The sequence below is a fragment of the Thioalkalivibrio sp. ALM2T genome, assembly GCF_000381505.1.
GTDB classification, from domain to species: domain Bacteria; phylum Pseudomonadota; class Gammaproteobacteria; order Ectothiorhodospirales; family Ectothiorhodospiraceae; genus Thioalkalivibrio; species Thioalkalivibrio versutus.
In genome coordinates, this window is the sequence record NZ_KB906566.1 from 62,754 (window position 1) to 105,962 (window position 43,209).

A 43,209-nucleotide genomic window follows, 5' to 3' on the forward strand; every position below is an offset into this window, starting at 1 on the left:
CCGCCGACAGATCGGAGGCCTTCTTGTTATCCATGCTCATACAGAACTCCCGGGTTCTTAAAACGGATGCGATTACAGGTTAAGACCAAAGGGTTTCCGGCTATTCAGTCTAGCCTCTAACATTTGACCACCATAGAATAGCACCACCCCATGGATAGATGCTGTAACGATCATAATAAGGCGCACACGACACAAGAGCGGCCACACACCCTTTCTGGCGAAAACCGCACACTCATACGAGAAGAGGTCGCCCGATTGTATAACCAGGCCGCGGGCACGCGCGCATCCGATCCTCCCGCCGTTCACTTTGACTTGAAAGGCCGGGCGGCCGGCCAGTGGCGCTTGAGAAAGAACACGGAAACCCTGCGCTTCAATCCGGAAGCCTTCAGTCTGGACTGGAATCAACATTTCCCGGAAACAGTGGCACACGAAGTCGCCCACTCTCTGGTATATCGCACCTACGGCGCGCGCAGGGTTCGGCCTCACGGCCCTGAATGGCGGGGGTTCATGCAGGCGATGGGGTTTCAAAAGCCCCGGGTCACACATGCGACCGCGCTGACCACACGCAAGATGCGCCAATATCACTACGAGTGCGCCTGCGGCCCTCAACTACTGAGCGCGCGCCGACACTTTCTTATTCGCAAACGCGGCTACCACTACCAGTGCCGCCAATGCGGCGAATGGCTAAAGCGCTCCAACGGCGGAGCGGCCTGAGGAGCCACCATCATTCCGGGGCCGCGTGGCTGTTGATATAGTCAACCAGCCGCACGGTTGCCCCCTGATGCTCCGCAATAAAAGCGGCCGAACGGCGCCGCAAGGCCTCACGCCCGGGTTCATCCATTACCAGCAATGCCCGAATACGGGTAATGGCCTCGTCGGCGTCGGCCGCTCGCCCCAGCACATTCGCAGCCTGCATGCGCTCCACCAGGAGTTCAAAGTTGTCCACGTGCGGGCCCATAACGACCGGGCAGTGCCACAACACCGCCTCCAGAGGATTGTGCCCGCCCACCGAAACCAGCGACCCCCCTATGAAGGCCGCATCGGCCAGCCCGAAGAAGCGCTTCAGTTCCCCGAGGGTATCGAGAAGCCAGAAATGGGTGGCGGCGTCCGGCAGACCCTCACTGCGACGCACGAAGGTGTGGCCGGAACGCTCCAGCAAGTCCGCCACTGCGGGAAACCGCTGCGGATGGCGTGGCGCCACAACAACCAGGAGGCGTGGATACTCGGTGCGTAGTGCGCGCAGTCCCGAGAGCAACTGGGCCTCTTCGTCGGCATGGGTGCTGGCAAGAACGACCACCGGGCGCCCATCAACCACCGGGCGCAGGGACTCGACTTCCTGACGATCGGCTTCCTCGACGCGGATATCGAACTTGATGTCGCCGTTGACCGTCACGCGATCAGGCGCGGCCCCGAGCGCGACGAAACGCTCGCGGTCCAGCGGATTGCGACAGGCAATCCAGTCAAATCCGTTCAATGCCGGCGTAATCAGCCGCGGGAGCCGCGCATAACGCCGGGCCGAGCGCCCGGACATACGGGCGTTCGCCAGCACGACCGGGATACCCATCCGTCGGGCCGCCGCCAGCATATTCGGCCAGATCTCGGTCTCCATCACCACGATGCACTGCGGCCGCAGCGCTCGCAGGAAGCGCCCCTGTAGCCAGGGCAGATCCAGTGGCATGAAGCGATGCATGACACGGTCGCCGAGCCGCTCGGTCAGCATGGCGGCGCCGGTCGGCGTCGTCGTGGTTACCAGGATGCGACGCGGGCCGGATGCCAGGAGCCGGCGAATGAGCGGTTCCGCCGCCAGCACTTCACCTACCGAGACCGCATGGATCCAGATCTCCGCCGGCTCCGGCGGAGGGGCCCAGCCCATCACCTCGCCCGGGCGCACACGCACCGATGCCCGACGACTGCGCAGTCCGTGGCGGATCAGCAGCAAGGGGGTCAGCAACGCAAGCAGCGCCGTGTAGACTACGCGGGTCATTCGCAGGGAGACTCCGATCCGTGACGGCCCGCCCCGAACATCCGAGCGCGACCGAACGCCCGCCCCGCGGCCCCGCCACCTGGCCCATGTGGGCGGTGATCGGCCTGGCTCGGCTGGTCATCCAGTTGCCCATTCGCTGGCAACAGGCGCTTGGGCGCGGCATTGGGCGGCTGTTCTACCGTTACGGCCGCAAGCGCCGCGCGATCGCCCGCACCAACCTCGAACTGTGTTTTCCCAGCCAGCCGCCGGAACGGCGCGAACAGTGGCTGCGCGAACACTTCGAGGCGGCCGGAATGGGTGTCCTGGAAATAGCCATGGCCTGGTGGGGACGCGACGCGCAACTCAAGGGGCATTACACAATCCACGGGCTGGAGCATCTGGACAAGGCACTGGAACAGGGCAAGGGGGCACTGCTGGTCAGCGCCCATTTCACCACACTCGAGCTTTGCGGGCGCCTGCTGGCGCTGCACCGGGAGTTTGCCGCGATGTACCGCCCCAGCGAACGCCCCCTGATCAACTACCTGTTCAAGGTCAATCGCAACCACCACACAGCCGGCGTGATCGCACGCGACGACGTCAAGGGACTGCTGCGCACCCTGCGCGAGAACATGCCCGTGTGGTATGCACCCGACCAGGCCACCAGCGGGCGCCAGACCGAGCTGGTCCCGTTCTTCGGCGAACCCGCGAACACGCAGACCGCCACGCATCGCATCGCCCGGGTCAGCGGCGCCCCGGTCCTCCCCTTCTTCGGCTACCGGCGCGAAGACGGCCACTACGTCGTGACCATCCACCCTCCGGTAGAGGGCTTCCCTACCGAGGATGCCCACGCCGACACCCTGCGCATCAACCACATCATCGAAGAAGCCGTGATGGATGCCCCGGGGCAGTACTTCTGGACCCACAAGCGCTTCAAGAAACGCGCGGGCCTGCCCGACCCCTACGCGCCCTAGCGTGGAATCTCGAAGGCTGCCTCCGAGCAGGAGACAATACGCCAGCCACCATAATCATGGCGAGCCGCCTGCCGTTATACTGCCCGGGCCATTGCAAGAGCCCCTCCGGAAGGCTCCAACTCCGGCACTCACCCGCAAAGGTGCTGGCCGTACTCCTTACCCAAACCCTAATGGATAACGAAGCGATGGAATTGCCCAAAGAGGCTGTTTACTCCCACTGGCGCCAGCGCTTTGCCTGGTGGCTGCATTATCTCAAGGCCCGCCAGAAACCCAAGGAGCGCCCACGAGTACGTCGCCTTGCAGGCTTCATTCCCGAGGGAGGGGTAATCTTTGATATTGGCGCACACTTTGGCTATCTGGCCAAAGAGTTCGCCGTGATCCACAACGGCAGCTGCATGGTCCACTGCTTCGAGCCAGTACCATACACTCGCTCCATCCTCGAACGAGTGGTCGATAGATTCCAAAACGTCCATATCGAATCACGCGCGCTTTCAAATCAGGCGGGGCACATGAAGCTAAGCATTCCCATAAAGGAATCCGGGCGCTTGGGCATCGGACTTGCGCATTTTGGCGACGAGGTACGGCGAGACTACATCGTGGAGCCCGTGGAAACCCTCACCCTGGATGCCTATGTAGCCGAGCAGGGTCTGGCGCGCCTCGACTTCGTCAAGATGGACGTGGAGGGGGCCGAATTCCAGATCCTCCAGGGCGCAGAAAAGACCTTGAAAGAGCTTCGACCTCATGTCTACTGTGAGCTGATTTCCACTTCCACCGCACGTATGGGGTACAAACCCGAGACAGTGTTCGATTTCCTAACCAACCTCGGCTATCGAGCCGCCGTGATCGAAAGGTCAGGAGAAAAGCGCCCCGTCGAGGGTTTGATCGAGGGAGAGGAGGACTACCTCTTCTACCCGGAACGAGCCGAAAAGTAGCCCGGGTGGCTCCGAAGCGCCCCCGTACGACCTCTCTATTGGACACAAGCGGATAGACTGTCCAATTTCGGAGCTGGAATTTTGCTCCGGCCCTCAGTTTTCATGGCCACAAGCCAAAAATTGATACTTCCGGAAAACCCCGTGGACACCCCACCTAGAAATCACGGCGAGAGAGACACGGATTCTGGTGCGGCACCAGCTTCTAGCCCCAGTTCGCGGCGGATATGTGCCGCCACCTTCGGCGTGTCATTCACTGGCGTGTAGACCCACTGGTCAAGCGCGCCGGTGAATGGCCGGGTCACCCCTTCCGCCTCCAGGGCGGAATGGAAGGCCTGCAGGCGGCGGCCGAGCGGCCCCAAGGCTATGGTGTACACCGGTACGCCAGTCGCCGCTGCCTCGGAGACCATGGACACGGAATCGGCACTGACCACGATGTGGTCGGCCGTTGCCAGCATCGCCATGAAGGGGTTCTCGCCCTGCCCGCCCCAGACAAACCCCGGGACATCCGCCAACCCCTCCACCAGTCGTCGGGTACTGGCCTCGCCCGTCCGCCGCGAAGGGGTCACCAGCACGCTACCCCCGGAGGCCCCGGCCGCCGAACGCAGGTCACGGATCAGGGCATCCAGCCGCTCCTGGCCCAGATCTCCCCGCTGGGTGGCACCCCCGATCAGCACCGCGATCCAGGGCCGGGGAAATGCAGCCCAGGCATCCCCCAGGTCCGCACGCGCCGACTCCAGCCGCTCGGCCGTCACCCGGTGCAGGGCGCCGCGCGTCGCGATCACGTTCGGGCCGGTCAGTCCATCGTGGCGCGGCGGCACCACCCAGTCGAAATGCCGCGGGGCGATCTGCGGATCCTGAATATGCACGGTCATGATGGCGCCACCGCTGGCGCGCTTGAGTGCCACGGCCACCGTGGCACCGCGGCGCCCGCAGGAGATCAGCAGTCGCGGCCAGGGCGGCGTCAGGGAATCGCTATCGGAGGTGCGCCCTCGCAATACGCCGGGCGCGAAGGAGCCGCGCATCCAGCGCCAGGGCGGGCGCAGCCCCACTGTCTTGTGTTCGTAGGGCAGCCCCACGGCCTCGGCCAGGCCACGAACCTGACTGGTCATCCCGGCTTCGCCGGTCGTCAGTGTCCAGCAGGAAGCCTCGGTCACAATGAAGCGTTCGTCGCCTGGCCTGCGGTCACGCCGGCACGCGGCGCTGCACAGGTGTGTCGGGAGAGGCCAGCTCGTGGCGATTGCGCCACTCTTCGGTGACGTAGTTGATGATCAAAGAGCGTCGCACGCCTTCCAGGGGGCGACGATGGTAGCCATGCCAGGTGTTGTCCGCGGGCACGAATACCAGCGCACTGTTATACGTGCCTGGCGCCGTCTCGTAGTGCGTGTCCGCGTCCACGTACACGTCCGTGCCCCAGTTCTCGTAACCGGGATCGGTGGACAGGTACAGCAGCATGGTGAATTTTTTCACGCCAAGATCGGTATGCGGTGCCAGCCAGAAACCCTCGGTATCCAGGCAATGCTCGATACGCAGATAGTTGCCGCTGACATCCACGCCGCACACCTCGTAGATCGCATCCAGCACCTGCGGGCTCTCGAACGCCGCTGCAACGCTTTCGCACACATCGGAGGCCCGCCGGTTCTCGACGTCGAAGAAGCGCCGCGAGCTGTTGTGCGTCTCGCGCTTGCCCTCGGTGTCACCAATCGCTGGCGGCTCGAACGGCAGCGCCTCCACCGCGCGCGCCGCCGCCTCGGGCAGTACCGCCTGCGGATACCACCGCCGATACGGATACGCCTCTGACTGCGCCCGGCGCAACGACGCCTCGACCTGTCTTGCTACTTCAGCGGCGGTATCCATTTCTTTTTCCACTAAATTCAACAACGCCGCACAGTGTAGTGCAAACCAGGGGGATTCCACAAAAACCAGCGGTCAGACAGGCTGCTAGACTGGCGACAATTCCGATATCGCACCCCCCAAAGATCCACCGTTACCCAGGCCAACGCCATGACACCTTCAGACGGGCCCTTATCGGACCCTGATACAACCCCGTTTGGCACATATCGCCCCAAGGGGTTTGCCCACGCCTTACTCTGGATCGTGCGTCTAGGGCTGGCACGAGGCACGTTGTCGCGCCAGCTCAGAAAATTCTGGAACAGCCGCCTTCCAACCACCGTCGATATCGAACGACGAGGCATCCGGTATCGGCTCAACGTTCGGGACAATGTCACCGACGCGAAAATACTCCTTTCATCGAAGGTCTACGACCGCGAGGAACTGGAGCATCTCGCGAACGCATGCGATGACGGCACGTTCATCGATATCGGCGCCAACACCGGGTACTACAGCCTGCGCGTGGCGGCCGCCGGGGCACGTCAGGTCCTAGCCATTGAGCCCAACCCTCCGACATTCCGTCGACTTTTGTTCAACCTGGAATGCAATCGCTTTGCAGAGGCGATTCAAGCCCTCCCGCTGGCCATTGGCCCAAACGGTACCGCCATGCTGCACTTGGCCGAAGGACTGGGTTCCGCCTCGCTCAATCCGTCGGAACAGTCACGGGGCAACACGGTTGAGGTCCAGACCGAGCCCCTTCTGGATGTACTCACCAATGCCGGAATCGAACGCATCGACGGCCTCAAGATCGACATCGAAGGATACGAGTACCAGGCCCTGGAACCGTTTTTCCGGGACGCGGCTCCATCGCTGCATCCTAGATGCATCGTTATAGAAAGCTGTCACGGGCACATCTGGGAAAAAGACGTCCTAGCCCTGCTTCGGGAGCATGGTTACCAAATCCAGAGCCGCTCACGGTCCAACTCGATCCTGTACCTGAGTTAGACCCGACCTCGGGCACCAAAACAATTAGCGCCAAGAAACGCACTACTCCACGAGGAAGCCAGCCCCATGGCAACTATTCTGCAAGTCTTGCCCGCCCTGGAATCCGGCGGCGTGGAACGCGGTACCCTGGAAATGGCTCGTGCCATCCAGGCTGCAGGAGAACGCTCCCTGGTCATGTCCGGCGGGGGCAGCATGGCTCCTTCGCTGGAAGCCGAAGGGAGCCAGCACTTCACCTGGCCGGTGGGCAAAAAGTCCCTGCGGTCATTGCGCCTGGTGCGCCCGCTGCGAAATTTCATACGCGAACAGGAAGTAGACCTGGTACACGTCCGCTCCCGCGTACCCGCATGGATCGTATGGCGCGCGTTACAGGGCATGCCTCGGACTGAACGCCCGGCCCTGGTCACGACCTTCCACGGGTTTTACAGCCCCGGCCGATACAGCTCGATTATGACCCGCGGGGACCGCGTCATTGCCGTCTCTACGAGCATCTCGGCCTATATTCAGAAGCACTTTCCGGCATGCCCGACAGAACGTATTCGCGTCATCCATCGAGGCGTGGACCCCAGCGAGTTCCCTTATGGTCATAAGCCAGGCGATGACTGGATTGAAGACTTCTTCCAAGGCCTTCCGGCGCACGCCCGCGATCGAGCGCTTATAACGCTCCCCGGTCGCATCACGCGATGGAAGGGGCAACTGGATTTCGTGAAGGTCATGGATTCCCTAATCAAGCAGAACCTCCACGTCCATGGCCTTGTTGTGGGAGGAACGGAAAGACGCCGTCAGCGCTACGAAGCCGAAGTGCGCCAGGAAATCCAAGAACGGGGACTGGAATCCCACATCTCCTGGCTGGGACAGCGTTCCGATCTTCGGGAGATCATGGCGATGTCGTTCGCGGTACTTTCGCTCTCGCGCGAGCCAGAGGCTTTTGGCCGGGTCTCGCTCGAAGCTCTATCCCTGGGGCGACCCGTGATTGCCTACGATCACGGAGGCGTGGGTGAGCAGATGGCCGCTTTGTTCGGCGAGGGAACAATCCCGCCATGCAGGCCCGAACTGGCAGCAGACAGGATATCTGATTGGCTGAAAGGCTCCGCCCCGCGGCCAGCGCATCTTAGGGGGTTTACGCTCGACGAGATGCAGGGACAAACCCTCGACGTCTACCGAGAGCTTCTTTAAGACAAGCTGGACTCAGAGGGTGGGCATGTTGGTCAGACGCGATCACGCCAGCCGGAGGCGCTGCTCATTCTTGGTGGCCACCCGCGCCAAGCTCGGTTCTCTCTCCCATCCCCTCGCCGCCGCGCTCAGGCACGGGCCTGTGATTGCTTGATTGAATGAGCGGTGCCAGCGCGAGAGCGACCACCAGCCAGAGAACCGCTGTCGTGTATGAACTGTAGACAGTCCAGTGGACGTTGATGGGGTTAAGAGCCACGAAGATCGCCACACCGGCTACGAGAACATCAGGAGAAACAACGGCCCCATGCTCTCTCGCACGCCGCCACAACGCCGAAAGAATCCCTAGCAATGCCGCGAGGTAGGCGAACAATCCCACAACCCCGGTCGAGACCAGGACATCAAGAAAATACAAATGGATATGCGCGAATGGCATGTCCGAGTAGCCTCGCGCCTCCGCCACCGGCTCGACCCCTCGCACACCCACGCCAAGGATCGGCTCATCCATCGCCACGCGCCAGGAAGCAAGCCAGATCGTCCCGCGCTTCGCCGTCGCCTGATCCAGGCCCTCAATACTGAGCTCGGACATCTTGGAGATGACCACCAGCCGGTCCCGGGTTTCCGGTGACACCCACAGCGCCAACACGACGCCCAGCACAAGCGCCAGGGCGAAGGCTGACACGGTCCTAATTCGCAAGCGGTAGAACCAGATCAGAAAGGCGCCGTAGGCAACCAGCGTGATCAATGTCGCCAGCATGGCAGCCCTGGAACCCGAGAGGAGAATCGCGATGACCACGATCAGGGGCAATACCGCAGCCAGGCGATTGCGAGAAGCCAACCGGCGGGATGCCTCCAGGACGAACGGAAGCAAGTGGGCCAGCACAATGCCAAGGCGCATGTTCGGGTGAAACAGACCGTCGATCCGGCGCCCGTTGTACGGATAGCCCAGCACGTTTGCACCAGTAACAAACTGAAAAACCCCGTCGAGCGACCAGAATACGGCCAGCGCCAGCACAACGTATAGCAGGGGTGTAGCCACATCACGGCGACGCGCAACCCACAGCAGAGGAAGTATCGCAATCGCGAACAATGGATAGGTCAGGGCTGTCCGGAGGGCCCGGTCGAAATCGACCGCCACGGTCAGTGACACCAACTGCGGCACCCAGAGCGCCAACAAGAGCAGCAACGCCCAGCGGATCCACCGCTCCGCCCACAAGCCGGGCAACCTGAGAGCGATCAAAACAAGACCGGCGAGAGAGAGTGCCGCCAGTGGGAAAAAGGCCCCCGTCCCAAAAGGCAGAACAAACAAGGCCAGCCCCACCAACCCCAGCACAAGACCGAAGATCCAGCGCTCTTGCGCGCCATCCGCCGAATCGCCCCCAGGAACCTTAGCGAGAAAAGTCATGCCACCCCCATCCGAAGGCGCGTGATCTTAGCGCAAATTGGCACTCGCGTGACCCAGCAGCTCGGCCACCGAGCCGCACCATGACACGGCATACAACCCTGGGGGATAATTACTGATGCAAATGACTCGGGGGTCCCATGCAAAACCAACCAGGTTCAGTCACGATCGAAGTAGGCGCAGGCGAGTTGCTGGACAAGATCACGATCCTGAAGATCAAGAATGAGCGCATCAGCGATGCCGAGAAGCTCGGGAACATTCGCCATGAGCTGAATGTGCTCCAGGAGACCTGGGTGCAAGCCGGTTTGCGCAGCCCCGAGGTCGAAGAGCTCGAGCGGGACCTGCGCGAAGTGAACTCCAAGCTATGGGACATCGAGGACGAGATCCGCGAATGTGAAGCGAAAAAGGATTTCGGTGAACGCTTCGTACAGCTGGCGCGGTCGGTGTACATCACCAACGACGAGCGCGCCCGGATCAAAAAGGCCGTTAATACACTCTGCAACTCGGCGATTGTCGAGGAAAAATCCTATTCGGACTACAAAAGCTAGGCGGGCCGAAGGTCCGCCAGCACTTCCCGCAACACGGTCTCCATCGGGAGTTCCTTCAGGTCGTCCGTCTCGATAGCCCGGAAGTTGGCGCGGGACAGTCCCGTGCGCACGGGCGATGCATGCGCCCCGAACAAGGCCAGCCCGGGCTTGCCGAGACAGGCCGCAACATGCGTCGGCCCGGTGTCGTTCCCGACCACATAGGAGGCACCCCGCATCACACCCGCCAACCCGAACCAATCGAGCACCTCGTCGTTAGTGCCAAACAAGGGCGTCGCGGATATCGATCGGCAGAGCTCGATCTCATCGGGCCCGGGGACAGTGACGACCTGATAGTCCGTCCGGTTGGCGATCGCGGCTGCCAGGGTCGAGTAATAGGGCCAGCGTTTCTCGGGATGGCTGGCGGAGGATCCGGGGATAAGAACCAGGTACTTTCCGGTCACGCCACCTGCCTGAAGGATGGGCGTGACGTCATCCGCCATCCAGCCAATGTCGGGCTCAAGGGTATGAGACGTGTCCAACCCTGCCCTCACAAGCTGTCGCTGGAACGCGGACAGGGCTGACTCTTCGCCACGCTTGCGCTCGCCAAAAACCCAGGCGGCACGATTCAGGATGTAGCGGCGATAGATCGACGTTCGGCTGGAATTCTGCAGGTCGTAGACGAGATCAAAACGCTCGCCCCGCAACATCCGCGCCAGACACCACCATCGCAAGGGCTCACGCGCCTTGGGCCGAGTTTCGGTCAACACGCGATCCACGTGTGGGCAGCGCTCGAAGATCGATCGGTACGGCGGCGTCGTCAACACGACGAGTTCATCGCCCGGGTGATGCTTCCGGATATCACGTAGCGCTCCATCCACCTGGACAACATCACCGAAGGCGCCGTGTTTGATTACGAGGATTTTGGCCATACGGCTTTCGCCCCACTCCCCCGAGTCAATTGGAGTGGCGGGTTTTGGATATCAGATCAAGAAAACCTGACAACTCAGTCGTCGTCTTTAAGGATGAACTGGGTGCCGCAGTAGGGGCACAGGTAGCGGCCGTCGGGGGTCTCGTCGATCGGGAGAAAGACGCGCGGGTGCGAGGACCACAGCGCCATCGTCGGCGTGGGGCAGTGCAGCGGCAGGTCCTGGCGCGTGACCGTGATCTCGGTCTGCGCGTTGGCGGTCGGGTACTGATCCTGGTGGTGGGCGGTATCGGGGTTCACCATGGTTTTTCTCGCATCCGGTTGACGGAAAGTTCGGGCGCCTCAGACGAAGGTCAGCCAGCCCTCGTGGCGGCTGTCCCGGCCCTGCACCACATCAAAGTAGCGCGTTTGCAGGCGCTCGGTGATGGGGCCGCGGGTGCCGGTGCCAATCGGGCGGTCATCGACCTCACGGATCGGGGTCACCTCGGCGGCGGTACCGGTGAAGAAGGCCTCGTCGGCGATGTACACCTCGTCGCGGGTGATGCGCTTCTCGATGACCTCCAGCCCCTCCTCGTGCGCCAGCTCGATGACCGTGCGGCGGGTAATGCCGTCCAGCGCGGAGGTCAGGTCCGGCGTGAACAGCACACCGTCGCGCACGATAAAGATGTTCTCGCCGCTGCCCTCGGCCACGTAGCCCTCGGTATCCAGCAGCATGGCCTCGTCGTAGCCGCAGCGGGTCGCTTCCTGCAGGGCCATCATGGAATTCATGTAGTTGCCGTTGGCCTTGGCCTTGCACATGGTCACGTTCACGTGATGCCGGCTGAAAGAGGAGGTGCGGATGCGAATCCCCTTCTCGATGCCCTCGTCGCCCAGGTAGCTGCCCCAGTGCCAGGCCGCAACCATCGCATGCACCAGGAGATTGTCGGCGCGCAGGCCCATCCCTTCGGAACCGAGGAAGCACATCGGACGCAGGTAGGCGCTTTCCAGCCCGTTGTCGCGTACAGACGCGATCTGGGCATCGTTCAGCACCTCGGCGGTATAGGGGATGGTCATGCCGAGGATCTTGGCCGAGTTGAACAGCCGCCGGGTATGGTCCTGCAGGCGGAAGATCGCGGGGCCGCGCTCGGTCTTGTACGCGCGCACACCCTCGAACACCCCCATGCCGTAATGCAGCGTGTGGGTGAGCACGTGGGTCTTCGCCTCGCGCCAGGGCACCATCTGCCCGTCCAGCCAGATCACCCCGTCGCGGTCGGCCATCGACATTGTCTAGTTCCTCTATGTGGTCTCGTTCGCGGCCGATTTCGGCTCGCCGAACAGGTCATTCCAGGCTTCGGTCACGCCATCGCGCACGGCGCAGAGCTCGTCGTCGGGCTTCTCGACCCGGGCGTCCAGGCCCGCCAGCGTCAGGCGATGGATGCGGTTGCGAAGATCGCGGTAGGCATCCGCCAGCGCCTCGCTCAACGCCGCGTCGATCACGCCCTCGCGCCCCAGCGCATCCAGCGTGCGGATCTTGTCCGGCCAGTCACACACGGCGGGATGATCGTGAGCGGATACCAAAACCCAGTATTGAACCATGAATTCGATATCAGTGATACCGCCGCGGTCGCGCTTGAGATGGAAGCCGTGGCCCCTCTTCGAGGCGTGCTCGGCCAGCATGCGATCCCGCATTTCCACGACCTCGGCGCGCAGGCGATCGGCATCGCGTTCGCGGGTCAGCACCTCGCGCCGCAGGGCATCGAACTGCTCGCCCAGTTCGGCATCCCCGGTCACGAAGCGCGCGCGCACCAGCGCCTGATGCTCCCAGGTCCAGGCCGACTCGTCCTGGTAACGCCGGAACGCCTGCAAGCCGCTGACCAGCAGACCCGCGGTCCCGCTGGGCCGCAACCGGGTATCCACCTCGTACAAGCGACCCGCCGGGGTGAAGGCCCCCAGGAGGTGCACCACCCGCTGGGCGACGCGGGCGAAGAATTCGGTGTTGTCGATCACCTTGGGCCCCGCGGTCTGCGCCTCGTCGCCCTCGCTGTCGTGCAGGAACACCACGTCCAGATCCGAACCATAGCCCAGCTCGAAGCCACCCAGCTTGCCGTACCCGATCACCGCAAAGCGCGCGACGCGACGCGCATCCGTGGCCCCGCACTGCGGCTCGCCGTGGCGTTCCACCATCTTGTCCCAGGCCAGCTGCAGCACCCGCTCCAGAAGCACCTCGGCCAGCCAGGTCAGATGGTCGGAGATCTTCATCAGCGGCAGAAAGCCCATGATGTCGGCGGCCGCCACGCGCAGCGTCTGCACCTGCTTGAACTGGCGCAGCCGGTCCAGCATCTGCTCGTGGTCCTGCCCGGGGAACTGCGCCAGCTCGGCCTCCAGTTCCTCGCGCAGCCCGTCACGATCGGGCGGCGCGTATAGCGCGCGCGGGTCCAGTAGCTCGTCCAGCAGCACCGGGTGGCGGGTCAACTGCTCGTTGATCCACGGGCTGGCGGCCACCAGCTTGACCAGCTGCGACAGCGCCAGGGGGTTTTCCACCAACAGCGACAGGTACACCGAGCGCCGAGCAATCGTGCGCACCATCTGCAGCGCCCGCGGCAGTACCGCATCCGGCGCATCCATCTCCGCGATCGCCCCGATCAGCAACGGCATCAGACGGTCCAGGCGCTGGCGCCCGGTCACGCTCATCGCGCGCACGCCCGGACTCTCGCGCAGATCGGCAATCCCGCGCAGAGCCTCGTCCGCATCCTGAAAGTCCATCGCCTCCAGCACCGCCCGGGCATCCGCCTCCGGCAGCGAGCCCTGCCACAGACGATTGAGCTGCTGCTCGCGCCCGGTCTCGGGCGAGGCCTCCATGGCCTCCCCGTCCGCGCGCTGCGGGGCACTGAATACCTGCTCGAAGTGAGCATGCACCCGCCGCTGCTCGCGCAACAGCGCCATCTCGAAGGCCGCCTCGTCGTCGAACCCCAGCGACAGCGCCAGTCGATGCCGGTCCTGGCCATTGGAGGGAAGACGGTGGGTCTGCTGGTCATTCAGCATCTGCAGACGATTTTCTACCCGACGCAGGAAACGATAGGAACGTTCCAGCTGCTCGACGGCATAGCCGGGCAGCAGGTCGCGCTCCTGCAATGCCGTCATCACGCCCAGCAGGTCACGCCGCTGCAGCCCTTGGTCGCGCCCCCCGCGGATCAACTGGAACGACTGCGCGATGAACTCGATCTCGCGGATCCCGCCCTCGCCGTGCTTCACGTCCTCGAAGCGACCACGCCGCGCCGACTCGTCGTTGATCATCTGCTTCAGCTCGCGCAGGTTGGCCAGCGTGCCGTAGTCCAGATAGCGCCGGTATATGAACGGGCGCAGCCGGCGCATCAGGCGCGCGCCGGCGTCCGGGTCGCCCGCCAGCGGACTCGCCTTGATCAGGGCGTAGCGCTCCCACTCGCGGCCGTGGGCCTGGTAGTAGTCCTCCATTGCGTCGAAGTGCATCACCAGCGGTCCGGAATCCCCGAACGGGCGCAGGCGCATATCCACGCGATAGCAAAAGCCGTCCGCAGTCACGTCCGACAGCGCCGCGATCAGCTGGCGCCCCAGACGCTGGAAGAATTCCTGGTTCTCGATCACGCGCTTGCCATCGGTCTCCCCCGCCTCCTCGAAGGCGAAGATCAGATCGATATCGGAGGAGAAGTTGAGCTCGCTGCCACCCAGCTTGCCGAGCCCGAGGACCACCATGGACTGGGCCTCGCCCGCGGGGCTGCGCGGTTGGCCGTAACGCTCCTGCAAATGGCGGTCCAGCCATTGCAGGCCACCCTCGATAAGGGAGCGGGCCAGACGGCTCAGGTCGTGCATGACCTCATCGAGGTCGGCGTGCCCGGCCAGGTCGCGCCAGGCGATGCGGATCATCTCGCGATGCCGCGTTTCGCGCAGCGCGTGACGCAGCCCGGCATCGTCGGTCACGGCCTCCAGGCGCGCCTGCAGCGTGCGCTCGAAGTCCGCATCGTCACAGGCCGGTATTTGGCCGTGTGGATCCAGCGCCTCGAGCAAGTACTCCGGATGCTGACGCACTGTCTGCACCAGGTAGTGGCTGAAGGCGAACGGGGCCGGCGTCGACGCCAGGAAGGTGTCCGGCCAGGCGAGCTTTTCGTCCAGCTCGGCCAGCAGATCGCGGACCTCCTGCTCCAGCGGCGGCGACAGGCGAGCGGGGGATTCGGGTAGGGGCTTGTCCATGCGCCAAGCGTATCAGCGTTGCGGCCCGGGGACGCCACCCCATGCCACGTACCGGTCGCGGGGTATTGACTTGGATGAGAACACAAATGACAATCGTTCTCGTCTACTCGCCTAATGAATCCACACGAGGATCGCACGCCATGAACTTTCGCCCGCTTTCCTGGCTGATCGCCACGGCCGCCGCCATCGCCGTCAGCATGCCCCTGGTCGGCTGCAGCCCCGCCGACCAGGACGAGGTCAACCTCTACTCGGCGCGCCAGGAAAACCTGATCAAGCCGCTGCTGGACGACTTCACTGATCAGACCGGCATCCCGGTCAACCTGGTGACCGGCGGGGCGGACAGCCTGCTGCAGCGCCTACGCCACGAAGGTCGCAACTCACCCGCCGATCTCTTCATCACCGTGGACGCGGCGCGCCTGCACCAGGCCAGCGAGGCCGGCGTGCTGCAGGCGGTCGAATCGGACGTGCTGCGCGAGAATATCCCGGAGCGCTACCGCGATCCGGACGGACAGTGGTTCGGCCTGTCGTCGCGCGCGCGCCCCATCCTCTACCACAAGGACCGCGTGGACCCGGCGGAACTCTCCACCTACGAGGCCCTGACCGATGCTCAATGGGAGGGCCGGATCTGCATCCGCTCCTCCAGCAACGTGTACAACCAGTCGCTGGTGGCCGCGATGATCGCCACCGAGGGCGCCGAGGCCGCCCAGGACTGGGCCGCCGGGATTGTGGCCAACATGGCGCGCCAGCCGCAGGGCGGTGACCGCGATCAGATCCGCGCCGTGGCCGACGGTGTCTGCGACATCGCGATTGCCAACACCTACTACCTGGGCCTGATGCTGGACGGCGAGGGCCGTGATCGCGAGGTCGCCGAGCAGATCGGGGTGTTCTGGCCCAACCAGGACGGCCGCGGCACCCACGTGAACATCAGTGGCGCCGGCGTCACCGCGCATGCCCCGAACCGGGACAACGCGATTCGCCTGCTGGAATTCCTGTCCTCCACCGAGGCGCAGGAGTGGTACGCCGAGGTCAACCAGGAATACCCGATCCGCGACGACGTACCGGCCAGCGACATCCTCCAGAGTTTCGGCGAATTCCGGTCCGACGACATCGAGCTCTACCGTCTGGGCAACCACAACGCCGAGGCCGTACGCATCATGGACCGCGTCCGCTGGCGCTGATGCGCGTCCACGACACCCCACTCACTCTCGCCCCCAGTCCTCCGGGGGCGTTCTGTTTGGCACCACAGAATGCGCGCAGGGCAAGGGGCCGAACATGCGGTGCGGTGTAGCCACCGCGATCGCGGCACATGGCCACGACAATCCGCCAGTCACAAGGCGGCCATAGTGGTATTCGAAACAAGAACCTTTATTATTCGCAATCCATGACCGCCCAGACCACCAACCCGCCCGCGACGCCTGCGAACCCCGCGGTTCGCCAGCGGCTGCCGTTCAGCCCGTGGTCGGCGGTCGCCATCGTCGTAGCGCTAACACTCGCCCTGCCGATCCTGGTCATCTTCGGGCACGTCTTCATCCCCGCCGGCGAGGTCTGGACCCACCTGCGCGAGACGGTACTCGCGGACTATGTCGTCAACTCCCTGGCCCTGTTGATCGGCGTCGGGGTCGGGGTGCTGCTGATCGGGGTACCGGTCGCCTGGCTGGTCAGCGTGTGCGAGTTCCCCGGCCGCAGCATCTTCCAGTGGGCGTTGATGCTGCCGCTGGCCATGCCGGCGTACATCATCGCCTACACCTACACCGGCATGCTGGATTTCAGCGGTCCGGTACAAAGCCTGATCCGCGAGCTCACGGGACTGGGTTACGGCGAGTACTACTTCCCCGAGATCCGTTCGCTGGGCGGCGCCATGGCCATGCTGACGCTGGTGCTCTACCCCTATGTCTACCTGCTCAGCCGCGCCGCCTTCCTCGAGCAGTCGGTCTGCGTACTGGAGGTCTCCCGCACCCTCGGTGCCGGTCCATTCGGTGGCTTTCGCCGGGTCGCCCTGCCACTCGCACGTCCGGCCATCATCGCCGGGTTGACCCTTGCGCTGATGGAAGTGCTGGCCGATTACGGCACGGTCGCCTACTTCGGCGTGAGCACCTTCACCACTGGCATCTTCCGCACCTGGTACGCCCTGGGCGACCCAGCCGCAGCGGCCCAGCTCGCGGCCGTGCTACTGACCTTCGTATTCGTGCTGATCGTGCTGGAACGCTGGTCGCGGGCCAAGGCGCGCTTCCATCACACCAGCCGCCGCTACTCGACCCTGCCGCGTTACCAGCTGCGTGGCTGGAAGGCCACCGCGGCCTTCCTCGGCTGCCTGGTTCCGGTCCTGCTGGGCTTCCTGCTGCCGGCCCTCCAGCTCGGACTGTGGACCGTGCAGACCACCGAACAATGGATGAACCCGGCCTTCGGGCGGCTGGTCTTCAACAGCTTCTGGCTGGCCATCGCCGCGGCCGTGATCGCGGTCGTCCTGGCCCTGGTCCTCGCCTATGCACGGCGCATGGAGGGCGGGCGTTTCACCGCGGCTGCCGTGCGCGTCGCCGGGATGGGCTACGCGGTACCCGGCATCGTGATCGCGATCGGCGTGATGATCCCGTTCGCCGCCTTCGACAACGCCCTGGACGGCTTCATGCGTGACACCTTCGGGGTGTCCACCGGCCTGTTGCTGTCGGGCACGCTGTTCGCCCTGCTGTTCGCCTATGCCGTGCGCTTCCTCGCCGTCTCTCTGCAGACGGTCGAGGCCGGGCTGGGCAAGATCCAGCCGAGCATGGACGATGCCGCCCGCTCGCTGGGGATGCGTCCACTGCAGACCCTGACCCGGGTACACCTGCCAATCATGCGCGGCACCTTGCTGACGGCATTGCTGCTGGTATTCGTCGATGTCCTGAAGGAGCTTCCGGCGACGCTCATCCTGCGCCCGTTCGACTTCAACACCCTCGCGGTGCGCGCCTTCGAGCTGGCCAGTGACGAGCGCCTGGCCGAATCCTCCAGCGCCGCCCTGGCCATCGTGCTGGTCGGGCTGGTTCCCGTTATCCTGCTGTCGGTGACCATCGGCCGCTCGCGCCCCGGCCAGCAAGGCCCGGCCCGCGCGGCGGACGAAGAATCGCCGCAAAAACCCCTCGCCATGCCCGCAGGCACGACGAATACGCCATGACCCAGCCCATCGAAACCACACTGCAGGTGCCCCATACCCCGCTGATCGCCCTGGATCGAGTGGATATCGGCTATGACGGTACCGCCGTGGTCCATCAGGTATCCCTGGCCCTGCCCAAGGGTCAGATCGGCTGCCTGCTGGGCCCCTCCGGCTGCGGCAAGACCACATTGCTGCGGGCGATCGCTGGCTTCGAGCCCCTGAGGGCGGGGAGCATCCAGCTGGACGGGCGCAGCGTCAGCGATGCCCGCAGCACGATCCCGCCGGAGAAGCGCGGGGTCGGCATGGTGTTCCAGGATTTCGCCCTGTTCCCGCATCTCAGCGTGGCCGACAACATTAGCTTCGGCATCCGCCACTGGAGCCGCAAGGATCGTGACGAGCGCATCCGCTCGCTCCTCAAGCTGGTGGGGTTGCCGGGCTATGGCGAGTCCTACCCACACGCCCTGTCCGGTGGCCAGCAGCAACGCATCGCCCTGGCCCGAGCCCTGGCCCCGAGGCCCAAGCTGCTGTTGCTGGATGAGCCATTTTCCAGCATGGACGTGGAGCTACGCAGCGAACTGGCCCGCGAGGTCCGGCGCATCCTGCGCGCGGAGAACACCACCGCCATCCTGGTCACCCACGACCAGAACGAGGCCTTCGCCTTCGCCGATCGCATCGCGGTGATCCACCAGGGCCGTGTGGCCCAGTGGGACACTGCCTACAATCTCTACCATCGTCCGGCGGATCGTTTCGTCGCGGACTTCGTCGGCGAGGGTACGTTGATCCCCGGCATGGTCTGCGCCGAGCACGTGGTCGATACCGCCTTTGGCCAGATCGAGGGCACGCTGTCGGAACAGCTGCCGCCCGGCACGGCGGTGGACGTCCTCGTACGTCCGGATGACATCGCCATCGACAACGAGGCCGGCACGATCCGCACCGAGGTCCTGGACAAGGCCTTCCGCGGCGCGGATTTCCTCTACACCCTGCGCCTGCCCGACGGGCTGAGTGTGTTGTGCATGGCGCCCAGCCACGACAATTTCGTGATCGGCGAGCACGTGCGCCTGCGCCTCGACTTCACCCATCTGGTGGTGTTCTCGCGCGGCAGCGGGGTCGACTGCCCGGCCTCCTGACCCGCGCGCGCTCCGCAGCCCGCCAGGGTCGGTGGTGCAGGCCCAGCGGGAACTCGCGTGATTTCGCGCGTTCCGACATCGACACGCTCCCCTTTCCGCAACCGCTATCATCGTTTCATGACCCACGCCCGCGCCCCTGTTGTCCACCGCCCGGCCCGCACCGGGCTGAGCGTGGTTGTGATGCTGCTCGTCGCACTGGCGGGCATCCCGGGTGCGGCCGGTGCGGAGGATGGCTCGACCCCCGGCTTGCAGATCGAGGGGGGTACCGACGCTCAGCGCAGCAATATCCGCAACAGCATCAACCTGGCGCGCCACCCCTGCGACTTGCCCGGGTTTCGCGAGGGCCGCGTGTTGCGCGACACCGAGGCGCGCGCCACCGATGCCTTGCGTGCAATCGGCTTCTACGACCCCGAGCTGGTTCTCGACTTCGAACGCCATGAGGCCTGCTGGGATATCCGCATCACCCTGGACCCCGGCCCGCCGACCACGGTGGAGCAGGTGGACCTGCAGATCACCGGCGAAGGAGCCGGTGATCTCGGCTTCGAGGCCGTGCTCAGCCAGACCGAGATCCGCGAGGGCGACACCCTGCGCCATGATCGCTACGAGACCCTGCGCAACCGCATGACGCGGATCGCGTCGGATCGCGGCTATTTCGACGCCGATCTCCACACCCGACGCCTGGAAGTGGACCGCGACACCCGCACCGCGACCATCCGCCTGCACATGGATACCGGCGATCGCTACCGCGTGGGGCAGGTCCGCATCGACCAGGACATCCTCTCCGACGACTTCGTCCAGCGCATGGTGCCATTCGCGGCGGGCGACCCGTACAGCTCCGCGCAGATCATCGCACTGCAGCGCAACCTGAACGACAGCGGCTACTTTGGCGGCGTCCGTGTGCGCCCGCAACGCGACGCGGCGGAGGGACTGCAGGTCCCGATCCTGGTCGAACTGGAGCCGCGCAAACGCCATAGCTACGAGGCCGGCATCGGCTACTCCACCGATATCGGCCCGCGTATCCGGCTGCGCTACGAGCATCGCTACGCCAACCAGATCGGCCATCGCTACCAGGCCGAGATCGAGGCGTCGCCGGTACGTTCCGGGATTGGCTACAACTACGAGATCCCGCTGCGCGACCCGCTGCGCGAACGCCTGAACCTGTTCACCACCTATCGCACGGAAGACACCGACACCCAGCAGTCCGATCGCTTCCAGATCGGCGCCAACCGGGTCCTGCAGCGCCGCAGTGGCTGGCAAACCACCGAGGGGCTGCGCTACGAGTACGAGGACTACACCGCCAGCGAGGACGACAGCGGCCGCAGCAACCTGCTGATCCCGTCCTACCGGATCAGCCGGATGGAAGCGGACGAACCGATGACCCCGCGCCGCGGCTACCGCTTCGAGGCCACCGTGCAGGGCGCACGCGAAGAGATCCTGTCCAGCACTTCGTTCGCCCAGATCCTGGCCAGTGGCAAGGTGGTCCGCGGGCTCGGCACTGGCCGGGTGCTGGCGCGCGTGGATGCCGGGTTCACCGAGGTTGACTCGGTGCACGAGCTCCCCAGCTCCCTGCGCTTTTATGCCGGGGGCGATGCCAGCATCCGGGGCTATGGCTACCAACGGGTGGGGCCACGCAACGACGACGGCGACGTGATTGGTGGTCGCCACAAGGTCGTGGGCAGCCTCGAATACGACTACCCGGTCGTCGGCAACTGGAGCGCCGCGGCCTTTGTCGACGCCGGCAACGTCGTCAACGAGTGGGACGCGTTCGATCCGGTCTACGGCGTCGGGGTCGGTGTGCGCTGGCGCTCCCCGGTCGGCCCGCTCCGAGTGGACCTGGCCCACGGGCCGGACTCGGACGATGACTTTCGCATCCACTTCTCCATGGGTCCGGACCTTTGAGACCCCTGTTGCGCGGCACACTGTGGGGACTCTCCACGGTCCTTACCCTGGTGATCATCCTGCTGGGCACCCTCGGGGCCCTGCTCGCGACCGAATCGGGGACCCGCTGGCTGGTCGAACAGGGCGAGCGCCTGGCCCCCATCGAATTGCGCATCGACCGGGTCGATGGGACCTTGTTCACCGAGCTGCACCTGCACGGGCTGCACCTCGCGCTGCCCGACGGCCCGGTGATCGACTTGCCCGCCGGGCGCGTCGGGATCAGCGCCCGCAGCCTGCTCCGCGGCGAGTTAAACATCCGGATCTTGGCCGCCACCGGGCTGCGCGTGGACCTGCCTCCCCCTGACCCGGATGCGCCACCCGCGGACGAACCCTTCGCCCTGCCCGATTCCTTCCGGCTGCCGCTGGCGGTGCGCCTGGGCCAGCTCCAGGTGGAGGACACGGAGATCCTGCTGGCGGGCGAACCCCTGGCCTCGATCACCCGCCTGACGGCCCGCGCCCGGTCCAGCGGCTCGCGCATCGAACTGCACGAGCTGGAGTTGGACATGCCGGAGATCCGGGCCCGACTGGCCGGCGAGATCGAGGCCGATGGCGACTACCCCCTGCATCTGCGGGGCCAGTGGCAGGCGCCCCTGCCCGTGGCCCTGGCCGAGGGACTGGGCACCGACGAGGCCCATGGCGAGCTGGAGATCACCGGGGCCTTGCGCGAAGGCGTGCAGCTCGAACATGACCTGCGCGCCGGGATCGAGCTGAGCCTGCAGGCCAACGCCCACGAACTGTTCACCACCCCAGCGCTGGAACTGGCGGCGCAGTGGCAGCCCTTCACCTACCATCTCGATCCCGAGCAGGACATCGCCCTGGAGGGCGGCCGCCTCGACCTGCAGGGGACTCCGGAGGACTGGGCGCTGAGCCTGCAGACCGCGGCCACCCTGGCGCCCTGGCCCCGCCTTGCGCTGAACACCCGTGCGCACGGGGACCTCGAATCGCTGGAGATCGAAGCCCTGGACATCGAGTCCGAGGCCGGGCGGGTCACGCTCGCCGGGCCCGTTCGTTTCGTCGATGCCCTGGACTGGGACCTCACCCTGGAGGCCGAGGACCTGACCACGTCCGGAATGGGTTTGGAGTTCGATGCTGCGGTCGAGCGCCTGAAGGGACGGTTGCAGGGCACCCTGCCGCTGGGAACCGACACCCCGCCTCTGGCGGCCCTGGACGCGAGCCTCACCCTTGACGAGCTGACCGGGCACTACGAGGGGGAACCCATCACCGGCAGCCTGAACGCCTGGCTGGTCGACGGTCAGGCGCGGATCGAGGACACCCGCCTGACCATCCGCGATACCGCGCAGCTGGACCTGACCGGCTCGGCCACGGGCCTCGCGGGCGACCTGAGCGACCCCGATCATCGCCTCGTCTTCGACCTCGGGCTGGATCTGGAGGCCCCGGATCTGGCGCGCCTGCACTCGGAGCTGGACGGGCAGATCGAGCAACTGCGACTCGTGCTGGACGGCAACTACGCCCCCGCCAGCGGCGCCCTGAGCGCGCAGCTTGGCCTGGACCCATTGCGCGCCCGACTGCGCGGGATCGATATCACGGGCGATGCACTGATCGCGCTGACCGAGACGGGGGGCGAGATCGAGCGGCTGCAACTCGCCACCGACACCGGTGCCCGGCTCGCCCTGAATGGTGATCTCGACTGGTCCGAGGGCCTGCGCTGGGACCTCGCACTGGAAGGCGACGGGCTGGATCCGTCGCTGGTGGTCGCCGAGGCCCCCGGCCAGATCGCCCTCGCCCTGCTCAGCCAGGGGCACCTCGACGCCGACGGCACCCCCCGCGTGCAGGCCCAACTCCAGCGGCTGGAGGGTACGCTGCGCGACCAGCCCGTATCCGGTCAGGGCCAACTGCAACTCGAGGGAGAACATCTACGAGTGGACCAGCTGGACCTGGCGCTGGGCCGGAACACCCTGACCGCCCACGGCGAATGGGCCGAGGCCCTGGACTTCGAGCTGCGCCTCGATGCCCCGGAACTGGACCGCACCTGGCCTGGCCTCGCCGGCCGACTGGAGCTCGATGCCCACATCACCGGTGAACCCGACCGGCCACGCGTGGCGGCACGCGGCACCGGTGCGGGGCTGCGTCTCGCGGATATCACCCTGGAGCAACTGGAGCTGGGGGCCGACGTCGGCCTCGAGGTCTCCGCCCCGGCCGAGATCGACCTGCGCCTGACCGGCCTCGGGCTGGCCGATGGCACACGCGTGGAGACCCTGCGCCTGGGGGCCTCCGGTCGCATCGATGGGCATCGCGTGACACTGGCGGCCGATGCCGGGGATCTGGGCTCGCTGGATCTGGCGCTGCAAGGCGAACTGAACCCCGACACCCTGCACTGGCACGGCCAGATCGCACGGCTGGATCTGGACCAACCCGCGGGGGGCCCCTGGCAACTGACCGAACCGGTCGCACTGGAAGGCGGGCCGGAAGATGCACGGCTGGAGCGCCTGTGCCTGGCACGCGACGACGGACGGCTGTGCGTCGAGGGGGATTGGGGTGCGGCGACAGGGGCCGAGTTCGCCGCCGATGCCCGCGCGGTGGACCTAGCCTGGCTGGAACCCTTCCTGCCGCCGGAACTCGCTATCGCGGGCCAGCTGAATGCCGACGCCAGCGGCCGTATAGAAGCCGATGGCACCGTGACGGCCGACCTGACCGTGACCCCGACCGATGGCCACCTGGTCGTGCGCGACGAGGACGGAGACCTGGAGGAGGTGCCCTACCGCGATGTGCGGCTGACCGCCCGGGTGCGCGATCGCGACGTAGACGCCGCCCTAAGGCTCGATTTTCTGGACGGCGGGACGGCGCGCAGCGATATCCGCCTGCGCCCGGACGGCGATGACCTGCGCATCGACGGCGATTTCGTCGCCCGCCTCGACGACCTCACCTGGCTGGGTGCCCTGAGCCCCGACATCCAGCGCCTGCGCGGCTCGCTCAACGCCCGCCTCGATTTCGGCGGCCGCCTGGATGCGCCGCTGGTGGAGGGCGAGGTGGCGTTCCGCGATGGCGGGGTCCTGATCCCCGAGGCCGGCATCGACATCGTCATTCCCGAGATCACGGCCCGGGTGGTCTCGGCCGAACAGCTGACCCTGACCGGCCGCCTGGAGTCCGGGGGCGGCGGCATCGACCTCGACGGTCACGTGGACCTCGGCGACGCCGGGCCCCGTGCCGAGCTGAGCCTGACCGGCGAGGACTTCCTGGTCGTCAACCGCGTAGACGCGGAGGCCCGCATCACGCCGGACCTGCAACTGGTCTTTACCCCCGACGACGGCATTCGCGTGCGCGGCGAGGTCTTTCTGCCCTGGGCGCGCATCCGTCCGCCGGATCTGCCGCCCGGAGCGATCCGCGTCTCCGGCGACGAGATCATCCTCGGGGAGGAGATCACGGAGGCACAGGGACTCAAGACCGACATCCGCATTCGGATCCGCCTGGGGGATGACGTGCGCTTCGACGGCTTCGGCCTGACCGCACGCTTCGCCGGCGAGGTGGATGTCGAGGAGGTCACCGGGCAACCGACCCAACTGTTCGGCGAGATCACGATCCCCGAAGGCGAGTACAGCGATTACGGCCAGGACCTGCGGGTGGAACGCGGCAGCCTGGTCTTCCAGGGACCGGCCGAGAACCCGGAACTGGACCTGCGCGCGGTACGCACCGTGCGCGAATACAACGTGACAGTCGGGCTGGAGATCCGCGGCACGCCGGACAACCTGAGCTCGCGGGTGATCTCGGACCCGCCGATGGACGAGACCGAGGCGATGTCCTACCTGCTGACTGGACGCCCCCTATCCGGCGCCTCGCAATCCGATGGCAACATGATCGCTGCTGCCGCAGCCGCGTACGGGCTGGAACAAGGGGCCGTGATTACCGAACGCATCGGCCGCGAACTGGGACTGGACGAAGTGGAGCTGGACACCGAGGGCGGGCTGGACGAAAGCGCGCTGACACTGGGCCTGTACCTCTCGCCGCGCCTGCTGCTGCGCTACTCCATCGGGCTGTTCGACAACACATCGAAGGTCCTGCTGCGCTACGAACTGACCCGCAACCTGAGCGTCGAGACCGCCTCCGGGACGACGGAACAGTCGGTGGATCTCATCTATCGATTCGAGCGATAAGGAGACGCTGCGGATCTAAGATCAAAGGCTTTATTCACCACGAGCACCCGTAGGCACGAAGAAAACAGCAGTGCCGGTGCACCACGGAGGACACGGAGTTCACGAGGCGCCCAAAACTGCGCTCGATGATGATCAACACTCGCATGACTTCACCTTGAGTATCTCCTCAAGGGCGGCTGACCGGCCAGCCCGTCCTCGCGAGGAGCGAAGCGACGTGGCGATCTGCCTGGAAGTCCCTCTAGAGTGCCCCGGGGCTGCCGCCCTGAGCCGGAAAGGACCGGCCTTGTTGCTTTCTGCTGGTGCTAGGGAGACGCTGATTGAATCGCACGTTCGCGCTCGAGTCGCTTTTGCGTGCGAACAAGGCGCGGTGACTGCCGTGCAGCACTCTGCACAAGGGAGCTGCAACGCCGTGCGGGCGCCCGTTTTCGTCCACAACGGGCGGCCAAGCCCGCCCTTTCAATCACTTGTCGGGTTGGTGCCCCCCGCTCCAATGAGAATGGCCCGATCCTGCGTTGCCCCGCTTGCGGGTAGAACCACTACCCGCTGCACGACGCGCCTTGTCTCGGAGCATTCTCATGGAAAGCCGAGGGAGGCATCAACGCGAACGTGCGATTCAATCAGCGTCTCCCTAGGATCGAGCGACTAGCTTGAGGTATCGCGAGCGCCGTTGCGTGCGGCGTCGATGCGTACCCGGATCTGGCTGCGGTAGAGCTGTTCGTTGGGGATGCCCACCAGGGGACGGCCGACCGGCTGGCCCTCGGCATCGAACGCCATGATCGTCGGCACCACCCGCACGCCGTAGGCACGACCCAGCTCACTGCCCAGCTTGGTCGAGCCATCGAAATCGCGCACCTCCTGGCGATCCAGCATGACCTTGCGGATGTTCACACCCTGGAGAGCCGGGTCCTCGGTCATCGGGCCAAGATAACGCTGTTCGGCACGATCACAGTAGGGACAGCTACTCGACGCGAACATGATCACGGTCGCCTTACCATTGCCCTGGGTGTTCAGCGCCTGGAGGTCCGTGGCGCGTTCGACGCCGCTCGCCGCGACCGCAGTAGCCAGCAGCATGCCGACCAACAAGGCACCGGAGCGCAGCAGCATCGGGGCGAATGGGGAGCGGGGAAGGTTCGTATTGAGGGTCATGGTCATCATGGATCCTTGGGTGTTTGGAACCAGTCTAGGGCCGCCACATTAACGCAGGCTGAAGAGGCAGCAATCGCGCCCCGCATCCGGCCGGCCCGAAGGTCCGCCGAATAGCGCCCGCGAGTTGCCCACAAAAAAGGCCCCGCCGGAGCGGGGCCTGATTCCAACGCGCCGGCGAACCGGCGGTCAGGGTCTTGCCGGCGACCTTAGTCGGCGCGCTTGCGCACGTCGGAGGTCACTTCCACGCGGCGGTTGGCTTCGCGGCCTTCCTGGGTGGAGTTGTCGGCGGTCGGGCGGTCTTCACCGTAGCCGACGGTGCGGATGTCGCTTTCACGCACGCCTTCGCTGGCCAGGAAGTCGGTGACGGCCTGGGCGCGACGCTCGGACAGGCCCTGGTTGTAGTCGGCCGGGCCGATGGTGCAGGTGTGACCTTCGACCAGCACCGAGCTGTACTCGGCGTCGTCGGAGGTCAGGCTGCGGGCCAGATCACGCAGGGCGGAACGACCTTCGGAACGCAGGTCTGCGCTGTCGAAGTCGAACAGGGCCTGGGCGCTCAGCGTGGTGGTGGTGAATTCCGGTTCCGGCTCCGGCGCCGGGGCGGCGGCGGGCTCGGGCGCGGGGGCCTCGGCGGTTTCTTCGATGTAGCCCGCGCAATGCGGGAACTTCACGTTTTCTTCCGTCCAGGAGCGCGTACGCACGCATTCACCGGAGCGATCGACCACAACCTTGCCGCTACGGTCGGTCACGTTGGCAGCCGGCGGTTCCTGCGCCACAACCTGCCCGGCGGCGCCGAGCACCAGCGAGGCCACGGAAGCGGCCAGAAGATTCTTAACGAGCTTATGATTCATTGCAAAGCCTCCTTGTAAAAACAATAGACGTCGGACCCGGGTTGAACCGCGCGACCACCATGGTACGCGCCGCGACCGCAATCCAAAGCAGCGAGCTCCTTGCGCCAAGCCCCCTACAGTACCCTGATAGTGGCACACAAGTTCGGGTTTTGCACGCATTGGAACGCAAATTATGTGTCGACATCACAACATCGTCACATTCCGTAAATTTCCGAATATCCAGTGACTTTCGACTGCCCTGTTTCGATATTGCAACAGACGAAACCCGAATCGCACAGAGACATTCCGGCAAACTGTACTCCGGAAGACACACAACCCTGCTAAGGGTTCCTGAAACCGCGGATTTGGCACCCGAACCCGGACCCCAGGAAACGGTACCGGTCAGACAAAAAGACCCCGCCGAAGCGGGGTCCCTAGGTACATCAACGATGCACGGGTAAAGCGGCGAATTACATCATGCCGCCCATGCCACCCATGCCGCCCATGCCACCCATACCGCCCATGTCGTCGCCACCGGCGCCGCCACCGTCATCCTTCTTCGGGATGTCGGCAATCATGGCCTCGGTGGTGATCAGCAGGGCCGCGACCGATGCGGCGTTCTGCAGCGCGGAACGGGTCACCTTGGTCGGGTCCAGGATGCCCATGTCGATCATGTCGCCGAACTCGCCGCTGGCGGCGTTGTAGCCGTAGTTGCCCTTGCCTTCCAGGACCTGATTGAGGACCACGGACGGCTCGTCACCGGAGTTGAAGACGATCTGGCGCAGCGGCTCTTCCATCGCACGACGGCAGATGTTGATACCGGCGGTCTGCTCATCGTTCTCACCCTTGAGCTTGGTGATCGCGGCGCAGGCACGCAGCAGGGCCACGCCACCGCCGGGGACCACGCCTTCTTCCACCGCCGCACGCGTGGCATGCAGGGCGTCTTCGACGCGGGCCTTCTTCTCTTTCATTTCGATCTCGGTGGCAGCACCGACCTTGATCACGGCCACACCGCCGGCCAGCTTAGCCACGCGTTCCTGCAGCTTTTCCTTGTCGTAGTCGGAGCTCGCTTCCTCGATCTGCGCACGGATCTGGTCGACGCGGCCCTTGATGTCCTTGTTGGACCCCATGCCGTCGATGATCGTGGTGTTCTCCTTGGTCACCTGCACCTTCTTGGCGCGGCCCAGGTCTTCTACCGTGGTCTTCTCCAGCGACAGGCCAACCTCTTCCGAGATCACCTGGCCACCGGTCAGCACGGCGATGTCCTGCAGCATGGCCTTGCGGCGATCACCGAAGCCCGGGGCCTTCACGGCGGCGACCTTGACGATGCCGCGCATGGAGTTGACGACCAGGGTCGCCAGGGCTTCGCCCTCGATGTCCTCGGCGATGATCAGCAGCGGCTTGTTGGCCTTGGCCACGCCTTCGAGGATCGGCAGCAGATCACGGATGTTCGCGATTTTCTTGTCGAACAGCAGGATGTACGCATCCTCCAGCTCGGCACTCATGTTCTGCTGGTTGTTGATGAAGTAGGGCGACAGGTAGCCGCGATCGAACTGCATGCCTTCGACGACATCCAGCTCGTTTTCCAGCGAGGAGCCTTCCTCGACGGTGATCACGCCTTCCTTGCCGACCTTGTCCATCGCATCGGCAATGATCTCGCCGATCGCGGTGTCGGAGTTCGCGGAGATCGAGCCCACCTGGGCGATCGCCTTGTGCTCGGTGCACGGCTTGGAGAGCTTCTTCAGCTCTTCGGTGGCGGCCTTCACGGCCTTGTCGATGCCGCGCTTGAGATCCATCGGGTTCATGCCGGCGGTGACGGCCTTCATGCCCTCGCGGACGATGGACTGGGCCAGCACGGTCGCGGTGGTGGTGCCGTCACCGGCGGTGTCGGAGGTCTGCGAGGAGACTTCCTTGACCAGCTGGGCGCCCATGTTCTCGAACTTGTCTTCCAGCTCGATTTCCTTGGCCACGGACACGCCGTCCTTGGTCACGGTCGGGGCACCAAAGGCCTTGTCCAGGACCACGTTGCGGCCCTTCGGACCGAGGGTGACCTTCACGGCGTTGGCCAGGGTGTTTACACCCTTGGCCATGCGGGTACGGGCGTCGGTACCAAAGCGTACTTCTTTAGAGCTCATGATTCGTTCTACTCCTGAAAATTCGTGTTAGACGGTCGCGGTTCGGGGCCTTAGCCCTCGATGACGGCCATGATGTCGTCTTCGCGCATCACGAGGACTTCGTCGCCATCGACCTTGACCTCGGTGCCGGAGTACTTGCCGAACAGGACCGTGTCTCCGGCCTTCACGTCCAGGGGACGGGCTTCGCCGTTGTCCAGGATCTTGCCGTTGCCTACTGCAACCACTTCGCCACGGATCGGCTTCTCGGCCGCGGAATCCGGGATCACGATGCCGCCGGGGGTGGTGCGTTCTTCTTCCATACGCTTCACGATGACTCGATCGTGCAAAGGACGCAGGTTCATGGCGCGAACTCCTTAATAGAATGTCTCAAACAGGAAAATTGGTTTGTCGGGCGGGCACCCTGTTAGCACCCACCCCTGACGAGTGCTAATAATAGGGGCACACAAGGGCGAGTCAAGAGCGCGCGTTACGAAAACGGGGCCAGAAACGTGAATCAGCGACGGTCGTCGTGGTCCAGACGGTCGTCGGGCGCCTCGGGGCGGTCGTCGTGGTGGCGGAATTCGCCCTCGATGGTACCGCCGCCCTGCGGCCCACCAGGGCCACCGGTGCGCGTGCGGACCATGCCGCGGCGCAGGATGCCGGCGGCCGCCCAGCGCCGCAGCGGCGGAATCAACAGCACGAAGCCGGCGGCATCGGTAAAGAACCCCGGCAGCAACAGCAGCACGGCGGCCGACATCAGCAGCCAGCCCTCGACCAGCCCGCGCGCCGGGACCTCCCCCCGCGCCAGGCTTTGTTGCAGCCGTCGCCAATGGTAGAAGCCCTGCAATCGGAACAACATCAACCCGGCCGCCGCCGTGACGATCACCAGCACCACCGTCATCAGGGCGCCCACGGCATCGCCCACCCAGGCGAAGCCGAAGATCTCGAGCAGCACCAGACCGAGAAAGACAAACAGGGGAAAGAGGGGGTTGCGCATCGAAGGGTTCCGCAGATCAGGCCTGTTTATTGGAACATGCGCCCCGGGTGGTGTCGATTGGAACCTCGCTGATGCGCGGACACTCCAATTTCCAGGCACCCGCGGGGAGCCCGCCCCCTTTGTCCTTGCACGGCAAAGGGAATTAAGCCAGTCTCCTGCACGTCATTGGTGCATACGGCTATCTACATATTCGGAGAGTGACGGCTCATGTTGCGTAATCCAATCCTGATGCTGGCCCTGCTGGCCTTCCTTGTCCCCGCTCTGGCAACCGCCGCGGTCGAAGACCCGCGCGATCCGACACATCACTTCTTCGACCCGACCTTCGGCGAGTTCCCCGAAGAGCTGGAAGACGCGCGCGCGGCCGGCAAGAAAGGCATCCTGATCTTTTTCGAGATGGCCGACTGCCCGTTCTGCCACCGCATGAAAAACCAGGTACTGAACCAGCCCGAGGTTCAGGAATACTTCAGCGAGCACTTCCGGGTGTTCAGCGTCGATGTCGAGGGCGCCATCGAGATCGTCACCTTCGAGGGCGAGACCAAGACCCAGATGGACTGGGCCACCCGCGACTACCGGGTGCGCGCCACACCGGTGTTCCAGTTCTTCAACCTCGAGGGTGAACCGATCGCCCGCTTCACCGGGGCCACCCGCGACTCCCGCGAATTCCTGCAGCTGGGCGAGTTTGTCGCCGAGGGGCATTACAAGGACCAGAACTTCACGCGCTTCAAGCGCGAGCAGGACGGTCGCTAAACCCATCTTCTTGCCACTCCCGAGGATCGACGCCTGATGTCGCCGATGCACCCCCGCTCGTCCTGCACCGGACGCCGGCGGCCCCTGGCTCGCCTGCTACTGGCCAGTCTGCTCCTGTGGCCCCTGGTCGGGCCGGCGACCGCACAGGAAGCCGGCGGCGCAACCGGCCTCGGCCCGCTGCCCAACCCGATGCGGGTGGGTGACGCCCTGGAGCGAGTCGACGCCCTGCACCCTCGGGTGCGCCAGGCGCGCGCCGACCGCGAACAGGCCCGCGCCGCCCTGGAGTCAACCCGGGCCGAGCGTGATGCGCGCGTCGACGCGCGGCTTGAGGCCCGCTGGATCGAGCCCAACGACCTGATTGCCGACCGCAGCCGCAACGACTCCCGCGCCTCCATCGTTGCCCGCAAACTGCTGGGCGATTTCGGGCAGTCGCATGCACGCGAATCCGCAGGCGAACAGCGACTCGAGGCCGCCCGCCAGCAGGAGGAACTGACCCACGCCCGTCACCGCATCCACGTCCTCGAGCGCTACTTCGAGGTGCTGCTGGCAGATCTCGCCTTCGCCCGCGACACCGAGGCCATGGCCGCCGCCTACGTATCCAAGGAACGGGCCGAGGAGCGCAACCAGCGCGGTCAGGTCTCGGACATCGAGGTCTTCCGCCAGGAATCCGAATACCAGACCCTGCGCGTGCAACGCACCCGCGCCCTGCAGGACCAGGCCCGCACCCGGGCCGCGCTGGCCGAGGCCCTGAACCGCCCCGACCGGCGCGTGCGTACCGTACTCGCCCCCATGCTGCCTCTGGATCTGCCCGAACTGCCCGAACTGGATGCGCTGCTCGCCGAACTCGATAACACCAGTCCGCGCCTGATGGCCGAGCGCCGCCACGTCGAGGCCGCCAGCCGCGAGGTGGCAGCCTCGCGCGCGCAACGCCGGCCGCGCCTGTACGCCGAGGCCGAATCCGGCTGGTGGCACCGCGACCTCGGCGGCAGCGATCGCAACCCGTTCGCCGCCGGCCTGGTCCTGGAAATCCCGCTGTACGAAGGCCGCCGCCACGACAGTCGGGTCGGGCAGGCCGTCGCCGCCCGCCATCGAGCCGAGGCCGAGCTGGGCGAGGCCCGCATCGAGGCGCGCAACCGCCTGCGCGAGCTGTACGACGAGATCCGCGCACTACGAACCCAGCGCGACGAGGCCGCCTGGCGCATGGACTATCGCGAGCTGTACATCGACCGCGCGCGCTACCTGTACGACATCGAGGACCAGGCCGACCTGGGCGACTCGATGGTCCAGCAAAGCGCCGCGGCGCACTTCAATGCAAGCACCGAATTCCAACTGGCCCTGGCCTACGAGCGCCTGGCCCTGCTGAGCGGGCGCGACGAGCTGAGCCCGTTCCGCGCCACGGACGAAAACCCTTGAGCCGCCCACCCACCGGCGACCGGACGGGAGACCTGACCATGCCCCGCATATTCCATGTCCCATCCCTGCTGACCACCGGCAGCCTGCTGGCCCTGCTCGCCCTGGCGCCAGTGCCCGTGCTGGGCGAGGACGGCTTCGCGGCCCAACTCGACTGGGGTGAGCGCTACCGCATTACCGCCCCGATCGCGGGCCGTATCGAAGCAATCGAGACCCGTGCCGGCGACCGGGTCGAGGCCGACGACGTCCTGTTCCGGCTGGATACCCGGCGCGGCGATGCCGACCTGCGCGCCGCCCGCGCGATCATGGAACGCCTGCAGATGGAGCTGGACGAAGCCGAGCGCGAGCGCGACAAGGCCGACGATCTCTACGACCAGACCCTGATCGCCGCCCGCGAACTGGAGTTGGCACGTATCGAGTACGCGACCGTCGCGGCCCGCCTGGCCGAGGCCCGCGCCCAGCGCGACCGCATCCGCGCCGATCTCGAGGACGCGACGATTCGCGCCCCGGCCAGCGGGCGCCTGGTGCGCATCGACGCCAACACGGGGCAGTACGTCAATCCGGCGTTGCTGCCGCCGGTCCTGGCGATCCTTGGCACCATCGACCCGATGCGCGCCGTGGCCACCGTCCCGGCCGCCACCGCCGCCGACCTGGAACCCGGGGAGACCGTTACGGTCGTAGTCGGCGACCAGCGTCTTTCCGGCACCATTGCGACCATCGGCTGGGAGCTCACCGGCGAAGAGCCCGAGCAGGGTTACCGCGTCGAGGTCGAATTCTCGCCGATGGACGACACCCCACTGCGCCCGGGTCAGCCCGCACGGATCGAACGGGACTCCTGATACATGAGCAATGAGCAATCGCCATCCAGCGCCCGCGCCTGGCTGGTCATTACCACACTCGACGACCCGAACACGGCGGACACCCTGGCCGGCGCCCTGGTGAAGCAGGGTCTGGCCGCGTGCGTGCATATCCTCCCGCCCGGACGCTCGGTCTACATGTGGAAAGGGAATATCGAAATCGACTCCGAAGTCACTCTACTGATCAAGACCGCGCCTGCGCGCCTGAACGATCTTCAGACGCAGCTGGCTGAACAACACCCCTACGACACACCCGAGATCATCGCCCTGCCGATTGAACGCGGGCTGCCCGATTACCTGGACTGGATAACGCAATGCACCTCATGAATCCGCGCACCTGGCTGGCAACCCTGCTGGTCGCACTCCTGCTGGCCCCGGGACTGACGCACGCCCTCTTCGAGGACGACCTGCTGGACCCGGATGACGCCTTCGCCCTGAGCGCCGAGGCGATCGACGCCGACACGGTACGGCTAACCTGGGACATCGCGGACGAGTACTACATGTACCGCGAGCAGTTCAACTTCACCCCGGAAAGCGACGGGCTGGAACTGGGCGAGGCCGAGATCCCGGATGGCGAGGTCAAGGAGGACGAATTCTTCGGGCGCGTCGAGACCTATCGCGGCCAGGTGCAGGTAGAGCTGCCGATCAAGGCGGCCGACAGCACCAGCATCGAGCTGACCGCGCGCTCGCAGGGCTGCGCGGACCTGGGCGTGTGCTACCCGCCGCACTTCCAGACCGTATCCATCGAGCTGCCCGGCCTGCCAAGCGGCAATGGCGAAACCCGCGCGGACGAAGATGCCGGGGAAGAACGCAGCGCGCTGGGTGACCTGGGCAACCTGTCCGGCGACCTCGGCGCCGCCGATGACCTGCTGGAACCGGAGAAGGCCTTTGCCGCCTCGCTGGAGGCGATCAGCCAGAACGCGGCGATCCTGCGCTTCGACATTGCCGAGGGCTACTATCTCTACCGTGAGCAGCTGGATGTGCGCATCGCCGAAGGCGATGGCATCGAGCTGGGGCCGGTCAACCCACCGGACGGCGAGCTCCAGGAAGACGAGTTCTTTGGCGAGAGCCAGGTCTACCGGGGCCAGGTCGAGATCCTGGTTCCGGTCCTGCGCGACGCGGATGACGTCTCCGAGATCACCCTGGCGATCGACTACCAGGGCTGCGCCGACGCCGGCGTGTGCTACCCGCCGCTGACCCAGGAGGTCTCGGTCTCCTTTGCTGCCGATCTGGCCGCCGAGGCCGACACCGACGCCCTGCCGGAAACCGGCGACGGGGCTGCGGAAGACGACGAGGCCGCGGCACCGGTCACCCAGCAGGACCGCATCGCGGCCCAGCTGGCAGACGGCCAGATCTGGCTGGTGGCCCTGGCCTTCTTCGGCTTCGGGCTGCTGCTGACCTTCACCCCCTGCGTGTTCCCGATGATCCCGATCCTGTCGAACATCATCATCGGGCAGAAGAACCTGACCACACGCAAGGCATTCCTGATCTCGCTGGTGTTCGTGCTGGCCATGGCGCTGACCTACACCATCGCCGGCGTATTCGCGGGCCTGGCGGGTGCCAACCTGCAGGCGGCCTTCCAGAACCCCTGGATTATCGGGACCTTCGTGGCCATCTTCATCGCGCTGGCGATGTCGATGTTCGGCTTCTACGAGCTGCAGATGCCGGCCGGCGTGCAGAGCAAGCTGTCGCAGATCAGCAACAAGCAGGAAGGCGGCACCTACGTCGGCGCCGGCATCATGGGCTTCCTTTCCGCCCTGATCGTCGGCCCCTGCGTGACCGCACCGCTGATCGGGGCGCTGCTCTACATCAGCCACACTGGCGATGCGGTGCTGGGCGGGATCGCGCTGTTCGCGCTGAGCATGGGCATGGGTGCGCCGCTGCTGGTCATCGGCACCTCCGCCGGGCGCCTGCTACCGAAGGCCGGTCCCTGGATGGATACCATCAAGGCGGTGTTCGGGGTCGGCCTGCTGGCCATCGGCATCTGGCTGCTCGAACGGGTGATCCCGGGCGAGGTCGCGATGTTCCTGTGGGCGATCCTGCTGATCGTGACCGCCGTCTACATGGGCGCACTAAGGACCCTGCCGGAGAATGCCTCCGGCTGGTACAGCCTGTGGAAGGGCCTGGGTGTGGTGATCCTGATCTACGGCGTGCTGCTGATGCTCGGCGCGGCGACCGGCGGCAAGGACATCTTCCGCCCGCTGGCCACGTTCAATCAGCCCGCGGTGACGTCCACCGGCGAGCAGTCCGGGCCGACCGAGATGGCGTTCACCTACGTCGACAGCCTCGAGGATCTGGAACGTGAGGTGGCTCAGGCCGGTGAGAACGGCCAGCCGGTGTTTCTCGACTTCTACGCCGACTGGTGCGTGGACTGCGTGCGGCTGGATCGCACCACCTTCCAGGACCCGCGCGTGATCCAGGCCATGGGCGATGTCCACCTGCTGAAGGTCGACGTGACCGACAACACCTCCGAGCACCGCGACCTGATGCGTCACTTCAACCTGTTCGGGCCGCCGGCCATGATCTTCTATGACACCGACGGCAACGAGCTGCGCAACTACCGCAATGTCGGCTACCTGAATGCCGACCGCTTCCTGGCACACGTGGAAAGCGCCATCGGGGTGACGCCATGAAAAACCGCACGCACACACTCGCAGGGGTGGTGGTCGCCACGGCCAGCGCCCTGATCCTGACCGCCTGTGGTGACCCGGAACCCGAGATGGACGCCGGAGCAACCTCTGCCAACGCAGCCACCGAGGTCGCCGCCGAGGAGACCCAGGGCAATCAGCGCATCGACTTCACCCTGCCCGACCTCGCCGGTGAAGAACGCCAGTTCAGTGAGTGGGACGGCGACCTGATCGTGCTGAACTTCTGGGCCACCTGGTGCCCGCCCTGCAAGAAGGAGATGCCGCTGTTCCAGGACACCTTTGATGCCAACCGCGAGGATGGCTTTACCATCGTCGCGGTCGCCGTGGACGAACAGACAGCCACGCAGCATTTCGTCGACGATTTCGGCATCGAATTCCCGGTACTGATCGGCCAGGACGACGCGGTCGCGATCGGCCGGGAATACGGTAACCGCATCGGCGCCCTGCCCTACACCGTACTGATCGACCGTGACGGCACCATCCTCGACACCCACCGCGGCGAGGTGGAGCCCGCTGACCTGGATGGCTGGCTGGAGGCGCACCTGTAACGCCCCCACAGGGACGCCAAGGGAGACGCCGATCAACTCGCACGGCCGCGGGCCCCTTCCGCAACAAGGCTGGTAAGCTTGGCCGCCATGACCGAGCGCGAACGCCTGTGGGAACTCGCCCGCCTGATCCGGCTGGATCGCCCGGTGGGCATCTACCTGTTGCTGTGGCCCACCTTCTGGGCCCTGTGGGTGGCGGCCGAGGGCTGGCCGCCGGCCTACCTGATCTTCATCTTTTCCGCCGGCGTGGTGCTGATGCGCTCGGCGGGCTGCGCGATCAACGACTACGCCGACCGCGACTTCGATGGACACGTGGCGCGCACCCGCGACCGGCCGCTGGCGCTCGGCACCATCACCCCGCGCGAGGCGCTGGGAACCTTCGTGGCCCTCAGCGTGGTCGCCTTCGTTCTCGTGCTGTTCACCAATGTACTGACCATCCTGTATTCCCTGGTGGCGGTGGCACTGGCCGGCACCTACCCGTTCTCCAAGCGTTTCCACCACTTCCCGCAGGTCCATCTCGGCGCCGCCTTTGCCTGGGCCGTGCCCATGGCGTTCACCGCCGTCACCGGCGAGCACCCGCCCGAAGTGGCCTGGCTGTTGTTCGTAACCGTGCTGGCGTGGACGGTGGTGTATGACACCTTCTACGGCATGGTGGATCGCGAAGACGACCTGAAGATCGGGGTAAAATCCACGGCCATCGCCTTCGGCGAACTCGACCGCCTGATCACTGGCGGGCTGCAGGTGCTCGTGTGGCTGGGGCTTTATCTCGTCGGCCAGCACGCCGATTTCGGTGGCTACTACACCGCCGGGCTCGTGGTGGTGGCAATGCTGATGTTCTACCAGCAGTTCCTGATCTTCGAACGCGAACCCGCCGACTGTCTGCGCGCCTTCAAAAACAACCACTACCTGGGCGCCGTCATCCTTCTGGCGATGATCGCCGACCACCACCTGGGGGCCTGAATTCCGCGCCCGCACAGTCTCAGGCGCGCGCGAGGACCAGTCCCTCCACCCGTGCGGCACCCTCGCGGCGCAGCACTTCGGCCAGTGCGGCCAGCGTCGCGCCCGTAGTCGCCACGTCATCCACCACCAGCACATGCTGCCCGGCGAGGCTCGAACCGTCCCAGGCAAACGCACCGTGCACATTGCGCCGCCGCGCCTTGCGACCCAGCGCCTGTTGCGACTCGGTCGCGCGGATGCGCCGCAGTCCGCGGGTATCCAGCGGGACATCCAGCACCCTCGCCACACGCCGCGCCAGGTAGTCCGACTGATTGAAACCCCGCTCGCGCAGCCGCCTGCCATGCAGCGGCACGGGGAGCACTAGATCGGGCAGATCGCCGTTCTCGCCCACCAGACGGCCCGCCACCTGCTCCGCCAGGGCCGCGAGGATGCGTTCGGCCCGTGCATTGGCGCCGTGCTTGTAGGCCAGGATCAGCTGATCCAGCGGCCAGGCATAGGCCCAGCCGGCATGCAGTGCATCCAGGACCGGCGCGCGGCGGATGCAAGTCGGGCACACTCCGGCTACCGGCAGGGGCAACGCACAGGTGGGGCAGGGGTGCGCGAGCGGCGCAAGATCCGCCCGGCAATCCGCGCAGATCGCCGGACCGGAGGCCAGGCACAGTCCGCACTGACCGGGGTACAGGGCCTCCCCCAGCCAGTCGACACAGGCCACAGCCCGGGCCCTCAAACGCGCGGCCGGAGACCGCCTGGAAACGGGTCGCAATGAAGGGTCCGGGGCCATAATGGTATGCTCTGCTTTTTGCATGCAGGGTAGACCATGGCCACCAGGACCGTCTCCGGGCGCAGCTCGCGGCGCGCCGCGTCGATGTTCGATATCGGCAACCTGATCAGCGTGTCGATTGCCGGCATCCCGCTGTTCCTGGTGAGCAGCGAGGGCGTCGGGGTCGGCTTCATCATCGCCGCGATCATGGGCATCGTCCCGCTGGTACTGTGGTTTGGCGGCTCGATGCTGGTCTACGCCCTGAACAAGCACCACCCCGATCCCCGCGTCGGCCACTTCACGCAGTGGGCCGCCTATCGCTACTACGCCCTGATGGGCCTGCTGATCGGGGTCGCCACCTTCTTTCCGCCGGATCTGAACTACTACCGCGCCTACTGGGCGGTGGCCGCGGCCATCCTGCTGCCGTGGACGATCTACGCCCTGCTCAATATCTATCGCGAGCCCTGGACGGACGTCGAGATCCCCGCCGAAGCCGACAAGGAACATCATCTATGAGCACGCCCCGCCACGACTGGAACACCGACGAGGTCGAGGCCCTGCTCGACCTGCCGCTGAATGACCTGATCTTCCGCGCGCAGACCGTCCACCGCGAGCACTTCGACCCGAACGCGGTCCAGGTGAGCACGCTGCTGTCGATCAAGACCGGGGCCTGCCCCGAGGACTGCGCCTACTGCCCGCAAAGCGCGCACCACGAGGTCGAGATCGAACGCGAACGCCTGCTGCCGCTGGACGAGGTGCTGGAGGCGGCCCGCAACGCTCGCGCCCAGGGCGCGACCCGCTTCTGCATGGGCGCGGCCTGGCGCAACCCCACCGACAAGAACCTGGAGCGCGTGATCGAGATGGTCCGCGCGGTGAAGGACGAGGGGTTAGAGACCTGCATGACCCTCGGCATGCTGAAGGCCGAGCAGGCCAAACGCCTGTCCGAGGCGGGCCTGGACTACTACAACCACAACCTCGACACCTCGCCGGAGTTCTACGGCCACATCATCTCGACGCGCACCTACGACGACCGTCTCGAGACCCTGGAGCACGTACGCGAGGCGGGCATGAACGTCTGTTGCGGCGGCATCCTCGGCATGGGCGAGTCGCGCCGCGATCGCGCGCGGCTGCTGCAGCAGATGGCCAACCTCCCGAAGCACCCGGAGTCGGTGCCGATCAACCAGCTGATCCAGGTGGAGGGCACGCCGCTGCACGGCATCGAGCACCTCGACCCGCTGGAGTTCGTGCGTACCATCGCGGCCACCCGCATCCTGATGCCGGCGTCCTACGTGCGCCTGTCCGCCGGGCGCACCGAGATGTCCGACGAGATGCAGGCTCTGTGCTTCCTGGCCGGTGCCAACTCGCTGTTCTACGGCGACACCCTGCTGACCACGCCAAACCCCGGCGAGAACCACGACCTGGCACTGTTCGAGCGCCTGGGCCTGCGCCCGGAGACCGGCCCGGAAGCCCCCGCGCAATCGGACCAGCCAGCCTCCGCCTCGGCCTGAGCCAGACCGGCGGTGAGCGGCGGCTTCCCCGACCATTTCTCGGCGGTGGCTACCGCTTACGCCCGCCACCGCCCGGACTACCCGGTCGAGCTGTTTGACTGGCTGGCAGCACGCACCCCGCGGCTCGCACGCGCCTGGGACTGCGCCAGCGGCAACGGCCAGGCCGCGCGGGGCCTGGCGCCGCACTTCTCGCACGTCATCGCCACGGATGCCGCCCCGGCACTACTGGCCGCGCTGCCGGGCGATACCGAAATCGACCGTGTCGCCTGCGCCGCCGAGGCCTGTGCACTGGCCGATGACTCTATCGACCTGGCCTGTGTCGCTCAGGCCGCGCACTGGTTCCGTCACACTGAGTTCCACGACGAGGTTACCCGCGTCCTGCGCCCGGGCGGGCTGCTGGCGATCTGGGGCTACGGCGTGCTGCGCGCCGAGGACCCAGCGCTAGACCGCCTGCTGATCGACTTCCACGATGCCACCCTGGCCCCCTGGTGGCCGGAAGAGCGCCAGCACATCCGCCGCCACTACCGCGACCTTCCGTTTCCCTGGCCCGAGATCGAGGCGCCCGAGTTTCGCATCACGCGCGAATGGGATCGCGCCACCCTGCTGGGCTATCTCGATACCTGGTCCGCGATCCGCCGCGCCCGCGCCGCTGGCCAGGACCCGCTGGCCGCGCTGGCGCCGGCCCTGCAAGCCCTGTGGTCCAACCCGAGCATGCCGGCACGAGTGCACTGGCCGATCTTCCTGCGCGCGGGCCTGCGCCCATGAGCGACTCGCTCGATCATTACCTGGAGCAACGCCTGAACACTGTGCGCGACGCCGGGCTATGGCGCCGCACCCGCATCCTCGATGGCCCGCAACGCCCCGAACAAGTCATCGACGGCCGCAGCGTGATTGCCTTCTGCTCCAACGACTACCTGGGCCTGGCCGGTGACCCGGCGGTCGCCGCCGCCGCCCGCAAGGCGCTGGATCAGTACGGCGTCGGCGCGGGTTCGGCCCACCTGATCAACGGCCACACCCGCGCCCACGACGAGCTGGAACAAGCCCTGGCCCGCTTCACCGGGCGCGCTCGGGCACTCGTCTTCTCCACCGGCTACATGGCCAACCTGGCTCTGGTCCAGGCCCTGGTCGGGCGCCACGATACCGTCTTCGAGGACCGCCTGAACCACGCCTCGCTGATCGACGCCGTGCGCCTGTCGGGCGCGCGCAGCCAGCGCTACCGCCACGCCGAGCCCGAACACCTGCGCGAGCGCCTGGAGAAGGCGCCAACCAACAGCCAGCGTCTGATCGTCACCGACGGCGTGTTCTCCATGGATGGCGACATCGCCCCGCTCCCGGAACTCGCCGCCCTGGCGCGCGAGTACGATGCCTGGCTGATGGTGGACGACGCCCACGGCCTGTCGGTTCTGGGCGACACCGGCGGCGGCAGTTGCCAGCACTTCGGTCTCGGCGGCGACGACGTACCGGTCCTGATGGGCACCCTGGGCAAGGGCTTCGGCACCGCCGGGGCCTTCGTGGCCGGCTCCGAACCGCTGATCGAGACCCTGATCCAGACCGCGCGCCCCTACATCTACACCACCGCGATGCCGGCCGCCCTGGCCGTCGCCACCCTGGCCTCGGTGCAAATCGCCGCGTCCGCCCACGACCGCCGCGAGCACATCCAGAACCTGTTGCGACGCTTGTGCGACGGGCTGGATCGCCTCGGCCTGCCACACCCACCGCCCCTCACACCCATCCAGCCTGTCACCCTGGGCACCGCCACTCGCGCGAGCGCCGTCGCCGAGCGCCTGTTCGAGGCCGGCTTCCTGGTCCCCGCGATCCGCCCCCCGACCGTCCCGGAAGGCGAGGCCCGCCTGCGCATCACCCTGTCCGCCGCCCACACCCAAACGCAGGTCGACGCACTGCTGCAGGCGCTGGAACGCGCCCTCGATCAGACCTAGACATGACTCTGCTCGAACGCCGCAACCGCGACTTCGCGATGACCATCGACGGCCAGAGCCACACCGTTACCGCCTGCCCAGACGAACCCGGCCACAGGGACATCCACGGATAGACCCAGTTGCGGACTATCCACCAACCGTCATTGCGAGGAGCAAAGCGACGAAGCAATCGTCATCCGGATGCCCACGGGCAGATTATTGGCAGATTACCTACCCCGGCAGATCGCTTCGTCGCCTTCGGCTCCTCGCAATGACGACTTGGTCGTCTCACCGCGTTGCAGCGCGGACGCGTGAATGAATCAACGTCGCCCTAAAGCTCGCCGCGTTCGGCGAGGGAGACGGCCTCGTCGGCAATGATCACGTGGTCGAGGACGCGGATGTCGACCAGCCCCAGGGCGTCGGCCAGGCGGCGGGTGATGGCGACGTCCGAACGCGATGGCTCGGCCACACCCGAGGGGTGATTGTGGGCCAGGATGACGGCGGCCGCGTTGTGGTGCAGGGCGCGGCGCACGACCTCGCGCGGGTGCACCGAGGCGCCGTCGATGGTGCCGCGAAAGAGCTCCTCGAACGCGATCACCCGATGGCGGTTGTCCAGGAACAGGACGCCAAAGACCTCGAATGGATAGTCGCGCAGACGCGATGCAAGAAACTGGCGAGTGGTCGCGGGCGAGGTCAGGGCATCACCGCGGTCGAGGTCAGCGGCCAGATGCCGCCGCCCCATCTCCAGCACGGCCTGGAGCTGGGCGTACTTGGCCGCACCCAGTCCCGGTGCCGCGCAGAACCCTGCCTGATCGGCCTGTAACAGCGGCCGCAGCCCACCGAAGCGGCTGAGCAGATCCCGCGCGAGATCGACCGCGCTCTTGCCAGCCACGCCGGTGCGCAGAAAGATTGCCAGCAGCTCCGCATCCGACAGCGCGGCCGCGCCGCGCTCGATCAGCTTTTCCCGCGGGCGCTCGGCCGCGGGCCAGTCGGTAATCGCCATCACCACCTCCCTGTGGTTGCGTTACGTTCGATTTTTTCGGTCCGGGTCCGCCTCCGCGGATCGTGTCATCCAATGGAGGTCGGGTGCGTTGAGCCCCGCGAAACGCACCGTTCAAACGCTCGGACCATCCACCATCGTCCGGGGGCGCCCCACACCTCCGCGATGCGATTCGCGGCGCTCATCCGCATCCTACAACCCGGAACTGCGCCCAACCGTAGATACCGTCTTGATCTATGAGTTGCAAGGCATGTCATTACGGGGTTGATACGGGGTTTGCGACTTGAGCACGCCGAAGGCGATGTGCAGGAGCTTGCGCATGGCCGCCCCGATCGCCGCCATCTTGGCCTTGCCCCGCCTCAGGAGGCGGTGATACTGGTGCCGCACGTCCGGGTTGTAGCGGGTGGCCACCACAGCCGCCATGTAGAGCGTCTTGCGCAGCCGGCCCGAGCCGGCCTTCGCCAGTCGCGGGGGCCGCTGGATCGAGGTCCCGGACTCCTGATGGACCGGTACCAGCCCATGGAACGCCGCCGCCTGCCGGGCGCTCGTGAACG

39 protein-coding genes (1 of these 39 cut by a window edge) are annotated in these 43,209 nt (G+C 65.9%); 22 read left to right on the top strand and 17 right to left on the bottom strand.

Features of this window, described 5'->3' with window-relative positions; genetic code table 11:
* A protein-coding gene (locus tag F816_RS0111005) for a hypothetical protein (RefSeq protein ID WP_018145243.1) crosses the window boundary here: on the bottom strand, positions 1 to 40 show its 5' end (the start). 401 nt of this gene lie to the left of the window's left edge; only the first 40 of its 441 coding nucleotides appear in the window; its start codon is at positions 38 to 40; the stop codon falls past the left edge of the window.
* 215 nt (positions 41 to 255) lie between these two features.
* Between F816_RS0111005 and F816_RS14645 the strand changes: the two genes are divergently transcribed.
* Positions 256 to 714: a SprT-like domain-containing protein gene (locus tag F816_RS14645; protein ID WP_231363398.1), complete on the top strand. Its 459-nt coding sequence runs from the start codon at positions 256 to 258 to the stop codon at positions 712 to 714.
* Between the two features lie 10 nt (positions 715 to 724).
* On the opposite strand, the gene F816_RS0111010 is transcribed toward F816_RS14645, so the two are convergent.
* The gene (locus tag F816_RS0111010) at positions 725 to 1,984 is read right to left on the bottom strand and encodes a 3-deoxy-D-manno-octulosonic acid transferase (RefSeq protein ID WP_019594763.1); all 1,260 of its coding nucleotides are present in this window, start codon (positions 1,982 to 1,984) and stop codon (positions 725 to 727) included.
* Positions 1,985 to 2,004: 20 nt separating this feature from the next.
* On the opposite strand from F816_RS0111010, the gene lpxL reads away from it, so the two are divergent.
* A complete protein-coding gene (gene lpxL / locus F816_RS0111015) occupies positions 2,005 to 2,934 on the top strand; it encodes an LpxL/LpxP family Kdo(2)-lipid IV(A) lauroyl/palmitoleoyl acyltransferase (protein ID WP_255349504.1) in 930 nt (309 codons plus the stop codon).
* A 170-nt stretch (positions 2,935 to 3,104) separates the two neighbouring features.
* Positions 3,105 to 3,866 carry an FkbM family methyltransferase gene (locus tag F816_RS0111020; RefSeq protein ID WP_231363399.1) on the top strand — a complete coding sequence of 254 codons (762 nt, stop codon included), beginning with the start codon at positions 3,105 to 3,107 and terminating at the stop codon, positions 3,864 to 3,866.
* A gap of 161 nt (positions 3,867 to 4,027) precedes the next feature.
* On the opposite strand, the gene F816_RS0111025 is transcribed toward F816_RS0111020, so the two are convergent.
* Positions 4,028 to 5,020: a mitochondrial fission ELM1 family protein gene (locus F816_RS0111025; protein WP_019594766.1), complete on the bottom strand. Its 993-nt coding sequence runs from the start codon at positions 5,018 to 5,020 to the stop codon at positions 4,028 to 4,030.
* A 28-nt stretch (positions 5,021 to 5,048) separates the two neighbouring features.
* On the bottom strand, positions 5,049 to 5,720 hold the full coding sequence (locus F816_RS0111030; RefSeq protein ID WP_019594767.1) for a 2OG-Fe(II) oxygenase: 672 nt from the start codon (positions 5,718 to 5,720) through the stop codon (positions 5,049 to 5,051).
* 267 nt (positions 5,721 to 5,987) lie between these two features.
* Here F816_RS0111030 and F816_RS0111035 point away from each other — a divergent pair, with 267 nt between their 5' ends.
* Together F816_RS0111035 and F816_RS0111040 are read left to right on the top strand one after the other, a co-directional pair.
* On the top strand, positions 5,988 to 6,698 hold the full coding sequence (locus F816_RS0111035; protein WP_019594768.1) for an FkbM family methyltransferase: 711 nt from the start codon (positions 5,988 to 5,990) through the stop codon (positions 6,696 to 6,698).
* Between the two features lie 66 nt (positions 6,699 to 6,764).
* The gene (locus tag F816_RS0111040) at positions 6,765 to 7,871 is read left to right on the top strand and encodes a glycosyltransferase family 4 protein (protein WP_019594769.1); all 1,107 of its coding nucleotides are present in this window, start codon (positions 6,765 to 6,767) and stop codon (positions 7,869 to 7,871) included.
* Between the two features lie 64 nt (positions 7,872 to 7,935).
* Here the strand turns inward: F816_RS0111040 and F816_RS0111045 are convergent, their stop codons facing one another.
* Complete coding sequence (locus F816_RS0111045; protein ID WP_019594770.1) at positions 7,936 to 9,270, bottom strand: O-antigen ligase; 1,335 nt, start codon at positions 9,268 to 9,270, stop codon at positions 7,936 to 7,938.
* A gap of 137 nt (positions 9,271 to 9,407) precedes the next feature.
* Between F816_RS0111045 and F816_RS0111050 the strand changes: the two genes are divergently transcribed.
* A complete protein-coding gene (locus F816_RS0111050; protein WP_026333239.1) occupies positions 9,408 to 9,815 on the top strand; it encodes a DUF6165 family protein in 408 nt (135 codons plus the stop codon).
* Here the strand turns inward: F816_RS0111050 and F816_RS0111055 are convergent.
* The 4 genes from F816_RS0111055 to glnE all read right to left on the bottom strand — a co-directional run bounded on the left by F816_RS0111055 (position 9,812) and on the right by glnE (position 14,922).
* The gene (locus F816_RS0111055; protein ID WP_019594772.1) at positions 9,812 to 10,723 is read right to left on the bottom strand and encodes a glycosyltransferase family 9 protein; all 912 of its coding nucleotides are present in this window, start codon (positions 10,721 to 10,723) and stop codon (positions 9,812 to 9,814) included. The two genes, F816_RS0111050 and F816_RS0111055, sit on opposite strands and share 4 nt — an antisense overlap.
* A 74-nt stretch (positions 10,724 to 10,797) precedes the next feature.
* Complete coding sequence (locus F816_RS0111060) at positions 10,798 to 11,022, bottom strand: zinc-finger domain-containing protein (RefSeq protein WP_019594773.1); 225 nt, start codon at positions 11,020 to 11,022, stop codon at positions 10,798 to 10,800.
* A gap of 39 nt (positions 11,023 to 11,061) precedes the next feature.
* Positions 11,062 to 11,982 (bottom strand): branched-chain amino acid transaminase, encoded by a 921-nt coding sequence (locus tag F816_RS0111065; protein WP_019594774.1) that lies wholly within the window; start codon positions 11,980 to 11,982, stop codon positions 11,062 to 11,064.
* A gap of 12 nt (positions 11,983 to 11,994) precedes the next feature.
* Positions 11,995 to 14,922, bottom strand: coding sequence for a bifunctional [glutamate--ammonia ligase]-adenylyl-L-tyrosine phosphorylase/[glutamate--ammonia-ligase] adenylyltransferase (gene glnE / locus F816_RS0111070; RefSeq protein WP_019594775.1), 2,928 nt, complete (start codon positions 14,920 to 14,922; stop codon positions 11,995 to 11,997).
* Between the two features lie 140 nt (positions 14,923 to 15,062).
* Between glnE and F816_RS0111075 the strand changes: the two genes are divergently transcribed.
* The 5 genes from F816_RS0111075 to F816_RS0111095 all read left to right on the top strand — a co-directional run bounded on the left by F816_RS0111075 (position 15,063) and on the right by F816_RS0111095 (position 25,223).
* The gene (locus tag F816_RS0111075) at positions 15,063 to 16,100 is read left to right on the top strand and encodes a Fe(3+) ABC transporter substrate-binding protein (protein WP_019594776.1); all 1,038 of its coding nucleotides are present in this window, start codon (positions 15,063 to 15,065) and stop codon (positions 16,098 to 16,100) included.
* Positions 16,101 to 16,303: 203 nt separating this feature from the next.
* Entirely contained in the window at positions 16,304 to 18,070 is a 1,767-nt protein-coding gene (locus F816_RS0111080) for an iron ABC transporter permease (protein ID WP_019594777.1), read from the top strand.
* Positions 18,067 to 19,176: an ABC transporter ATP-binding protein gene (locus F816_RS0111085; protein ID WP_019594778.1), complete on the top strand. Its 1,110-nt coding sequence runs from the start codon at positions 18,067 to 18,069 to the stop codon at positions 19,174 to 19,176. The genes F816_RS0111080 and F816_RS0111085 overlap by 4 nt, the downstream gene beginning before the upstream one ends.
* Before the next feature lie 117 nt (positions 19,177 to 19,293).
* On the top strand, positions 19,294 to 21,075 hold the full coding sequence (locus tag F816_RS0111090; protein ID WP_051080101.1) for an autotransporter assembly complex family protein: 1,782 nt from the start codon (positions 19,294 to 19,296) through the stop codon (positions 21,073 to 21,075).
* Between the two features lie 8 nt (positions 21,076 to 21,083).
* Positions 21,084 to 25,223 (top strand): translocation/assembly module TamB domain-containing protein, encoded by a 4,140-nt coding sequence (locus F816_RS0111095; protein ID WP_019594780.1) that lies wholly within the window; start codon positions 21,084 to 21,086, stop codon positions 25,221 to 25,223.
* Between the two features lie 642 nt (positions 25,224 to 25,865).
* Here the strand turns inward: F816_RS0111095 and F816_RS0111100 are convergent.
* From F816_RS0111100 to F816_RS0111120, 5 genes are all read right to left on the bottom strand, one after another.
* Positions 25,866 to 26,375 (bottom strand): thioredoxin fold domain-containing protein, encoded by a 510-nt coding sequence (locus F816_RS0111100; protein ID WP_019594781.1) that lies wholly within the window; start codon positions 26,373 to 26,375, stop codon positions 25,866 to 25,868.
* A 200-nt stretch (positions 26,376 to 26,575) separates the two neighbouring features.
* Entirely contained in the window at positions 26,576 to 27,217 is a 642-nt protein-coding gene (locus F816_RS0111105) for an OmpA family protein (RefSeq protein WP_018937312.1), read from the bottom strand.
* A gap of 449 nt (positions 27,218 to 27,666) precedes the next feature.
* Positions 27,667 to 29,331, bottom strand: a complete 1,665-nt coding sequence (gene groL, locus F816_RS0111110) for a chaperonin GroEL (RefSeq protein ID WP_019594782.1) — start codon at positions 29,329 to 29,331, stop codon at positions 27,667 to 27,669.
* Positions 29,332 to 29,381: 50 nt separating this feature from the next.
* Positions 29,382 to 29,672, bottom strand: coding sequence for a co-chaperone GroES (groES, locus tag F816_RS0111115; protein WP_018937313.1), 291 nt, complete (start codon positions 29,670 to 29,672; stop codon positions 29,382 to 29,384).
* Positions 29,673 to 29,824: 152 nt separating this feature from the next.
* On the bottom strand, positions 29,825 to 30,307 hold the full coding sequence (locus F816_RS0111120; RefSeq protein ID WP_019594783.1) for an FxsA family protein: 483 nt from the start codon (positions 30,305 to 30,307) through the stop codon (positions 29,825 to 29,827).
* A 207-nt stretch (positions 30,308 to 30,514) separates the two neighbouring features.
* Between F816_RS0111120 and F816_RS0111125 the strand changes: the two genes are divergently transcribed.
* The 7 genes from F816_RS0111125 to ubiA all read left to right on the top strand — a co-directional run bounded on the left by F816_RS0111125 (position 30,515) and on the right by ubiA (position 37,474).
* Positions 30,515 to 31,054, top strand: coding sequence for a thioredoxin family protein (locus F816_RS0111125; protein ID WP_018145208.1), 540 nt, complete (start codon positions 30,515 to 30,517; stop codon positions 31,052 to 31,054).
* A gap of 36 nt (positions 31,055 to 31,090) precedes the next feature.
* Positions 31,091 to 32,467, top strand: a complete 1,377-nt coding sequence (locus F816_RS0111130) for a TolC family protein (protein WP_019594784.1) — start codon at positions 31,091 to 31,093, stop codon at positions 32,465 to 32,467.
* A 38-nt stretch (positions 32,468 to 32,505) separates the two neighbouring features.
* Entirely contained in the window at positions 32,506 to 33,303 is a 798-nt protein-coding gene (locus tag F816_RS0111135; RefSeq protein ID WP_019594785.1) for an efflux RND transporter periplasmic adaptor subunit, read from the top strand.
* 3 nt (positions 33,304 to 33,306) lie between these two features.
* On the top strand, positions 33,307 to 33,648 hold the full coding sequence (cutA, locus tag F816_RS0111140) for a divalent-cation tolerance protein CutA (protein ID WP_019594786.1): 342 nt from the start codon (positions 33,307 to 33,309) through the stop codon (positions 33,646 to 33,648).
* On the top strand, positions 33,636 to 35,954 hold the full coding sequence (gene dsbD / locus F816_RS0111145) for a protein-disulfide reductase DsbD (protein ID WP_019594787.1): 2,319 nt from the start codon (positions 33,636 to 33,638) through the stop codon (positions 35,952 to 35,954). Before cutA ends, dsbD begins: the two co-directional genes overlap by 13 nt.
* Entirely contained in the window at positions 35,951 to 36,517 is a 567-nt protein-coding gene (locus tag F816_RS0111150) for a TlpA disulfide reductase family protein (RefSeq protein ID WP_038085786.1), read from the top strand. The genes dsbD and F816_RS0111150 overlap by 4 nt, the downstream gene beginning before the upstream one ends.
* Before the next feature lie 87 nt (positions 36,518 to 36,604).
* On the top strand, positions 36,605 to 37,474 hold the full coding sequence (gene ubiA, locus F816_RS0111155; protein ID WP_019594789.1) for a 4-hydroxybenzoate octaprenyltransferase: 870 nt from the start codon (positions 36,605 to 36,607) through the stop codon (positions 37,472 to 37,474).
* 19 nt (positions 37,475 to 37,493) lie between these two features.
* Here ubiA and F816_RS0111160 read toward each other — a convergent pair whose 3' ends face one another.
* Complete coding sequence (locus F816_RS0111160) at positions 37,494 to 38,048, bottom strand: ComF family protein (RefSeq protein ID WP_026333240.1); 555 nt, start codon at positions 38,046 to 38,048, stop codon at positions 37,494 to 37,496.
* A 240-nt stretch (positions 38,049 to 38,288) separates the two neighbouring features.
* Between F816_RS0111160 and F816_RS0111165 the strand changes: the two genes are divergently transcribed.
* From F816_RS0111165 to bioF, 4 genes are read left to right on the top strand one after another with little or no spacing between them, the layout of a single operon-like run.
* Positions 38,289 to 38,747 carry a hypothetical protein gene (locus tag F816_RS0111165; protein ID WP_026333241.1) on the top strand — a complete coding sequence of 153 codons (459 nt, stop codon included), beginning with the start codon at positions 38,289 to 38,291 and terminating at the stop codon, positions 38,745 to 38,747.
* Positions 38,744 to 39,739 (top strand): biotin synthase BioB, encoded by a 996-nt coding sequence (gene bioB, locus F816_RS0111170; protein ID WP_019594792.1) that lies wholly within the window; start codon positions 38,744 to 38,746, stop codon positions 39,737 to 39,739. Before F816_RS0111165 ends, bioB begins: the two co-directional genes overlap by 4 nt.
* A 12-nt stretch (positions 39,740 to 39,751) precedes the next feature.
* Positions 39,752 to 40,504, top strand: a complete 753-nt coding sequence (locus F816_RS0111175) for a class I SAM-dependent methyltransferase (RefSeq protein WP_019594793.1) — start codon at positions 39,752 to 39,754, stop codon at positions 40,502 to 40,504.
* On the top strand, positions 40,501 to 41,676 hold the full coding sequence (bioF, locus tag F816_RS0111180) for an 8-amino-7-oxononanoate synthase (RefSeq protein WP_019594794.1): 1,176 nt from the start codon (positions 40,501 to 40,503) through the stop codon (positions 41,674 to 41,676). Before F816_RS0111175 ends, bioF begins: the two co-directional genes overlap by 4 nt.
* A 310-nt stretch (positions 41,677 to 41,986) precedes the next feature.
* Here the strand turns inward: bioF and radC are convergent, their stop codons facing one another.
* Positions 41,987 to 42,658, bottom strand: coding sequence for a DNA repair protein RadC (radC, locus tag F816_RS0111190; protein WP_019594796.1), 672 nt, complete (start codon positions 42,656 to 42,658; stop codon positions 41,987 to 41,989).
* A 231-nt stretch (positions 42,659 to 42,889) separates the two neighbouring features.
* Positions 42,890 to 43,209 (bottom strand): IS110 family transposase (locus F816_RS0111195; RefSeq protein ID WP_019594797.1); only part of this gene is annotated, 320 nt, incomplete at its 5' end.

Excerpts from the sequence above, each read along its gene's own strand:
- glnE (WP_019594775.1), bottom strand. The coding sequence starts at position 14,922 with ATGGACAAGCCCCTACCCGAATCCCCCGCTCGCCTGTCGCCGCCGCTG.
- F816_RS0111165 (WP_026333241.1), top strand. The coding sequence starts at position 38,289 with ATGGCCACCAGGACCGTCTCCGGGCGCAGCTCGCGGCGCGCCGCGTCG.
- F816_RS0111045 (WP_019594770.1), bottom strand. The coding sequence starts at position 9,270 with ATGACTTTTCTCGCTAAGGTTCCTGGGGGCGATTCGGCGGATGGCGCG.
- groES (WP_018937313.1), bottom strand. The coding sequence starts at position 29,672 with ATGAACCTGCGTCCTTTGCACGATCGAGTCATCGTGAAGCGTATGGAA.
- F816_RS0111075 (WP_019594776.1), top strand. The coding sequence starts at position 15,063 with ATGAACTTTCGCCCGCTTTCCTGGCTGATCGCCACGGCCGCCGCCATC.
- F816_RS0111090 (WP_051080101.1), top strand. The coding sequence starts at position 19,294 with ATGACCCACGCCCGCGCCCCTGTTGTCCACCGCCCGGCCCGCACCGGG.
- F816_RS0111050 (WP_026333239.1), top strand. The coding sequence starts at position 9,408 with ATGCAAAACCAACCAGGTTCAGTCACGATCGAAGTAGGCGCAGGCGAG.
- radC (WP_019594796.1), bottom strand. The coding sequence starts at position 42,658 with ATGGCGATTACCGACTGGCCCGCGGCCGAGCGCCCGCGGGAAAAGCTG.
- cutA (WP_019594786.1), top strand. The coding sequence starts at position 33,307 with ATGAGCAATGAGCAATCGCCATCCAGCGCCCGCGCCTGGCTGGTCATT.
- F816_RS0111100 (WP_019594781.1), bottom strand. The coding sequence starts at position 26,375 with ATGACCATGACCCTCAATACGAACCTTCCCCGCTCCCCATTCGCCCCG.
- F816_RS0111120 (WP_019594783.1), bottom strand. The coding sequence starts at position 30,307 with ATGCGCAACCCCCTCTTTCCCCTGTTTGTCTTTCTCGGTCTGGTGCTG.
- F816_RS0111135 (WP_019594785.1), top strand. The coding sequence starts at position 32,506 with ATGCCCCGCATATTCCATGTCCCATCCCTGCTGACCACCGGCAGCCTG.
- ubiA (WP_019594789.1), top strand. The coding sequence starts at position 36,605 with ATGACCGAGCGCGAACGCCTGTGGGAACTCGCCCGCCTGATCCGGCTG.
- F816_RS0111150 (WP_038085786.1), top strand. The coding sequence starts at position 35,951 with ATGAAAAACCGCACGCACACACTCGCAGGGGTGGTGGTCGCCACGGCC.
- F816_RS0111085 (WP_019594778.1), top strand. The coding sequence starts at position 18,067 with ATGACCCAGCCCATCGAAACCACACTGCAGGTGCCCCATACCCCGCTG.
- F816_RS0111060 (WP_019594773.1), bottom strand. The coding sequence starts at position 11,022 with ATGGTGAACCCCGATACCGCCCACCACCAGGATCAGTACCCGACCGCC.
- F816_RS0111040 (WP_019594769.1), top strand. The coding sequence starts at position 6,765 with ATGGCAACTATTCTGCAAGTCTTGCCCGCCCTGGAATCCGGCGGCGTG.
- bioB (WP_019594792.1), top strand. The coding sequence starts at position 38,744 with ATGAGCACGCCCCGCCACGACTGGAACACCGACGAGGTCGAGGCCCTG.
- F816_RS0111010 (WP_019594763.1), bottom strand. The coding sequence starts at position 1,984 with ATGACCCGCGTAGTCTACACGGCGCTGCTTGCGTTGCTGACCCCCTTG.
- F816_RS0111080 (WP_019594777.1), top strand. The coding sequence starts at position 16,304 with ATGACCGCCCAGACCACCAACCCGCCCGCGACGCCTGCGAACCCCGCG.
- groL (WP_019594782.1), bottom strand. The coding sequence starts at position 29,331 with ATGAGCTCTAAAGAAGTACGCTTTGGTACCGACGCCCGTACCCGCATG.
- F816_RS0111065 (WP_019594774.1), bottom strand. The coding sequence starts at position 11,982 with ATGTCGATGGCCGACCGCGACGGGGTGATCTGGCTGGACGGGCAGATG.
- F816_RS0111055 (WP_019594772.1), bottom strand. The coding sequence starts at position 10,723 with ATGGCCAAAATCCTCGTAATCAAACACGGCGCCTTCGGTGATGTTGTC.
- F816_RS0111105 (WP_018937312.1), bottom strand. The coding sequence starts at position 27,217 with ATGAATCATAAGCTCGTTAAGAATCTTCTGGCCGCTTCCGTGGCCTCG.
- F816_RS0111125 (WP_018145208.1), top strand. The coding sequence starts at position 30,515 with ATGTTGCGTAATCCAATCCTGATGCTGGCCCTGCTGGCCTTCCTTGTC.
- F816_RS0111130 (WP_019594784.1), top strand. The coding sequence starts at position 31,091 with ATGTCGCCGATGCACCCCCGCTCGTCCTGCACCGGACGCCGGCGGCCC.
- bioF (WP_019594794.1), top strand. The coding sequence starts at position 40,501 with ATGAGCGACTCGCTCGATCATTACCTGGAGCAACGCCTGAACACTGTG.
- F816_RS0111030 (WP_019594767.1), bottom strand. The coding sequence starts at position 5,720 with ATGGATACCGCCGCTGAAGTAGCAAGACAGGTCGAGGCGTCGTTGCGC.
- dsbD (WP_019594787.1), top strand. The coding sequence starts at position 33,636 with ATGCACCTCATGAATCCGCGCACCTGGCTGGCAACCCTGCTGGTCGCA.
- F816_RS0111020 (WP_231363399.1), top strand. The coding sequence starts at position 3,105 with ATGGATAACGAAGCGATGGAATTGCCCAAAGAGGCTGTTTACTCCCAC.